Source organism: Acinetobacter sp. 1125_18A (genome assembly GCF_052824985.1).
This window is the reverse complement of sequence record NZ_VTDG01000008.1, coordinates 57,672-115,342: the sequence shown is the minus strand read 5'-3', so window position 1 is coordinate 115,342 and position 57,671 is coordinate 57,672. Positions and strand designations below refer to the sequence as shown.

Here is a 57,671-nt window from a genome sequence, read left to right as displayed (position 1 = left end):
ATCAATATCTGAAAAACTAAGTCCAATAGACATGGGCGAGTTTTTTACATCATGAACAATGAGTTAAGTTTACCTGTTCCAGTCATCATCGTAGAAGATGAGCCGCTTATACAAAAAAGACTGACTGACATATTAATTAATCTAGGATACTCAATTGCAGATTTACGTTTTGCCCAAAGTTTAGCTCAAGCCAAAGAACAACTCAGTATACACTCAGCCTCTTTTGCATTGGTTGATTTAGGCTTGCCTGATGGAAATGGAATTGAGTTTATTGAAATTTTAAAAAACTATGATCCAACCATCATGATTTTAGTGATCTCAGCATGGAGCACTGAAGATGCGATCCTCAATGCATTAAGTGCAGGTGCAACAGGCTATGTGCTCAAAGAAAGAGATGACTTAGAAGTTTCTCTTTCGATCAAAAGTGTCTTACGCGGTGGAGCGCCGATTGATCCATTTATTGCCCAAAAAATTTTAAAACAACTACATTTTAATGAAAAAAATAATTCAAATAAAACTGCACCCTGTCAGAGAGTCACTGATCAGGACAGTGTATTATCCAAAAGAGAATTGGGAATTTTAGAACTGGTTTCTCAAGGCTTAAGCAATAAGGAAATTGCAGATCAACTCAATTTATCCCGTTATACCGTTGAATCTCATATTAAACATATTTATCGGAAACTTGCGGTATGCAACAGAGCCAAAGCCATCGATACAGCACGCAACTTAGGATTACTCGACTAATTCTAAAATTAATCGGGTTGTTCGGTCTTATGCTAAATTTGACCCAGCATTTTGCTTTTGCTGGTGCTGCCTTAACAGCTCAGTCCAATACAACAGATGCAGCCTGCCATTTTCAAATCCAAAGCATACAAGTTGCTCAAGCGCTTGCAAATCTTGAACAGGTTCCCCAACAGGGATGGGAAACAGTCACGTTGCCAGATGACTGGGAAACACGCTGGAAAAACTATACAGGCGCTGCTTGGTATAAAATCAAATGGCAATATCAGTGCGATCAGGAAAATCAACCTGTCGCCTTACTGATTGAACGAATCAATATTGCAGGAGCTGTCTATAGCAATAATGAACTGTTATGGAAAGACAAATCCTTAGTAGAGCCATTGTCTAGAAGCTGGAATATGCCAAGGTATTGGGTGCTTCCTGCTACATCTATTCAAAACCAGCAAAATGAAATTTTAGTCCGTGTTGTAGGGGTTGCATCACAACATTCAGGTCTAGGAAAAATTAAATTTGGTCAGGCCGAAGATATCGCCAATCAGCAAGATCAGTTGGTTTTTGAACGGCGAACTTTATTTTTTATCAATATTATTATTACCTTTGTGGTGGGAACTACAGGTTTTACCATTTGGCTATTTCGACGCCAAGAAAAAGCCTTTGGTTGGTTTGGTTTAACTTCATTTTTATGGGCATTGTTTGCTTATAATATTATTTCGACCATCCCTATTCCTTTTACCGACAGTATCTTAACAGCACGTCTAAATCTCGTGTTTTTAGTTGGATATACCTATTGCCTCTGTTTATTTGCTTGGCGTTTTGCCAATCGCCATTATCCGTATTTAGAACGTTTACTTTTATTGACCTCTACAATCGCAATTGCGGCATTACTGTTGACACCGATCAATTATCTAGAACGTAGCTTATCCTCTGTCTTTTTCTATTCTGGCATGCTATTTATTTTTAATTGCTTGTTTTTTCAATGGATTGCTTTTAAACGTAGAAAGATGGACATTCTCCTGCTTGCGTTTATTTTCCTTATCTATTTACTTATTATTGTTCATGATTTTTATAGCATGATTCATCATCTGGATCAGACGCTCTATTGGACGCCATTGGCCGCACCAATTACCAGCTTAGCAATCTCGTTCATCTTGGCTTATCGTATTTCACAGAATGTCGGACGTATTGAAAAATTTAATCAGACGCTTGAAGAAACTATTGAGAAAGTCACTTTTGACTTAGAGCAATCTTTAGATAAAAAGTACCAACTCGAAATTGATAATATGCGGTTGCAAGAGCGTCTAAACCTGTCTCATGAATTACATGATGGACTGGGTGGTTCAATTGTTCGCTCAATGATTATACTGGATCACAGTGAACATATTGAAAAACAACAAGTGATCTCTATGTTTAAACTGTTAAGAAATGACTTACGCCAAGTGATTGACTCAGGAAGCAGTGCTGGGGCAAAAATACCAGAAAGCCCAGTGATGTGGGTTGCGCCATTGCGTCATCGTTTTATACAAATTTTCGAAGAAATGGAAATTGAATCGACTTGGATTTTTGCAGAAAAATGGAAACATAAACCCCTTGCATTGATTTGTTTAACCTTTTCTCGTGTCGCAGAAGAAGCCTTAACCAATATTGTAAAACATAGTCATGCAACTGATGTCGAAGTTTCGTTGGTTGAAGATGAACGACAACAACTCGTTTTAACCATTCAAGACAATGGCATTGGCTTTGAAGTAGATCAGGTTCAAGCTGGATTGCATGTGGGTTTGCAGAGTATGCAAGTGCGAGTAAAAAGAATTGGAGGTAGTTTTGAAATCCATTCTCAGCAGGGTTTTACCGTGATCCGAGCCATAGTACCGTTGAAAGATAAAACTGAATAATTGAGATGAATGAAATAGTATTTCGACCAATATCATTCGCTTCATTTATGAAGAGATTCAGTCTTAAATCAGTTGGTGAAAATTACTATATTATACAAATGGTTATATTATACAGATTTAATTTTATGAAAGCATAAAAAAAAGAGAAACTAGATCACTAGTTTCTCTTTAAAAAAGATATCAGCGTATTACGATTTCTTTCTAGAACGTGCTAATACTGAGGTCGCTGTAAGCAACATCAGTCCAAACAAAGACCACAGTCCTGTACTGCCCCCACTGCTCTTATGCCCGCCTGTAGTAGCACTTGATTCATTTAAATCTAGATCAACAATAACCGGATCGTGATCAGAAGAACGGAAAGCATCTGGCGCATAGAAAGAAGCAATTTGTTCTTCAGTCTTATATTCTTCATTGTAGTCTAATGCTGTTGGTTCATCAGCATTGATATGCCATGCAAAAGTACGTTTAACCATTGGGTATAAGTTAGCATCTGCAATTGCGTGATCTAAATTACCCGCACCACCATTCCCGGTTGCATCACTGGCCACACCAAACACATAGCTATATGCAGATTTACCTTGCCCTACTTTTTCATCATTTAGCAATATTTTGTAGTTGGCTTTTTCAAATGCCAAGATTGGATCTTCTTTGGCATAACTGTTCATATCCCCGACCAATAGATAATTTGGCTTTTCAGCTTTGGTTGGGTTGGTTGCAATCCACTGAATCAATTTTTGTACTGCAGTGACACGAGTCGGATTCCAACAGCCTTGACCATCACCTTGGTTAGCTTCTGGTGAGGTTTTATCCTCAGGACAACTACCTTTAGACTTTAAGTGATTTGGTACAACAGTAAAGGTTTTTCCTCCCGTTACCGCTTGGAAGCTTTGTGCCATTGTGACCCGGTTTTTCTGTGTTAAATCATCATATACCACAGGATTACCAACAGGTTTTACACGTTTGCTATTATAAATAATCGCAACTGCAATCACATCAGTACCCAACTTATCCATATTCGGTGGGATGACATATTTCCAATCTGCACCCAAAGCTTTGGTTAAGTAATTCACAGCACTTTTTTCGCCATAACCATTGTTGGCAATTTCCATTAAGCCATAAACATCTGCATCAATGGTTTTAATCGCACTGACTATTTTGGCATGTTGACGATTAAATTCTGTCTCGGTGTTTGCACCACGATCTGGTTTAACACCAATCAGCGGAGAATTGTCATAATTTAAGACGTTAAATGCGGCAACACGAACCTGTTTACTCTCTTTTGCCAAGACGGTTGAATTCCGCAGATTGCTGTCTTTGACAACCTCAGGCAAAGCTTTGTTTTGAATTGGTTGAATACGCCAAGCATTAAAACGGTATTCCAAAATCCCTTCAACATTTTTAAGCTGATAGCCTGTACGTAAAGTGTTTGCCGCATTAAATGTTTGTGGCAACCATGGTGTTCTGTTTTGATTGTTATAACCATCATCCAAGATAATCTTAGACAATAAATTTTGTTTTGCTAAAGCAACCGCTTCATTGGATTTCGCAGGATATAAATTGGTTGGGATATATAAGCGTCCCAAACTTAAAGACAATTGACCATATCGACCATAATCATAATTCTCGCTAACCGTTAGGGTTTGAGGAATTTTCACCAACATACCTTGATAGCTCTTAGGTGCATTGCCTGTAGCATCGGTTAAACTTGAAAATGGTAGTTGAATCGGTGTAGAACTTACCAGACTTGCGGCTTGATTATTACAGGTCTGAATATTGCTGCTCAGTTGATCAATTTGCAATTGATTTTCATAATTGGTTAAACGCCCTTTCAGAATCACTTCTTCACCCACTTTACCGCCAGTAATTGTGCTTGCAGCAGGGAGATAGACAAAGATCGCATTGCTTAAATTTGCTTTCACTTTACTGTCAGGGGTTTGAATATAGAAACCTGAAAATCCATTTTGATAGCGATAATCCGCTGTGATAACACCTCGAACCACATATTGCTGGTTTTGTGCCGCAGATTGTAAATCTGCAATTGCAGTATCAGCAGTACTACAACTGATTGCAGTGATTGGCGGTGTCGTTGTACCAGTACCTAAATAGCTACTGAATGCATTACGATCTGACCATTTGCTCCACTCACTGTCCAAATCAAAGGCACTATTGGGATCTACAGCGCTGACATCATTTTTATTTTTTATTCTGCTTAGGCTATTTTGATAGCTGGTGATTATTGTTCCCCAGCCACCATTTGCTGGTTTGTCCCCAATCCGTCCAAAACGGTCTACAGGTGTGCCTTTATACACAAGGACCAAGGCATCATCGCCATTAAATGACAAACCAGCAACCTGATTCACTTTAGTGCCAAGTTCTGCCTGTAATTCGGTACGACCTATAATAAATTTTGCCTTACTGGCTAAATTTCCCTCTAAGGTGTAAGTTGCTGTTTTACTCGTTGCCCCATTGGTATATTGTTCAATTTGATAATCTGCAAGGTTTACAGTGCTGCCATCTGGATTATAAATTTCTAATCCTTTTCTATTTACTGTGCCATCGATGTATTGGCTAAACATCAATTGTGCATAGCTTGGAAATGAACAGCCCAATAATGCAAGGCTTAAACAAAGTGTATGTGGTTTTAAATTTTGCATAATTTTTAACGTTTGTTGAAATTTAAAGCAGATTAATTTTTATTAATGACAATATCGTGAATTTGAATCATTCTATTTAATCCATTTATTGTTTAGACAAAATATATCACAGGCAAAGTGGACTAAAATTGTTATAAGGACCTTAGAAATACGAGATCTTATGCTGATCATAAAAAAAAGCACCCTTTCGGGTGCAAAGCATGGAACTTTAAAAGATATTAAGCCTGCAATTGCATTTGCTGTAATTTAGCCACTTCTTGTTGCTTCAATAAATTACGTTGAATTTTGCCACTAGATGTTTTAGGTAAGCTTTCAACAAACTCAATTTCACGTGGGTAAGAGTGCTTAGATAATCGAGAACGTACATATTCTTGTAATTTAGCATTCAATTGGTGACAACCCGTGAACTGAGGCTTGAGTACAACAAAAGCTTTTACGATCTCTGTTCTTTCTGGATCAGGTTTACCAATAACGGCAGACTCTAAAACTTCAACACATTCCAAAAGGGTACTTTCTACATCAAATGGCCCAACACGATAACCTGAAGTTGTAATGACATCGTCTGCACGACCAATAAAATCAACCCCACCTAATTCATTCAAACGAACCGTATCCCCAGTTAAGTAATAATGACCAATAAAGGATTTACGATTATTTCCACCATAACCTTTAAACCATGTGAGTGGCGATTGAGAGAAGTCAATTGCTAGCGTTCCAATCTCACCTCGTTCAACTTCTTGGTTGTCTTGATTTAACACTGCAAAACGATGACCAGGATTAGCAAAACCTGCTGAGCCGACTTTTATTGCATGTGCTAAAGCATGATGGTTACCAATCACCATACCTAATTCTGTTTGCCCATATTGGTCATAAATATTGACATTCAAGTCATGATTAAACCAATGAATTACTTCAGGTGTTAAAGGTTCACCAGCACTGCTGACTGCACGTAAATGAGCTTTGATCGAAGTACTAAATTTTTCTTTAAAGCCAAAGAACATACGAAATGCTGTAGGTGAACCTGTAAGATTACTGATTTGGTATTTTTGAATAATTTCCAAAGCATGGTCGACACTAAATGCGCGTTCATCCATGATAATACTGTGTCCCAATCCCAATGGGCCAGCAATACCATAATATAGACCATATGCCCAACCTGGATCCGCAAGGTTCCAAAATGAATCTTCTTCACGTAAATCAACAGCGTGACGCATATATTCCTTAAAGGCCAAAATCGCTTTTAATGGCACTGGAACCGATTTTGCCAAACCTGTTGTTCCAGAGGTAAACATCATTAAAAAATCATCAGCAAAACTCAACATGACGGGTGTACATTCAGCTGATTGACCTGCTAGTTCTTGCCAAAAATCTGCATCTTTTGTTGCTGCAAAATCTTGTGGATGAACAGTCAGAATATTTGGAAGTTCAATCCCGTTTAGTTTGGGACGTTGTTCACTGTTGGTGATGATCAGTTGGGTATTGGCTGTTGCTACGCGATGCTCAATCGCTTTTGATTCAAAGGCGGTAAATAAGGGCTGATAAATTGCTCCGATACGCCAAGTTGCCAATATGGTGATCAATAGTTCTGGAGTCCGTGGTAATAAGCCAGCAATACAATCGCCTGTTTTTATGCCTAGCGATTGTAAATAATTGGCTAATTTTCCTGATGCTTGTGCCAGTTGTTCAAAGGTCCATTGTGAAGACTCACCGTTTTTGCCTTCCCAGATCAAAGCCACTTTATTTAAACCGACAAAACGCTCGCAGCACTCGATATAGGCATTGATTGACTGTGGGTTGCCAACCAGTTGCTCATTGATGAGTTTTTCATAATCGAATTCTTGATAGGCTTGTTCCAATGTTTTCATGGCAATATCCTTGTATTTTCAGCACAAATCATCTCGATGTGCGGTTCCATATTTTGCTTTCTAGCTTTTCTAAAAATGTTGAATCATTCAACATGTGTTCCTATGCTTATAGATAACCATGATTAGAAATCACACACAATTTCCAAATACCTCAATTGTATTGCGGTTTTTGGGCATCTGCTTTTCCTGTCATGATGGAAGGCTTTAAAATAAAAAAGACCAGTGCGAAGCTGGTCTTGAGATAGAATTTTGATGCGCTAATCTACAATTGAACTTACTGAATCACCGCTCTTGCGATAACTAAACGTTGAATATCGGAAGCGCCTTCATAAATCTGACTGACGCGAACGTCTCGATAGATTCGCTCTACTGGAAAATCAGCAACATAGCCATAACCACCATGAATTTGTATCGCATCTGAACAGACTTTTTCAGCAATTTCAGATGCAAATAACTTCGCCATTGATGCTTCTTTTAGACAAGTTAAACCTGCATCCTTTAAACTTGCGGCATGGTAAATCAACTGCCGTGCTGCTTCGATTTGAGTGGCCATATCGGCTAAGCGAAATGCCACAGCCTGATGTTGTACCAACTCCACTCCAAAAGCTTTACGCTGATTGGCATATTCAACCGCAGCATCCAATGCTGCTCGTGCCATTCCCACACATTGAGCGGCAATACCAATACGACCTGACTCTAAATTCGACAAGGCGATTTTATAGCCTTCACCCTCATTTCCTAATATGTTCTCAGCAGGAATCCGACAATTCTCAAAAACAATTGTTGCAGTATCTGAGCAATGTTGTCCCATTTTGTCTTCAATCCGAGAAACGATATAACCTTCTGTATTGGTTGGAACGATAAAACAAGAAATACCTTTCTTTGCTGCGGATTTATCCGTAACTGCAAACACAATCGCCACTTGTGCGTGCTGTCCAGAAGTAATGAATTGTTTGGTTCCATTAATCACCCACGAATCGCCATCACGTTCTGCTTTACATAGCAAAGCACCTGCGTCTGAACCCGCCTGTGGTTCCGTTAAACAGAAACAGCCAAGCCATTGACCTGTTGCCAATGGCATTAAGTAGTCTTGTTTTTGTCGGTCTGTCCCATATTTTTGGATAATTCCACAAGGCAAAGAATTTTGTACGCTGACAATGGTTGAAATTGCACCATCTCCTGCAGCAATTTCTTCAATTGCCGTCACCAAGGAGATATAGTCCAAACCTGCTCCACCCCATTGATCAGACACAGTCATGCCTAATGCACCCAGTTCACCCAACTCTTTGAGTTCTTGCTGAGGAAATTTTGCAGTTTTATCACGTTCAGCAGCTGTGGGTTTAAGTTTATTCTGCGAATAATTTCGCATCATTTCCTGAACCATTTTTTGTTCATCATTGAGAATCATTTGAGCATCCCTCTCAGCACTTTTAAATTTTAAATCACTGCAATCATGATCAGCGACCAATCAAAATCTCGTTGTTTGTATAAATTTAGGCTAAAGTCTGCCTAACATGATGGTTTAGATCATGTCAGGCAGTATTCAATTTTTTAAAAATTTGCTATTGCTTGCGTTAAAACAGAGTTAGAAATAAGCAGATGGATTAGACCAGATTACTTTGGCTGCATACGGATTGCGCCGTCTAATCGAATTGTTTCACCATTTAAATAGCTATTTTCACAAATATGACCAACAAGCTGTGCAAACTCTTCAGGCTTCGCAAGGCGTTTAGGAAAAGGCACCATTTCACCCAGCGCATCTTGAACATTTTGTGGTAATGATTTCAACATTGGGGTTTCCATAATCCCTGGCGCAATGGTCATCACACGGATGGCATGTTGCGCAAGTTCTCGCGCCAAAGGTAATGTCATTGCAACAACAGCACCTTTAGATGCAGCATAAGCGGATTGACCAATTTGGCCATCAAACGCAGCCACTGAAGCAGTGTTAATAATCACACCACGATCTTCTTCACCTGCTGGTAACGCATAACGAGAAATGACATCTGCGGCTAAACGTAGCATGTTAAATGTTCCTGCGACATTAATATTCAATACTTTTTGAAATGCGTCTAAAGCATGGATGCCATTTTTACCTAGTACTTTGGCGGATGGGCCAATCCCTGCACAATTAATTAAGCCATTTAATTGAGCATAATCCTGCTCCACATTTTTAAAGAATTGTTCAACAGCAACTTCATCGGTCACATCAAGTTGAACAAATTTGGACTTTTCACCTAAGCGCTTCTGCATTTCTTCGCCAAGCTGGTGATTCATATCCACCATGATCACTTTCGCACCTTGACCAATCAAATGTGTGGCTGTCGCGGCACCTAATCCAGATGCACCACCAGTCACAACAAAAACTTTTCCTTCAATTTTCATTTTATTTTCCTAGTTCATTGTTTGAATTGAGTAGTTTAAATGATGAATTAAACCCACTTTGGACTTAAGATGCAGAGTAAACATAGTCAAGCTTGAGTACAATTTCCAAAAGTTGCATCCTGTATGATGTATTTGGACAATTTAAACATCTTTTTGGAAAACTTTAGTCACAAAACACGTATCACAAGATAATGGAATACACTGTGAACAATCAACAATTCAGTGAAAGCAAAGGCACAATTTCAATTGCACTGGTACATGAAGCGCTGAGCAGTGCCCAAGATAAGGGCTATGATATACAGCAGATTTTGCATGATGCAGAAATACCCTTGGAAATATTTCAGGCAGCCAAATCACGTATTGCTGTTTCTGCTTATGCAAAACTTTGGACTAAAATAGCAGACCATATGAATGATGAGTTCTTTGGCATGGACTCGCATCAGATGCGACGCGGTTGTTATAAATTATTGTCTAAAATGGTCATGCAAGCGGATACCCTACACACAGCGATTGAACAAATTTTGCAATATTTTAATTTTGTCTTGGATGACTTCACCAGCAAACTAATTATTGATGAAAATTATGCATACATTGTCATTACAGATAAATTACAAACTAAGCGTATGTTCTGCTATGCCACTTATATTATGTTGATTCACAGTTTGATCTGTTGGTTAGCAGATCAAAGAATTTTACTCAATCAATTACAATTAAAATGCACGCCTCCTGAAGATGACAGCGATTATCGCGTTCGATTCTGTGAAAATATTACTTACCAAGCAGATGAGAATTATCTGCAATTCGATGCAAACTACTTAAACATTCAAATCAAACGTGATCAAAAATCTTGGTATGGTTTTATTAAAAACACCCCTGAAAATCTACTATTAAGATTTAAGAATCCTTTGGCTTTAAGTTCAATGATTCGCAAGCAATTACTTTCTATTGCTCCTGCTGAATGGTTAGAACTCGGTGAACTATCAGCGCAGCTGAATATTTCAGAAGCCACCATACAACGCCGTTTAAAAAATGAAGGTAGCAGTTACCAACAACTCAAAAATGATATACGACGAGATATGGCAATTGAACTGCTTGGTAAAACCACACATACCTTACAAGACATCAGTGAGTTGTTGAATTTTCAGGATGCCAGCGCATTTCATCGCGCATTTAAAAAATGGACTGGGGTAAGTCCAGGTGCTTATAGAGAACCCAAATAACCTTGATAACATCGTTAAACAAAACTCAGTTTTTAGGAAAATTTCTTTAAAATCAAAATTATAATAAAAAATATATCAATATAAAGACAAGCTCGATATTTACAGCTTATCTGAATAAGGTTGCAAATTAATCAATAATGGTATATTTATTACCCAATTTAAAGCAGGTTTTCTGCTTATTTCCTGTGGTACCCTCCTCCCCTTTAATCACTTTTAGGTCACTAACATGATTAAGATGATTGATGTACTAGAGCAAAATCTAGTTCAAAACTTTATCCATTCCCTTTCTGCTCAAACTGAACATTTAGATGAGCTTATCGAAGGTATTTTAAAAGCTTCAGATCATGACTTTGAACATGCCATGAATGATTTTTTCAAAACCAATGATGCTGCAGAAGTCGCACAAGCACTTGATATTCACCAAGAGCGATTAGATGCAATTCAATCAGGCTTAGCAATGAAAAAAGAAAACATTGCTGATACTGCAAAAATTGTTGCGCTTTGTCTGGCACTTGAAACCAATGCATTAGACCAAGTTGAAATTGCAGACAGTCTGGAAGATTATCCAGTTTAATTTGCCCAATCCAAAAATGCCTCTGTATAGAGGCATTTTTTATGTCTAATGACTAAAATTTAATTAGAATATTTTTTTATAACTCATTTCAATAATCATCTATTCAACAAGCAAATATCTATACTTTAAAAACATAAATTTATTCATATAGTTAAACCAATATTTTTTACATTTCATATTTTAAGAAGTGAATATCTGTTTTTCTTTTTTGTACTTTCACCCTAAAAAATATACATATCTAGCTCTGTGTTTCTCTTTGAATTTTATGGGGTATGTATGAAAGTTTTTAGCAAAAAAATGACGCGCTTAGTTTCCACCTTAGCCTTAAGCTTAACCGCAATGTCTTCTTTTGCAGCCATCCCAACAACATTGAAATTAGACTATGCCTATTACGCCCCAACAAGTTTAGTGGTTAAAGAACAAAAGCTATTAGAAAAAGCCTTACCCAAAACAGAGGTCAAATGGGTGTTTAGCCAAGGCAGTAACCGTTCACTTGAATATTTAAACAGTGGCAGCATCGATTTCGCCTCTACCGCGGGTTTAGCAGCAGTATTGAGTCGTGCCAATGGCAGTCCAATTAAAACGGTTTATATCCAAAGCCAGCCAGAATGGACTGCATTAGTGGTTGCTAAAAACTCAGCAATCAAATCCTTAAAAGACCTCAAAGGGAAAAAAATTGCTGCAACTAAAGGGACAGACCCATTCTTATTTACGCTTCAAGCACTTGAAACCGTCGGCTTAAATAAACGCGATGTGCAATTGGTACATCTACAACATCCAGATGGAAAAACAGCTTTAGAACGTGGTCAGGTGGATGCTTGGGCTGGGCTTGACCCACTGATGGCATCTGCACAATTGCAATCAGGTGCAAAACTGCTCTATCGCAATATCACTTTTAATAGTTACAGTGTGTTAAGTGTGAAAGATCAATTTAGCACCCAAAGCCCAGAAGCGGTTGAGGCTGTAATTAAAGCTTATGAACAAGCACGTAAATGGGCAAAAGCCAATCCAGATAAACTCGCAGAATTATTAGCACGTGAAGCAAAATTACCACTTGAAGTGGCGAAGTTGCAATTGAGCCGAACCAATCTAGATCAAAACATTCCAACAGCGAAACATCTTAATGCGCTAAAGAAAGCAGGGACTATTTTGACTGAAGAAGAACTGGTTCGAAAAGGCACCAATGTAAATCAAGTTGTGGATCAACTATTTGACAGCAAATATGCGCAAAAGGTCATTGGCAAGGTTGCTGAGAAGTAATGACAAAGTCTACACATGCTCAATCGACGCAAAGCGAATCAAATGTACGTATAACGCAGGCGGGTTTAAACAAACCTGCCTTTAAGGCCAATGTTTTAAAATGGGTAAAAGGAATTACGATTCCGTTGTTGCTCATTTTATTATGTGAGTATTTAGTTCGTTTTGGATGGATTGAGTCTTATCTGCTCCCTGCCCCAAGTAGCTTAGTTGACTCATTCAAGGAGCTTGCCGCAGGTGATTTATTTACCCATATCTATACCAGTACTTGGCGTGTATTTTTAGGATTTTTTATTGGTAGCCTATTGGGACTCATTTTTGCAATTGCAGTGGGTTTAAACAAACACATTGAAGATTTTTTAGAACCAACATTTTCAGCGATCAAATCTATTCCAAGTCTTGCTTGGATTCCTTTATTGCTTTTGTGGTTAGGCATTGATGAAGCCTCCAAAATTACTTTAATCGCGATTGGTGCATTCTTTCCCACCTATACCAATAGCGTATCTGCCATACATGGTGTTGATTCAAAGTTGTTAGAAGTGGCAAAAGTATACCGTCTGACCTATCTACAAAGTATCTTTCAAATTGTTCTGCCTGCTGCATCGCCTGGAATTCTCGTTGGACTCAGAAACAGTTTAAGCCTAGCTTGGATGTTTATGATTGCAGCAGAACTGATTGCAGCGACACAAGGTATCGGTTATCTACTCAGTGATGGTCGAGAAACCTCACGGCCCGATATTGTGATTATTGCGATTATCTTGCTGGCGGTCCTTGGTAAACTCACTGACAATCTGATGAAATTGATTGAAAACTGGTTTTTACGTTGGAGAATATAAACCATTCAAAATACGGCTTTTGATCAGCCGTATTTTTTTAAATTGCTTATTTGCAACTTGCATTTCTGCTTTTCTCTATGAAACACTGTCGCAGTAATAGTTAGGTAGACAGTATGATCATTCGTGATAAAAGTAACAGTTTCGCACTTCTCTTTGCTTGGCATGGCACCATTCTTCCCAAAGTTTTACCCGCATTAACTTTTGTTGTGCTGATCTCTACAGTTCTGGTTTACCTATCATCACATCACTATTTTACAATTCCTGCTGTACCTGCAATTGGTTTTACCGTCTTTGGGATTATCCTTTCTATTTTCTTAAGCTTTAGAAATACTGCATGTTATGATCGTTGGTGGGAGGGTCGTAAACTCTGGGGTGCTTTGATTGCAACCTCACGCCATCTTTCTCGTGACACGCATGTTTTACAAGTAAACCAGCGTAAAGTTTTAATGTATCGTGTAATGCTATTTACCTGTTTGTTAAGAAATCGTTTACGCAATCAAAATCAATCCATTGAATTTTATAAAAATAAAGTAGATTTAGATGAATTAAGCTTTAGCCAACTGGCAAACCACCTTAATGCTGCACAATTTGTTTTAGAAGAAATCCAAAAATCTTTAGTGCAATCACTTAAATCAAGTGAAATTTCTGACATTATCTATCAAGGTTTAAATCATCATATTGTTGCTATGGGTAATATTCAGGCAGGCTGCGATCGCATTCTAACAACCCCATTGCCCTATTCTTATTCAGTCTTATTACATCGCACAGTATATTGCTTTTGTTTGATTTTGCCGTTTAGTTTAGAAGCAAGTTTAGGGATTTGGACACCCGTCATCGTCAGTTTAATTGCTTATTTATTTTTGGGACTAGATGCTTTGAGTGCTCAGCTTGAAGAACCATTTGGCCTACAAGAAAATGATTTACCTTTAGATTCAATTACCCGTTTAATTGAAAGAGAAATGCACAGTTCTCTGGGTGAAAAACTCTTAGAGCCGATTCAATTGGTGAAAAGTAATTTGACTTAGCTGGTTTTTCTAAAGGCTATATTTCCCCTTAGCTTTGAAATACAGCGAGTTCTTTTAATACTATTTATTCGCCAATAAAAAAGACTTTGTTGGATAAGCAACCACCGCCATCCAACAAAGTCTTTTTAGACATAGCAATGCAAAACTAATTTGGCCACTGACCTAACGTGACACGATCATTACCGCCATAGTCTTTAACAGTTCTGACCTGTTTAAAACCAGCACCTTTAAAAATGTTTTGTACCGCTTCAGCTTGATCATAACCATGCTCAAGTACAATCCAACCTTGAGTTGCCAACCATTTTTTACCTTGCTGAACAATATGTTCAATATCCGCCAAACCATGCTGCTCAGCAACCAAAGCTCTTTCAGGCTCAGAAGCAAGATGCGGCATATGCTCATCAGCAGCATCAATATAAGGTGGATTAGAAACTATCACATCAAAAAATTGACGATTCAAAGCTTTAAACCAACTTCCTAGAAAAAACTTGACCTGCCCCAAGTCATGCTTTTCAGCATTATGTAAAGCAACTTCTAAAGTCGGTTCATAAATATCTGTGGCAATAATAGACCAATTTGGACGCTCACTTGCCAGCGATAATGCGATCGCACCTGTACCCGTACCTAAATCAACCATACGAGTATCTTCAGGCAAATCAAGATTTAAAACCGTTTCAACCAATACCTCAGTATCTGGACGAGGGACTAAAGTATCTCTGGTAACGGTTAAATCCAAAGTCCAAAATGGTTGTGAGCCAGTTACATAAGCCAAGGGTTCACCCGCAGCAATCCGCGCTAGACCCTCAACATATTGCTGTTCTTGCTCAGCAGTTAATTCTTGCGTAGATTTAAGTGACAAATCAAAAGCATCAATTTTTAAAATATGCTCAAGTAACCAAGCATTTTCTTGACGCTCATAACTTTCAGCTTCTCCACGTAAGGCCAAAGCCTGTGCAATATTCATTAACCACCATTTTGTTGTGCAAGCATCGCCAACTGATCTGCTTGATATTCGCGATGTAAGCTGTCAAGTAGCTCAGTCAAATCACCTTCCATTACTGCATCTAACTTATATAAAGTTAAATTAATACGGTGATCTGTCATACGACCTTGTGGATAGTTATATGTGCGGATACGTTCCGAACGATCTCCTGAACCTACCAAATCACGGCGCATTTCAGATGTTGCTGCATCGGCTGCAGCACGTTTCGCATTCTCTAAACGTGAAGCCAGTAACGCCATCGCTTTTGCTTTGTTTTTATGCTGTGAACGTTCATCCTGACATTCCACAACAGTACCTGTTGGAAGATGGGTAATACGTACAGCAGAATCAGTTTTGTTAATGTGCTGACCACCCGCACCAGAAGCACGATAAGTATCGATACGTAGATCCGCAGCATTAATCTCTACTGTGGTGTCTACATCAACTTCTGGAAGAATTGCCACAGTACATGCCGAAGTATGTACACGACCTTGTGACTCAGTGGCTGGAACACGTTGTACACGATGCGCCCCACTTTCAAACTTCAAGCGACCGTAAACACCTTCACCATTCACTAGACAGATAATCTCTTTATATCCGCCATGCTCGCCTTCATTTTCAGATAAGATTTCAATACGCCAGTTTTGAGTTTCAGCATATTTACTATACATACGGAATAAGTCACCTGAGAAAATCGCTGCTTCATCACCACCAGTACCAGCGCGGATTTCCAAATATGCCGAGTTGGCATCATTTGGGTCTTTAGGAATCATGAGAATATTTAACTCAGCTTCAAGTTGTTCAATTAAAGCTTTGTTCTCTTTGATTTCCTCAACAGCCATATCCTTAAAATCTGGATCAGTTAACATTGCTTCTGCTGTTTCAATATCTTCTTCAGCTTGCTTGTACTTTTTCCAAACATCGGTAATTTCTGATAAATCATTATGCTCACGGGACAAATTACGAAAACGCTTATTGTCTGAAATGACTTCGACATCTGCCAATAATGCTTCTAACTCTTCATGTCGATCACAAAGTTGGTCTAATCGTAAACGTAACGATTCTTTCATTTTAAATACATTCTCAAGCTAAGCCTTACCAAAAAACATCGAGCTTTATAACAGCCCATTTAAAATTGGTAAGAAAATTCTAAAATTGTGCCTAGTTTACCGATTCTGCCATTTAAATGACACATTTATATAAGCGCCATCAAGATAAGCTATAGAATTTATAGCAAGATGATCCGCATGATTTTTGATTAGATGCTTTTATTCTCCATTATTCATGCTAATTGTTGACTAATATGGGTGTTTTAAAATCACTTTTAATAGAAAACATACATTCAGATACCAAACGCTATCAATTTTCAGATCCCTCTCCACATTTTTTGGAAAAATTTTTGTTACATTTGCCACATCGAATAGAGATAGAACTGTCCAGATAAGGACATGGAGCAACACATGAAATTTAATACGATCATATTTAGTACTGTATTGGCAGTAACTTCAATATTTACAGTAAGTGCTCATGCTGATAACTCAACACGTATCGCAGCAACCTCTGCTTTAGGTAGTGTCGTTGGTACTGCTGTAGGTAAACAAATTGGTGGTAACACTGGCGCAATGATTGGTTCAGCAGTGGGCGGTGCAGGTGGTGCTGCTGCATCAACCAATAGAAAAGACCGTACTGCGGCTGCAATTGGTGGTGGTTTAGGTGGTGTTGGTGGCTATACCGTAGGTAAAAATATGGGTGGTACCACAGGTGGTTATATTGGTGCTGCTGCTGGTGCAGCGGGTGGTTCAGTTCTTGGTAAAAAAGTTTCTCAAGACCGCCATGCAGATCAACGTAAGTACAATAAAAAGTACTACAAAAAACACCGTCGTCATCACTAATTGATCCTTGAACGATATCAAGCACCTTCGGGTGCTTTTTTGTATCGTTTCATCTTAGATAAACTGTCTATCCTGTAGAACTACAAGTAATGATTTATAGGTTAATATTGATTGTACTAAATAAGGTTTTACTTAAAATTAAGTTTAACATTCACGTAATATGAATAAATTAAAGAGCAAGAAATACAATCCACACACAAAACACAGAAATTGCTTACATTCAAATCCATAATTATTGCTAAATGTTTCGTTATTCTAGCCTCAAGTTAAAGAATTCGAAGAAGCTTCGATCAGGAGTTTAAAATGAAATTACAAGCAATCCTTGGTGCAACTGTAATTGCAGCAACAATGATGACGACTGCACATGCAGGCAACTCAACCAATACAGCATTAACATCTGCACTTGGTGGTGTGGTGGGTGCTGCGATTGGCCAACAAATGGGTGGTTCAACAGGCGCTATGATTGGTTCTGCAATCGGTGGTGGTGTTGGCGCAGGCGCTTCATCAAATAAACGTGACCGTAATGGTGCGATCATCGGTGGTGCTTTAGGTAGTGCTGGTGGTTATACCGTAGGTCGTAATGTTACGGGTACTTCAACTGGTGGCTATATTGGCGCAGGTCTTGGTGCTGCAGGTGGTTCTGCATTAGGTCAAAAAGTCAGTGACGACCGTCGTTATGATGACCGCTATGACAGCCGTTATGGACGTTACAATGATCGTTATGATCGTAGCGGTTATCGTAATGTTGATTATCGCTATAATGACCGTGGCTATCGCAAAGACAATGGCAATCATTATGGTCACTACAAAAACAAAAATCGTTGGAATAACTGGAAAAATTAATTTCATTGCAAAATTAATATCCAATCATTTAAATCAAGCACCTTCGGGTGCTTAATTTGTTTTTGGACAATAAAATCAACATCAAAACCACCAAATATCGACAATTTTCGATATACATTTGCACACTTATATCGTATTATTTCGATATATATTATTTTCGAGTTTAAAAATGTCGTCTTTAACAGATACCGCATTAAAGAATACGAAGTTCTCTATCCTAGAACTCGCACCTGTTCGAGAAGATCAAACAGTTGAGTTTTCTCTTAAGCATGCATTGCAACTTGCTCAGCATGCAGAACAGTTAGGCTTTGATCGCCTTTGGTTAGCTGAACATCATAATATGGACGGTATCGCCAGCTCCGCAACTGCTGTATTGCTGGGTTACATCTTAGCAAACACAAAAAATATTAAAGTGGGCTCGGGGGGGATTATGTTACCCAACCATGCACCCTTAGTTGTTGCTGAACAGTTTGGTACCTTGGCGACACTCTATCCAAATCGTATTGAACTCGGCTTAGGTCGTGCGCCCGGAACTGATCCAACCACCATGCGTGCATTAAGACGTGGTCGTCAAGAAACTGAAGAGCAATTTCCACAAGATGTTTTAGAAATTTTAAGCTATTTCGCGGACGCAGTGCCTCAGCAAAGAATTAAAGCAACACCAGGGCAAGGTACGCATGTGCCTGTATGGCTTTTAGGGTCGAGTCTTTTTAGCGCACAACTGGCGGCTAAATTAGGACTTCCTTATTCATTTGCCTCACATTTTGCACCGAGAATGTTAGGCCAAGCCATTCAGCTCTATCGTGACAATTTTGAACCATCCGCCTATTTAGATAAACCGTTTGTATCTATGGGGGTGCCTACTGTGGTTGCCCAAACCGATGAGGAAGCGGAGTATCTAGCTACAAGTGTGTATCAACGTATTCTTGCATTACTGACAGGACAAAGTTTAAAACTGAAACCGCCTGTAGCAACAATGGAAGGCCGATGGTCTGCATCAGAGAAAATGTCCGTACAAAACTTCTTGGGTATGGCGCAAATTGGCTCACCAGAGACAGTAAATAACGGTTTAAAGCAACTTTTAGAAAAATATCAGGTAGATGAATTTATTTTCACTTGCGATATTTATGATACACAGAAGCGCCTAGACAACTTTAGTTTATTGATGGATTTAAAAAAATAATACAAATCAATCATGTTTTCCTCTTTACCAAAATGAAATGACAAATTTCATTTTGGTTTTTTTTTGATTTAACTGTTCTATAGCTGAAATATCCAATTGATTTAAAATACTATTTATTATTCTTCGTAATTAAACTCTATTTGAATTAGCTCTAATAAATTGAAAAGATTTGCCATCTCATTTCAAATCAGCATAATAGAACATATAAAAATCAGTAAAATAGTAATAAGGAACAACAATGAACCAATATATCAATAAACCCACCCCTGCTTTTATTGCAGTCAGTTGGGTGGCTTTACTTGCTGGTGCAGCAGCCTACTGTGTCGGTTTATTCAATGCAGAAATTCTATTGAATGAAAAAGGCTATTATTTAATCCTGATCCTTTATGGTTTATTTTCTGCTGTTTCACTGCAAAAAGTTGTTCGGGATAAACTTGAAGGTCAGCAAGTTACAGCAATTTATTATGGACTGTGCTGGGCTTCAGTGGTGATCTGTATTGTTCTGCTCGCATTGGGTTTATGGAACGCGACGATGGCATTCAGTGAGAAAGGCTTTTATATCATGGCTTTTTTACTTAGTCTCTTCGGTGCTGTTGCTGTACAAAAGAATATTCGAGACTTGGAATATCTCAGAACGCATTCACAGCCTGAACTACCTCAGCCCCACCCTGTTCAGCAAGTTGAAGTTAAAGAACTAGAAACACCAGAAGATAAATTTTAATTGTTAAACAATCTATTGCTCCAAATGATAAGACTTGTCCTTTTATGACAAGTCTTTCTTTTTATCTCAATCACTTAGCTAAATTTTCACATTCAAAATCAAACCATTACTGCGTTGATATTTTTCATCATTCCACAATGAATATCTTTGCCAATTGATTCACAGAAATATTAAATAAAATGCAATGAAATCCTTATTTTTGATAGATTTGCTATGGCTTCAATTGACTTAGAAAAAATGTTAGATAAAGTCAAAAACACACAATGGACTTTATCCGATATTGATTGGGATGCACCAGGTCGAGAGCTGGTTACAGCCGAACAATGGCCAAAACTTAAAGACTTTATGGCAGATCTGATGTGGATTGAGCATGTAGGTGCCCGTGCATTTTCGGCAATGTCAAAAAAAGCGCCAACAGCAACTTTACGGGAGATGTACGCCATCTTCCATGCCGAAGAGCAACGCCATGCCAATGCAGAAATGGCGCTCATGAAACGTTGGGGAATGTTAGATGGTGATATCCCTAAACCAAATAAAAATTTACGTTTAATTATTGAATGGCTAGATACCTATGCCGATGAAATGCCTTTTTATATTTTAGGCGCAGTGATTCCCATGCTTGAAGTGGCTTTGGATGGCGCTTTATGTACCTTTTTATTGGATACTGTAGATGATCCTGTTTGCCACCAAGCCTTTGAACTGATTAATGGTGATGAAGCACGGCATTTAGGTGTGGGTTTCAGTGTAATGGAAGCACAAGGGATCAATAAAAGCGTCATTGAGCTTGCCCAAATGGCTGCACGAGTAGTCGACCCACGTTTGATGCTGGGTATTTTGGCTTACTTACCCTTGATCAATAAAATGCGTGACAATGTCATTAAGCTCGGACTTCCTGAAGAAAAATTATATGCAGCAATGAATAAATTTTCGAAAATTGGCGGAAGAACAGCGGAAGGACGCCGTAACCCATGGTTCCAAATCATTCAATTTCATGGCAAAAATGTAGTAGATCGCAATAAAAAATGGTTCCATATCCCGATTGATGCCATGGTTAGCGTGACTGACAAGATTCCTGAAAAGTCTTTACCTAAAGTCCCAAGTTGGATATATCAATTAACGTCAGAACCCACTGCGACCAATTAGTATAAAAAGGAAATAATATGCTCGATAGGAAAAAGAGTCAAAATGAAGGTTTTTTTCAAAATCAGCCTGAATTTTTAAAACATTATAAAGGTAAAATTATTGCATCTGCTGAGATTAAACTCACCGATTTTACTGGTTTAAACGTGGCAATTATTGGTGCAAACCAACTTACAGTCACCCATCTTGGCCACGTTTTAAACAGTGCTGAATTTGTAAAAGTGTTTCAAATTACACCCGCTTTTATTTTACCGCAAACTGAAAAAGGGGTTCAAAAGTTAATCTCGCACCCTTTGATTATCAAAAACCGTCGTTTGTTTAATCATCGTGTTAAATCGATGTTAGCGATTCGTTATCTAGAGTCGCAAGTTCAGGAACAATGGTTAAAACGTCAGTTGATGCCGAACTCTGCGTTAAAGAGTAAAGTGTTTTTAAAATCCGACACCTACTATACAGCGCTACAACGTAAAAACTGTAAATTGATCACTTGGCCAGTCGTTAAAATTACTGAAAATGCCGTACAAAGTATGGAAGGAATTGAGCATTTAGTGGATGTGATTATTACCACTTACGAATAATAGCTTGAGAAGATTCGAGTTTAAGAGGCTTCTAGGCCTCTTAAACTTGTTAAATTCACTATTCTTTGAATTATTTGACCACACCGCTGTAACGATAACCCTGTGGAGTCTTTTGATAACGTAAATAGTTATTGGTCAGTTTGCCTGAAGCATTCACCACTAATATATCGATATTTTTTAAGTCTTTTGAGATACGGATAAAATCTTCAGCAGAACGTTCCCATCCCTGACAATCATTTTCAATGCCAATTGAATCAAGTTTTTGAGTCTTGGTTTCAAAAATGGGTTGCGCGACAAATTTGCCGTTATTCAACACAAAGGAGTGAATGCGATAGCCTCTTGAACAGGTACTATTAACAAATAGGCTGGTGACTAAATAAACGTCCTGATTTTTAATTTTGACTTGCGCAATTTTATCGATAAATCCCACTTGAGCTAACTCTTGGGACGCCAAACCATTGCTTGGCTTCACTTGAATGAAACTATATGGTTCTCTCATCGTTCCCCCAGCAGAAACGTCCATCGTATAAAATTTGATTTTTCGATCAGGACTGTAATGGATATCCAGCATATTTTTTTCAGTGAGTTTTGCAAACGAATATGCAAAACTGGATGAATCATTTTTTATTTTATTTTCAATTTCACTGGAAATTTTTTCATTGTACTGATCACATTCAGTACGCCCTGAACAGGTTTTTTGATAATATTTTTCAACCAAACCATTTTCAAAATTGCTCAATGATTCAGCATTGGTTTGTTGTGCAAATATACCTTGTACACTTACAAGCATGAAAAATGAACTTACTTTTAATATCTTATTCATATAACAAATCACACTATAAAAAATAATAAACATAAAAGAAAAAGAGCCAAATCTTGATTCAGCTCAATACTAGTCTTACACCACATCACACATCAAAAATTATAAGGATGGATTATCCAATACGACGTTTAAGCCCTGTCATTTGTAAAACACGTGTTGAAATTTCTTCAATCGACATCTCTGAAACATTTAAATATTTAATCCCTTCAGAAATATAGATCCCTTCAACAGCACGTAGCTCCATCTGACACTGCGAAAAGCTCGCATAACGACTATTGGCTTTACGTTCAGAACGAATGGCAACGAGACGTTCAGCATCAATCATCAAACCAAATAATTTATTTTTATGTTCTTTCAGTACCGCAGGTAAACGATTATCGTCTAAATCTTCTTCGGTTAATGGGTAGTTTGCAACTCGAATACCAAACTGCAAAGATAAATAAATTGAAGTTGGGGTTTTACCAGAACGCGATACGCCGATCAGGATTAAATCTGCTTTGTCATAATGACGGGTACGTGCCCCATCATCGTTATCCAAAGCAAAATGAACAGCATCAATACGTGCTTTATACGACTCAGAATCCGTCACAGCATGGGTTTGTCCGACTAAAGTTGTAGGCGGTGTACCTAAAACGTCCGACAACTTACTAATAAGCCCTTCAAAAACATCAAGATTTACAGCATTTGCAGTATTGATAATGTCACGAACATAAGGGTCAACCAAAGTATCGAATACCAAAGGTTGTTGACCATCTTTATCCGCCCTTTTATTGATTTCTTCGACCACATTCATTGCAGCTTCTTCAGAGGTAATATAGGGAATAATATGGATATCAAACTTTACATGAGGAAATTGCGCTAATAATGAATGCCCAAGGGTTTCAGCCGTAATCGCTGTACCATCAGAAATAAAAAATACGCTCCGCTTTATTTGGTTACTTTCTGACATTAAAAATCTCCTCAAACATTTGTCTTAGCGATGTATAATCTTTATAGTAAGCCCATCTTACATGACTATCACTTAGTTGAATCAAAATGCTAAGTTTTTTGTTATAATTTCATGCCAAGATAGTGATTAATACTGCATAAGTGGAGTAACAACTTTGGAAGCACGCGTAATCGGTCTGGAAAAACTAGGTAAACACGACGTTGAGATCGTGGGTGGTAAAAACTCTTCACTTGGGGAAATGATCAGTCATTTAGCAAATGCTGGCGTATCGGTTCCAGGTGGATTTGCAACGACTGCTGATGCATATCGCGAATTCCTAGAGCAAAGTGGCCTAAATGCTAAAATCAATGCAGAACTTGCAGCATTAAATGTTGATGATGTAATCGCACTTGCAGAAACTGGTGCAAAAATCCGTCAATGGATTGTAGAAACTCCACTTACTACAGGTCTAGAGACTGAAGTTCGCGAAGCATTTGCTGCCCTTTCTAACGGTAATCCTGACATCGCTGTTGCGGTACGTTCTTCTGCAACTGCTGAAGACTTACCAGATGCTTCATTTGCGGGTCAACAAGAAACTTTCTTAAACATTCGTGGGATCGACAACGTTCTTATCGCAATTAAAGAAGTTTTTGCTTCACTTTATAATGACCGTGCCATTGCTTACCGTGTACACCAAAATTTTGCACATGATATTGTTGCGCTTTCTGCTGGTATTCAGCGTATGGTTCGCTCTGAAACGGGTGCTGCAGGTGTAATGTTTACACTTGATACAGAATCTGGTTTCCGTGAAGCAGTATTTATTACTGCTTCTTACGGTTTGGGGGAAATGGTTGTACAAGGTGCAGTAAACCCAGATGAATTCTATGTTTCTAAGCCACTTCTAAGAAATGGCAAACATGCCGTTATTCGCCGTAATCTTGGTTCTAAACACCAAAAAATGATTTATGGTGAAGAAGGTGCTGCGGGTAAATCTGTTGTGGTTGTTGATGTTGAAAAAACAGATCGTCAGCAATTTGCTTTAAATGATTTAGAGCTTCAAGAACTTGCTAAACAAGCCTTGATCATTGAAGAACATTATCAAGCGCCGATGGATATCGAATGGGCAAAAGACGGTGATGATGGTCAAATATATATCGTTCAAGCACGCCCTGAAACTGTAAAAAGCCGTGAGAATGTCGGCACAATGGAACGTTACCTGCTTAAACAAAAAGGTACAGTTCTTTGTGAAGGTCGTTCAATTGGTCAACGTATTGGTTCTGGTAAAGTTCGTATCGTTACTTCGATTAAAGAAATGGACAAAGTACAAGAAGGTGATGTTCTTGTATCAGACATGACTGACCCAGATTGGGAACCAGTGATGAAACGTGCGGCTGCAATTGTAACTAACCGTGGTGGTCGTACTTGTCATGCGGCAATTATTGCCCGTGAACTTGGTGTTCCTGCCATCGTAGGTTGTGGTAATGCAACAGAAGTGCTTGTTGATGGTCAAGAAGTCACTGTTTCTTGTGCTGAAGGTGATACAGGCTTTATTTATGAAGGTGCGTTAGATTTCGAAATTCAACGTAACTCGATCGAATCTATGCCAAAACTTCCGTTCAAAATTATGATGAACGTAGGTAACCCTGACCGTGCATTTGACTTTGCTCAAATTCCAAACGAAGGGATCGGTCTTGCACGTTTAGAATTCATCATCAACCGTATGATTGGTGTGCATCCAAAAGCTTTGTTAAACATCGACAGCCTACCACGCGAAACACGTGCGGCAGTTCTGGCACGTACTGCAGGTTATGCATCACCGATTGAATTCTATGTTGAAAAATTGGTTGAAGGTATTTCTACCCTTGCAGCTGCATTTGCTGACAAACCAGTGATTGTTCGTATGTCTGACTTTAAGTCAAATGAATATGCGAACTTGATTGGTGGTAAGCTTTACGAGCCTGAAGAAGAAAACCCAATGCTTGGTTTCCGTGGTGCGAGCCGTTATGTATCTGATAACTTCCGTGACTGCTTCGAACTCGAATGCCGTGCATTGAAAAAAGCACGTGATGAAATGGGTTTAACCAACATTCAAATCATGATTCCTTTTGTACGTACAGTATCTGAAGCGAAACGTGTTATTGAGTTATTGGCTCAGAACGGTCTTAGACGTGGTGAAAACGGTCTTAAAGTGATCATGATGTGTGAGTTACCAACAAACGCATTACTTGCTGAACAATTCCTTGAACACTTCGATGGTTTCTCTATCGGTTCAAATGACTTAACTCAGCTAACTCTTGGTTTAGACCGTGACTCTGGTATCGTTTCTCACTTGTTTGACGAACGTGATCCAGCAGTAAAAGCATTACTTTCTATGGCAATTCATGCTTGCCGTAAAGCGGGTAAATATGTAGGTATCTGTGGTCAAGGTCCTTCTGATCACCCTGATCTTGCAAAATGGTTAATGGAACAAGGTATCGAATCTGTTTCATTAAACCCAGACTCAGTTTTAGATACTTGGTTCTTCCTTGCAGAAGAAAAGATTAAACAATCTTAATCAAAGCTGTTTAAAAAGACCCTCTAGCAGGGTCTTTTTTATGTATATTTTTTAAAACTTTGATTTTAATATTCTATTAAATATCAGATTTAAGATTACTAGTTTTTAACGTAGATACAAACATTTTATATAGTTTCTGTATTAAGTTTTCACATCTGTGTTTGAATGTTAAACCAAGTTTCACAGTCACCGGTCTGCTGCTAAATAGGTTAATTTTTCTTGATATTTTAAGATTTCGTGTAAATTTAATGTTAATACATTCAAAAATCTAGTATACATAGTGGTTTAAAAAAGTAGGTGAACAAAGTTGCGGTTATGTTCATTTTCATCTACCAATTTTGTACTTTTAGATTTATTTTGAGAATTGAGTTTTATGCAAATTTACTTGGCGAGAAATAACCAACAAGCTGGTCCGTATTCAATTGAACAACTGAATCAAATGCTTGCAAGCCAGCAAGTGCTTTTAACAGATTTAGCTTGGCATCAAGGATTAACGGAATGGAAAGCGCTTGGTGAACTTACACAAGGTAAACTTGTTTATGAGCCTATTGGTTATGTCACACCAATGTCATCAAACAACGAACAAATTGATCGTCAAGAAAATCCTGCTATCACCAATATAAAAATTGAAAAAAGTACAAAAAAAATCATTAAAGCAGCACCTGTAGGTAAACGAATTTCAGCTAAACTTATCGACTTCGCCCTTTTGTTTTTACCCCAATTCATCGCTATTGCTTATTTTATGCCTGAAGATGCAATCAAAGTTGCTTCAGATGGTTTCTCAGTAGATAACCAAGTTAAAATTGCGGAAATGATCAGTCAAAGTATGCCGGCCTACCTGAATATTGCTCTGATGATCTTTGTACTTATTCTCTTGATCACTCAATGCTTTATGATTACCAAATTTGGACAATCTATTGGTAAAAAAATATTCAAACTGCAAATTGTTGATGTCAATACCAATCAATTGCCAGGGTCGCTAAGAGGATTTTTCGTTCGTTCATTCTTATTTCTTATCCTGTCTCAAGTTATGAGTGTATTACCTCTGATTGCCATCATTTTCATTGTTGATTTGTTCATGTTTTTCTCTAAAGAGAATTATGCATTACATGATCGTATTTCTAAAACCAAAGTTATTGATCTTTCAGAATAATTCAAATGGCGGTTATACCGCCATTTTTTATCGCTCGCCAAGCACAAAATAATAATTTATGTTTTTGTTTTCCTTATAATTCCGACTAAAAATATCAGGTATTTTTACATCAATATATTCAACCTCTATGTATAGCTAAGTTTGACGATATGAGGCATAATGCCCTACAACGTAGCGGTGTCAGATCATTGAGAATGTTTTCTATTTAGAAATAATAGTCATTTTCAATCATGCGGCACTTTAATCGCTATCCCATATTTATATAGGGAATGGGACTCTTCACCGAGGTTGTAAAATGAGACAAACGACTTTAGCTGTATTGTCTTTATCTGCGATCGCCGCACTCTTAACTGGGTGTGGTGGTGATATAGTACTTCTAAACTCTAAAGGTCCAGTCGCTGAAGGTCAAAGTAGCCTGATGATGACTGCGATCTACTTAATGCTATTGGTCGTAATTCCTTCGATCTTGATGGCATTGTGGTTTGGTTGGAAATATCGCGCGTCAAATAAAGATGCAGACTATAAACCTACATGGGCACACTCTACTGCGATTGAAATTGTAGTATGGGGTATCCCGTGTATTATTATTGCTATTCTTGCGTATTTAACATGGTGGGGTTCACACAAATATGACCCTTACAGACCGTTAACGAATACTCAAGGTCAGATGGAAGAACATTTAAAAATTCAAGCAGTCGCTGAACAGTTTAAATGGGTATTTATCTATCCTGAACAACAAATAGCTACAATTAACGAAGTTCGTTTCCCAGTCAATAAACCAATTGAATTTCAAATCACTTCTAACTTTACAATGAACTCGTTCTTCATTCCTAAGTTAGCAGGTCAGGTTTATGCAATGGCAGGTATGCAAACTAAGTTACATATGCTTGCAGAACATCCAAGTCCAGTAGATGGCTACCGTGGATTCTCAGCAAACTATAGCGGCTATGGCTTTACGCAAATGCGTTTCAGAGCTCATGCTGTTTCAGATGCTGACTTCAACACTTGGGTAGACGCTATTAAAGCAGGTAAAGGTACTTCAATTAATCCTGAAGCGATCCAAAAAACCACGCTTGATGCGACTGAATTTGCTACGCTCAAAGATGGTGATCGTTCTAAACACCAAATTGAAGCAATGCTGAAGAATGCGCATACTCCAGAAGAACTTAAAGCTGCACACGAAGCTGAACGTAAAGGTCCATTCCCTACTAAGCCTCATCCTGTGACTTATTATTCTTCAGTTACGCCTGACTTGTTCAAAAGCATTATCAACACTTACATGAGCAACTACCATGGTGCAGACCATGCAGGCGCTGAACATGCAGGTGCTGAACATGCAACTGCTTCTGTAGGGGAATAAGACATGTCTTTGTTATTAGGTAAACTCAATTGGGATGCAATCCCTAAAGAGCCGATTGTACTTGTAACAATGGTCATTATGGCTCTTGGTGCAATTGCAGTTTTCGGCGGTATCACCTATTTCAAAAAATGGGGTTATCTCTGGAATGTATGGTTTAAATCTGTAGACCATAAAAAAATTGGTATTATGTATATCCTTGTGTCTGTTGTGATGCTACTTCGTGGCTTCGCAGATGCAATCATGATGCGTCTTCAACTGTTCCTTGCAAAAGGTGGCGGTGAAGGTTACTTACATCCAGACCATTACGATCAGATCTTCACCGCACATGGTGTAATCATGATCTTCTTCGTAGCAATGGGTCTTGTTGTTGGTATGATGAACATCACTGTACCTCTTCAAATTGGTGCGCGTGACGTTGCATTCCCATTATTAAACTCTGTGAGCTTCTGGTTATTTGCTGGTGCTGCTGGTTTGATGATGGTTTCATTAGTATTAGGTGAGTTTGCTGCAACAGGTTGGATGGCTTATCCACCTCTTTCTGGCATTCAATATTCTCCTGGTGTTGGTGTTGACTACTATATCTGGGCACTCCAGGTTTCTGGTCTAGGTACGCTTTTAACGGGTGTTAACTTCTTTGTTACCATCATCAAAATGCGTGCGCCTGGTATGAAACTTATGGACATGCCGATCTTTACTTGGACTGCACTTTGTACAGCAGTATTGATCATTGCATCTTTCCCAGTATTGACTGCAACAATTGCAATGTTAACGCTAGACCGTTACTTCGGTTTCCACTTCTTCACCAATGAGCTTGGCGGTAGCCCAATGCTTTATGTGAACTTGATTTGGACATGGGGTCACCCAGAAGTATATATCTTAGTATTACCTGCTTTTGGTCTTTACTCTGAAATCGTTTCAACGTTCTCTCGTAAAACGTTGTTCGGTTACAAGTCTATGGTGTATGCAACGATTGCGATTACAGTACTTGCTTTCGTGGTATGGTTACACCACTTCTTTACCATGGGTGCTGGTGCCAACGTTAACGCGTTCTTCGGTATCATGACCATGATTATTGCGATTCCTACTGGTGTGAAAATCTTCTCATGGTTATTCACTATGTATAAGGGTCGTATTACCTTTACATCACCAATGTACTGGACACTTGGCTTCCTTGTGACTTTCGGTATCGGTGGTTTAACGGGTGTATTGATGGCTGTTCCACCAGCTGACTTCTTGGTACACAACTCTTTATTCTTGATCGCTCACTTCCATAACGTAATTATTGGTGGTGTTGTATTCGGTATGTTCGCAGGTATCACTTTCTACTGGCCAAAAATGTTTGGTTGGAAGTTAAATGAAACTTGGGGTAAAGCATCGTTCTGGTTCTGGTTCTTTGGTTTCTATTTTGCATTCATGCCACTTTATATCCTTGGTTTCATGGGTATGACACGTCGTTTGAATACATATGACAACCCTGAATGGGACCCATACTTAGCAATTGCTTTGTTTGGTGCTGTGCTTGTAGCAATCGGTATTGCTTGTTTCTTAATGCAAGTTATTGTTGGTTTCTTACAACGTCACGACAACATGGACAACACAGGCGATCCATGGGATGGTCGTGTACTTGAATGGTCTACTTCATCCCCTGCTCCGTTCTATAACTTTGCTGAAATTCCAAAAATCAATGGTATTGATACTTTCTGGAATGACAAAGAGAATGGTGTAGCGTATGCACGTCCTGAGAAATATGAAGATATTCATATGCCAACTGACCGTGCTGCTGGTTTTGTTATTGCCTTGTTCATTACAGCAATGGGCTTCGCTTTAATCTGGCATATCTGGTGGTTAGTCGTTGCAACTTTCCTTGGTGCTGTTATCAGCTTCATCGTAAGTTCATTCACTAAAAAAGTGGACTACTACGTACCAGCTGCTGAAGTAGAACGTATCGAAAACGAGCGTTATGCTTTACTTGAAAAACACTTGAAGAAGGACTAAGGATATGGCTGAAGTACTTCATCACGACAACCACGGACACGATGAACATCATCATCACGATGATACAGACATCACCGTCTTTGGTTTCTGGACATACTTGATGAGTGACTTGATTTTATTCGGTACACTCTTCATCGCGTTCGCTGTATTAAGCAGTCATATTCCGCCTGGTACTCCAAGTCCAAAAGAGTTATTTGGTGAGTCTTTAGGTTTCGTACTTGTTGAAACCTTTGCTCTCTTGATTTCTTCTGTGACTTTCGGTTTTGCGGTACTTGCTTCTTACAAGAAAAATGTCAACCAAGTGCTTATGTGGTTAATTATCACTTGGCTCTTTGGTGCAACATTCATCGGTATGGAACTTTATGAATTTAATCATTTAGTTCACGCTGGTCATGGTCCTACCCACAGTGCGTTTTTATCTGCGTTCTTTACCCTTGTAGGTACGCATGGTATCCACGTAACATCTGGTTTGGTCTGGATGATCGTGTTAATGGTTCAAATCAAGAAAAATGGTTTGACTGTTCCAAATACACGTCGTCTTGCTTGCCTAAGTTTGTTCTGGCACTTCCTTGACATCGTTTGGATCTGTGTATTCAGCGTAGTTTATTTACTGGGAGCTTTATAATGAGTCATGATCATAATGCTGCTGGTGCTTCGCACGGAAACATCAAACAATACTCTATCGGCTTCATTCTTTCTGTCGTATTGACCATCATCCCTTTCGGGATGGTGATGAAAGGAATGACTGGTGGTGCGGTTGTTGCAACGATTGCGATCACTGCGATTGCTCAGGTTCTTGTACAATTAGTTTTCTTCTTGCACATGAATTCATCTTCTGAACAACGCTGGAATGTGATTGCATTCATCTATACGATTCTGACGATTGCAGTTCTATTAATTGGTTCTGTATGGATCATGAACTACTTACATTCAAACATGATGCTCTAGGGTGTCATGTTGAAAAAATATCTATTCCTGACTAAGCCAGGAATTCTCTTTGGTAACTTCGTTACCACTTTGGGCGGCTTTTTCTTAGCCGCTCAAGGTTCTGTAGATTTCCTTTTACTTCTCATCACATTACTCGGTACTACGCTTGTCGTTGCCTCTGGCTGTGTGGTGAATAATGTCATTGACCAAGACATTGACCAAAAAATGCAACGCACAATGAATCGTGCGCTCGTCAAAAAAACTATCAGCCCAACAGTTGCTTTAATTTTTTCTGCTGTGCTCGGTTTAATTGGCTTTGCTTTGTTGTGGTTTTTTGTCAACGCCTACGCATTTGGCTTTGCTGTACTTGGCTTTGTTGTGTATGTGATTTTTTATAGTCTTTGGAGTAAACGTACTACCATTCACCAAACTGTGATTGGAAGTATTTCTGGCGCAAGCCCTCCTGTAATTGGATATACTGCTGTTTCCAACGGATTTGATGTTGCCGCTTTGCTGATTTTTTTAGCTTATGCACTCTGGCAAATGCCACATTCTTGGGGAATTGCAATCTATCGATTTGATGATTATAAAAATGCAAATATTCCAATTTTACCTGTAGCCCGTTCAATTTTTCGCACGAAAGTTGAAAGTTTAATTTACGTTATTCTGTTTGCTGCAGTTTTAAATGGATTGTATTGTTTTGGCTATACCAACATTTTCTTCCTTATTACCTTTAATGCTTTATGTGCCTATTGGGTATATTTATCGATTATTGGATTTAAAGCTGAAAATGATCAGGTCTGGGCAAAAAAATATTTTTTGTACTCCGTCATTCTAATTACAGCGCTCAGTGTGAGCTTTAGTTTTAGTTATGTCTCCCCTGCACCTCATTTGCCACTGTTTTAAAAAAAGATAGAGTTCTCTCTATCTTTTTTTTATCTGCATAAATAAAATTAAAATATTAAAATTTTTATTATAACGATAGGCACTTTATGCTTTTTAAAAATAAAACACTGCAATATGTCTTTCTTGTCGGTTTACCTTTGGTAGTTCACCCTACTTCTAGCTTTGCTGGCGCTGCAGAAGAAATCGCATCACCAACTTTTGACCTAAACAACAATCAATATCGTATATTAAACCTCCCCATACTCTATCCAGCCAATGACAATAGAACCAACATGATGCTACTGCTAAGTGACAAAGGTTTAGCAAGTATCAAAGCATTTGAAGTTGATAAAATGAGTTTATGGGATACGTCTAGTGGCTTAGTTCCTTTTTACCCTACCGAATTAACTCAAGCATCTGAAAATAAGATTCCAAACAAACGTGCTTTTTATGATGCAAATGATCACGTCTATGATGAGCGCTGTATAACGCTCAAATCTGGTGCTGAAGTTTTTCTTCAACAGGTTTCAAATCACAAGAAAATATCTCAAGACGAAAAAAGCAGCTTGTTAGAACAACGAAATCAGATCAAAAATTGTCAACAAAGCATTCCACTGATTCAAGTCAATGCACAATGGACACAGTCCGCTCAACAGTATGCTTCTTATTTAAATGGGATCATTTTATTTTATAAAGCTAACTATTCCTCAGCAACTAAAATATTTAAAGCACTAAGCCAAATTGATGACCCTTGGTTAAAAGAAACAGCTCAATACATGCTCATCCGTACGACTTTAAATGAGCTGTATAGCCAGTCATTAGGAACTTATGGTGATTTAGATACTCAGAAAGTTAATCAAGTACTTCTTAAAACTTTTTTTAATCGAATTACTGATTATTTTAAGCTTTATCCTAAAGGTCAATACGTAGCCAGTGCCAGAGGCTTTTTACGCCGAGGCTACTGGATTGCCAATCAACAAGATGCGCTAGTCAAAGAGATGATTTGGCAGATGGACCACCCCACATCAGATTATTACAATCTCGATATGTCCACATTGCCGGCCGAAATAGATCGCAAGGTATTTGGTTTAGAAAACTTCAACGCAAAAACACTCAACGATCCTTTCTTTTTAGCCATCTATGATCTGATGTATATGCGTCAAAGTGATTCTACACAGTACCGGCCAATTAGCTGGTCCGAGTTAAATGCACAAAAACCTGTATTTAAGGAGCAACCTGAGTTGTTCCATTATTTACAAGCCGTTCATTTATATTTTATTCAGAAAAAACCGCAAGATGCGTTAAATTATTTACCAAAACAAAAACCCAATTCCATTCAAAATTATTTAGAACTCAGCCAATATACGCTTAAAGGGGTCATTCTTGAAAAAAGTAGTGATAAAAATCTGGTTGAACAATATTGGGATCATTTACTCGCAATTTCTGCTAATCCTTATCAAAAAGCTTTGGCAGAAGTCGCCCTAGCGATTCACTATAAAAACACCAATAACCAAAATGCTTTTTTAGGAAAACATTCAAAAATCAAACAAGCAAGCTTACAGAAAGCATTCATTACTCAAATTGCCGATGTCAAAGCTTTGGAAAGTATCATTACTGCCAAAGACAGTTCAGCTGATAAAAAAAATCTGGCTTTGTATACATTATTAGATAAAAGCTTAATGACTCAAAACTATGCGGTATTCAATAAAGCCTATACCACTTGGTTACCTCAAGATGCCTCAGAATACAAAGCATACAACAGTAAAATTAAAGCTTATAAGTCAGAACCCCACTTCGAAGTTTTTGTTTGGAATGGTCATGAAATTACACCAACACTCAAATGCCCTAAATTAAGTACCTTAACAGCTGGCTTAGAAAAAAATCCGAAAAATTTAACTTATCGTTTATGCCTAGGCGAATATATGCGTAATCAAGGCACTGCTTTAGAAAATTTTTATGGTGACTATTACTATGGTCCAAGTTTTAGCCAGCCGAAAAATGCCTTTACAGGTGAAACTTTTAGTCGTGGTGAGGTCTATAAGGAAATTATTAAATCGAATTCTAAAAGTGAATTACAAGCTTATGCTCTTTATCGCGCTGTTATGTGTTATTCGCCGAGTAGTATAAATGTCTGTGGTGGAAAAGAGGCCACAAAATCCACACGCAAACAATGGTACGCACAAATTAAACGTGACTATCCAAATACCACATGGGCAAAATCTTTAAAATATTATTGGTAGCTGATTCATGCTTAAACAGATTTTCTCGGCTCTACTGACAATTCAATGTTGTTTAGGATTAATGGCATGTCAACCGAGTCAATCCGCGACAGCCTCAGATCAGGTCAATGCAAATAACTATGATGCTTTTTGGATTTGGGGAAATATCAAGTCTGCGCCTTATTTAAGTAAAGCAAAGGAAATCTATATTTTACAAGGTGAAGTTAGGCTGGAGAAAAATTCCAACCAATCTATCTTGATCCAACAAGGCATTTCTGTGGTTAAAATTCCACATCAGAAAGTATGGTTGGTTTTTCAAAATCATCATTTAAATTGGCAAGGCACTGAAATAGAAAAAATTTTACAACGCGCCCGACAGTGGGAAAGCGCAGGCAATCACATTCAAGGTATTCAAATTGACTTTGATGCACCAACTAAAAATTTAAAAGCGTATGGCTTGTTTCTACAACAGCTTAGAAAACAGTTACCACAACATTATCAACTCAGCATCACCAGTTTGATGGATTGGGCCAATCTGCGTGATCCAGTTACACTTAGGCTATTTAGAGAAAATATTGATGAAATGGTGATTCAAACCTATCAAGGCTCTACGACTATTCCAAATTATCAGACTTATTTAACCAAGGCTTCAACATTGAAACTGCCTTATAAAATTGGCTTGGTACAACATGGTAAATGGGATCAGCAACTTAAATTTGATACTGATCCAAACTTTAAGGGCTTTGTGGTGTTTTTATTACGACAAAATAAATCATGAATTAATCCAATCAATAAATTCACGTTTTTATTTTAGTCAATTTTACTTCTAATTGATTAACCCAATTAACTTCCAAAAAAAACTGAATCATGCTCAAACCGAGCAAATAATGCATCCATTTTTCCTGTATATTTCATATCCAGTTGATGCCATAATTTTTTCGGAAGTGGAATAAATTCTAATGTGTCTGAACCATCAGAAGCTTTGCAGAAACGGATTTCATACTCAGGTTGTAAAATTTCATTGAGTGACCGTAGTGTGGTATCACGATCAGCACCTTCTCCTTGATAAGGAATCAACAATGATTTTTCACCATAATGAATTGTGATGCTAAAACCTTGTTGATTTTCAGCATCTTCAAGTTCAGCAGACAATTGTCCAGTTTCTAAAATATTTTCACAATAGTCAATAATTGCATCATCCTCTTCTCTCCAATCCACCACCATGACAATGTCATAACGACCATCAAAAACATCAAAGTAGAAGTCTTGTGTAGGGTTTTCAATATAAGATTCAATTGTTTCAAGTTTTTCAGCGCTGTAGTTTGTCATTTTAGCGATCCATATTTTTATTCATTTTCAATCTAAATAGGTACAAGATGAAATTCAATCTCGGGGCTGTAAAATTTTAGTGGTTATTCCAATAAATATTTGAATATTAAATTGTGTTTACGCACAAACTTTCCTATAATAAGCGCTCGCAATTTTTGCGGCACAATCTATTGACTTTTAAACTGTTGTTTAAAGTTTATGCTGATTGTGACTCCTTGCTTCAATCTTTTTAAGGTTGGGGCTGTATAAACCGTAAGGAGCTGACAATGCGTCACTACGAAATCGTAATTCTGGTACACCCAGACCAAAGCGATCAAGTTGTGGGAATGGTAGAACGCTACATTTCTCACATCAAAGATGCTGAAGGTCAAATTCATCGTCTTGAAGATTGGGGCCGTCGCCAATTGGCTTACCCAATTAACAAAATCCATAAAGCGCATTACATTTTAATGAACATTGAATGTAACCAAACTACGCTTAATGAATTAGAAGAATTGTTCCGTTATAACGATGCAATCCTTCGTAACGTGATTATCCGTCGTGAAAACGCAATCACTGAAGAATCTTTACTCGCTAAGAGTGCTGAAGAAAAACGTGCGCGTAAAGCTCAACGTGAAGAAGCACAACAAGCTCAAGATTCTGTTGAAGCATAAGGAGAACATCAATGGCACGTTTTTACCGTCGTCGCAAGTTCTGCCGCTTTACAGCTGAGAACGTTACGTACATCGACTACAAAGATATCGACACTTTAAAACAGTACATCACTGAAAACGGCAAGATTGTTCCTAGCCGTATTACAGGTACTAAAGCTCGTTACCAACGTCAATTAGCGCTTGCTATTAAACAAGCTCGCTACTTAGCGTTGATTCCTTACACTGACAATCATAAGTGAGGTTGAGCCGTGGATATTATTTTATTACAACGCATTAAAAACCTTGGTAAATTAGGCGATAAAGTTTCAGTTAAAGCTGGTTACGGCCGTAACTACCTTATCCCTCAAGGTAAAGCAGTTGCAGCGACTGAAGCGAATACTGCTGCATTTGAAGCTCGTCGTGCAGAACTTGAGAAAGGTGAAGCTGAAGTTTTAGCTGCTGCTCAAGCACGTGCTGACCAATTGAACGAAGTAAACATCGTTATCACTGCGAAAGCTGGTGATGAAGGTAAATTATTCGGTTCAATCGGTACTCGTGATATCGCTGACGCGTTAACAAATGCTGGTCTTGTTGTTGACCGTGCTGAAGTTCGTTTACCGAACGGTGCACTTCGTCACACTGGCGAATTTAACATCGCAATCCAATTGCATCATGATGTTACTGCTGAAGTTCTCGTTACTATCGTATCTGAGTAATTTTTTTGCAAAAAAAAAGAGCATACTTTTGTATGCTCTTTTTTTATCTTTAAATTTTACCTAGGATCAGCTGAAATTGTTTCTAGTTGATTCATTCCCCTACTTATCGGTATTACTGTTAGATACTTTTAGTATTTTGCATTAAGATAAGTGAGTACTTCAGTACACACGTACATTACGTAAATAATGTTTTTGCACGATTTAAAAATCAAGGTTTTATATGTCTCAGGCAACTGCCACAGCTCAACAGAATCCCTTCAGCACTGATGCAAAAAACAAAGACAATGCACAGTTAAAAGAGTTTCGTACGCCTCCTCATAACTTGGCAATTGAACAAGCTGTACTGGCTGCATTGATGACGGTTGCTGAGTCTTTTGAACAAGTCAGTGATACTTTGAATGAAACTGATTTTTATGCAACACGTCACAAATATATCTTCCGTGCAATCGAAAAACTGGCACAAGAAAACTCTCCATATGATGCAGTTTTAGTCAACGATTGGCTGATTAAGCAAAACTTGCTTGATGCAATTGGCGGTGAAGAATATTTAATGCAATTGATGTCAGATTCACCTTCAAGTTTCTATAACCTAGAAACCTATGCGGGCAAAATCAAAGAATTTTCAACGTTAAGAAGCATGATTAAAGTGGGCAATGAAATCCTGCAAAATGCTTATGACACCAAAGGTCGTGAAGTCAGTGAAATTCTTGATCTAGCTGAAACCAATATTTTCTCTATTGCAGAACAACATAATAACAATGCGAAAGCACAAGGGCCAAAAGCCATTACCTCAGTTGTTGCAGACGTTTTTGATAAGTTAAATGAACTTTCTCAAATGGAAGGCAATATCACCGGTTTAACCACAGGTTTTATGGAGTTAGACAATAAAACCTCTGGTATGCAAGCTGGAGATATGATCATTGTTGCTGCACGTCCGTCGATGGGTAAAACAACCTTTGCCATGAACCTTGTTGAAAGTGTGTTATTTAACTGTGATCTTCCAGCACTGGTTTTCTCTATGGAGATGCCAGCAGACTCTATCGCCATGCGTCTAATTTCAGCATACGGTAAAGTCCATCAAGGGCATTTACGTTCGGGTAAACTTGATGGCGATGAATGGTCTAAAGTCACAGGAACCATTTTACAACTACAAGAAAAACATCTTTATATTGATGATTCATCTGCATTGCCACCAACGGAACTTCGAGCACGTGCACGACGTATTGCCAAACAACATGGTGGCAAGCTGGGTTGTATCATGATCGATTATCTACAATTGATGAAAGTGCCAGGCATGGGTGATAACCGTGTTGGTGAGATTGGTGAAATTTCACGAAGCTTAAAAGCCCTTGCCAAGGAAATGATGTGCCCTGTTATTGCACTATCACAGCTTAACCGTTCTCTGGAAAACCGCCCAAATAAACGTCCAGTAATGTCCGACTTGCGTGAATCAGGTGCAATCGAGCAGGATGCCGATTTAATTATGTTTATTTACCGTGATGAGGTTTATAACAAAGAGTCGAAAGAAGCAGGCACAGCTGAAATTATCATTGGTAAACAACGTAATGGCCCGATCGGGACTGTACGTTTAGCCTTTGAAGGCCAATACACACGCTTTAGTAATCTATCGCCTGAGTATTATGCGCAATATCAAGATGAAGAATAATGCTGATCAATAGAGTTAGCATCATTTAACACTGCTGTTGAGATGAGATTTTAATCCTCAAATCTTGGAACTTAAAGTCTCTCTCAACGTTTCAATATTCTTAGTCCATTCATCATAATCATCTGAATCTTGCCAAAGCTCATCCAATTCAGAGTTTTCACTGGTCAATAATAATAATGCAGTCAATGCTTTGGGAATAAGCGCATAATTGACATTGTTTTTATTCTGCTCAAGCCATTTTTCTACAGGTTCAGGATAATATTCATTTTCTTCAATCCCTTCACCAAATGATTTAGCTAAAACATCAGCCGCTGCATGCGCAATACAACCAATATCGGCATCAATAAACTCTTCGGTTGCCATATCAATCATTTCATCAAAAGCTTGTTCAATGACAACATGCCCATCTTGCTCTTCAAACTCATAGGCCCAATCACTTGCAGTATCATTTCCAAATGGTTCATGTGACCATGTTCCCATACACCCTCCGAAATAAATCCTTAAATTTAAATATAAAATGTACGATTTTATTTAAAAAATAAAGTGCAATATCTTTACAAATTATGTGCAAAGCGCTTAGCAAAAATTTTATCGATACAAATTCAATAAACCATTCAAAACACAAATGTTTATGTTTATTTAGAGCTGATAGGACTACAATATTTAGCGTTTTAAAACTGCACTTTTTTAAAGTTAGGCTTTTATCTCTATTTTTATGCGATTTAGCATTATTCAATCTTTGCCATTCCTCAGGAGTAACTAGGGTGCGTCAAGCAACAGTTTATATTGACAGTGCAGCACTGCAATATAATTTAAACCGAGTCAAACAACTTGCACCAAACGCTAAAATTGTCAGTATGGTTAAAGCCAATGCCTATGGACATGGCGTCAAGGACTGTTTAGCCGCCTTAAATGCGACTGATGCCTTTGGTGTCGCCTGCCTTGCTGAAGCCTTAGAGATTCGTGCATTAGGCTATCAACAACCGATTACCCTTATCGAAGGTATTTTCAGCGCTGATGAAATGATTAGTGTTCTTGAAAATAACCTTGAAATCATTGTACATCATCAGCCACAATTGGCTTGGTTACGTGCACATAAAAAACAATATATAGACAAAGGTTTAAAAATCTGGGTAAAACTCAATAGCGGTATGAACCGATTGGGTTTTAAGGTGGCCGAAATTATTGAAGTGATTCAATCACTCAAAGCAGAAGGCTTTACCTGCGTACTGGCAATGCATTTTGCCAATGCAGATGCGGATCATCACCCGTTAAATGAACAACAGAAAGATCAATTCTTACAGGTAAAAGCTGCTTGTGAACCGATCTTAGCTTCATGCTGCAATTCTGCTGCTATTTTTAAATGGCCTGAACTGAATTTTGATTTTGTACGTCCAGGTATCATGCTTTACGGCGCGTCTCCCTTTGCAGATCGAAGCGTTGCTGAACTAGACATCAAACCTGTCATGAGTTTTACCGCTGAAATCATTGCACTCAATCATATTCAAGCAGATGAATCTGTAGGTTATGGCTCTACATTTGTCTCCAAAAATGAAATGGATATCGCCATTGTTTCAATAGGCTATGGGGATGGTTATCCGCGTGCTTTTCCTCAACAAAACTATGTCAGTATCAATGGTCAAATGGCATCGATCATTGGTCGTGTCGCAATGGATATGATCGCAATTGATGTCACTGGCATAGATGCACCACTAGGTACAGTCGTTGAACTGTGGGGCAAGGATCGTTTGGTTGATGATGTGGCTGCTGCCAATGGTACGATCGGTTATGAGTTACTCTGTCGTATGAGTGCTCGCCCTATCCGTAAAAAACTTTAAACACTCGTTCTCAATTCAAGATGAAAATCCAAGCCATCGCTTGGATTTTTTAATGGTTTTCAGGTTTTAGACAAATTCTTCTGGCTGTTCAATCTCATAGAGTAGTTTAAGTAATGTCGGGATATCCTGTTCATCTAAACTTAATGGGCGAAAATGGTTATAGCCCTTACTCTCGAAGTATTGTTGAATTTTGCCATTTCGTCTCACGTATTTCATAGACCACTGTGAAAAATGCCCTTGCTCAACATGGCCTGCTCTAAACAGCTTGATCTGATGATGTCTTGGATCTTTATGCAGTTTTTCCAATACATGTAAGATAACCACTTCCTCACCTTCTAGGCATTGAAAAAAATGCTCATCTGCAAAATACAGAACGCCTTGAACTTGATGAAGTATATTAAAATCTCTCGCTTCACCTAAAATATCTCTAAAATCATTGAGTATTTGGTGATGGGGTGAAGTTGTTTTACTTGCGTAGCATAATTGAAAAGTCATGTAATTCTTCTATTTTTAACTTTCATTATTTATAAACAATTATTTGCGATCATACAAGCCTTAACGTTTTATTATTTAATTGTTTATCTATTCTTTTATATGGATTGCTTTAAACTAAATACATAGCAACCGTGCTCTTTAATTTTTTAATTTAAAACAGTGATTTAATATATATTTATCATTAAAAACACAAAGTAAATCATGATCCACCTAGTCAATTGTCTCGATATAAATTTTAGAATAAAAGAAACATAAAATTGAATTTATGCGACCTCTTTATAATTTTTAATATAAAAAAAGCGAGATTAAACTCGCTTTAAAGCACATACAGTATTATTCAAAATAATCATTGGTCGGTTTAGGTAAATCTTGCAAACCTTTCTTTAAAGTTTCAGACCATTGTTTGCTGATGTGTTGAAAATAAGGATCACTGTCGTTAATTCGCTTGCCTTTTGGTACCTCTAGGCTGTCTTTAAGATAAATCATCGCATCTAATGGCATACCAACAGATACATTTGAACGTAAAGTCGAATCAAATGAAATTAAACTACAACGTAACGCTTCATCTAAAGGCATATCATAACTTAAGGCACGATCTAAAATTGGTTTACCATATTTACTTTCACCAATTTGGAAATAAGGCGTATCACTGGTTGCAGAAATAAAATTACCTTGCGGATAAATATTATAAAGCTGCATTTCCTCTCCACTGATCTGGCCACCTACCAACAAACTACAATAATAGTTACTTTGCTCTTGAGTATCTTCAGTGACATCTGCGATGACTTTGCGCAGGGTTTGCCCAACCAATCCAGCGACCTCGAACATTGTATTCACACTATACAAATTGGGTTCTTGCTTAAGTGCCAAATGATTTTCTAAATGTCCAATCACCGCTTGGGTCGTTGCAAGGTTGCCAGAAGTTTGAATACAAATAAAGCGTTCGCCTTTTACCCCAAACGTATAAAGTTTTCGATATACAGAAATGTGATCGACTCCAGCATTGGTCCGAGTATCACTAATAAATACTAAACCTTGTTTGAGTCTTAAAGCACAGCAATACGTCATGAAACTACCTATACAACTAAATTTGAGATTAATCACATTCTGCAATTATTCACACTATTTACCATTGCCATCACTAACATGCAAGTACTTGAACAATAGAGTACATGGTTTCAGTGCCACCTTGCTCTCTTACTCCACGAACGGGTGCAACATCCCAATAGTCGCGTCCAATCGCCACATAGACATGTGATTCTGGACGAAATAATTGATTACTGACATCAATAACATGCCATTTACCGTCTAAAAATACCTCTGTCCAAGCATGACTTGCCAAATGCGATTGATTATTTACATATAAGTAACCAGAAACATAGCGAGCCGGTACACCCAATGCTTTGGCCATCGCAATCAAGACATGACTATGATCTTGACATACCCCTTGTCGTGCTGAAAAAGACTCCACTGCAGTATGGGTTACTGTGGTACTTGCACTGATATAAGGCATATGTTGCAACAAAGCTTCTGCTAATTTTTGGAAATTTGCCCAACGCTTATGCGTTATATACTGTTCAGCAAAAGCAATCATTTCTGTATTGCACAAGGTTGCAGTGGTTGGCTGTAAAAAAACCACAGGTGATACCTGATCTTCGATACCAAATTGATTGTCTACATTAATATCGACAATCCCCTGCGCCATAATGGACATTTGTTGATAAGGCTCAATTTGCGAACTGGTCAACCAGACATTATCAAAAGCATCTTTTTTAATATGTTTTTCACCGGGAACACTGACATGCCAACCCGTCACCTGTTGATGCAAATTAGACTGTGGTGTCATCTTGATATACTGAATACTATTTTTTGCCCATTCAGAATATTGGTAATGCGTTTGGTGATTAATCATCAGTTTCATAAGCGATCCAATTCAAATAATGAGTCAATATGGTCACTAAAATGATAATAATTCATACGGTCTGGTTGGTTTTTTAGTTCTTCCCAAACTTCAGGCAAACTACACATACCATGTTGATCTAAACGATCAATCAAATGATTCAATTGTGTCAAAGTCACTGATTTATCTTGATTCAGACGCAATTGACGATCAAATTGTTCCATTTTTTGCCCTAAGCTAAAAAATAGAAACAACAATTCATCATCCTCTGCCTCCAATACATCATTACACTCTTCACGAACATCACAAATAAAACCAGCATTTTGCTCTGCCTGTTGTAATAACTGATTTAATTCAGCAAAGGACTGTACTGAAATCACCCCACGTAAATCATGAATATTATTTTTGGCACATAAAAAATGCTGATGAAATGATGCAGGTTGCTCATTGTCTAAAATCAATTCATTTAAAGAACTTGCATCGAATGCGGGTAAACAAAAAGCATGTGCATAGTCTAAAGCCAATTCATTGGTTTTAAATGGAAATTGGCTACATAAATATTGAATACGGGTTAAATAGCGTCCTAACCAAAATATATTCTGTGCATTGGTACTGAGTAAAATCATGTTTGCTCTCCTTTGGCTGGGATTATTTGAAGGTGGGGCTAAATTGAATATTCATCAATTACCCATGTATCCTTAATTCCACCACCTTGTGATGAGTTGACCACCAGTGAACCTTGTTGCATCGCAACACGAGTCAAGCCACCTGGAACAATTTCTATGCGTTCTGGTGAGCTGAGAATAAATGGTCGTAAATCAATATGACGTTCAGCAATTCCTTGGGAAGTTAGTGTTGGTGCAACAGATAAATTTAAGGTGGGTTGCGCGATATACGCAGAGGGTGAAGCCATTAACTTCATTTTAAATAGATCAATTTCTTGTTCAGTTGCTTTAGGACCGATGAGCATCCCATAACCACCTGAACCTTGAGCCTCTTTTACCACCAACTGATCCAGATTTGCCAAAACATAATCCAAAGCTTCAGCTTCACGGCATTGATACGTCGGTACATTGGACAAAATTGGTTTTTCATTTAAATAATAAGCAATCATTTGATCCACATATGGATAAATCGACTTATCATCTGCAACGCCTGTACCAGGGGCATTGGCAATCACCACATTTCCACTTAAATAAGCAGACATTAGCCCTGCAACACCTAAAGTGCTATCAGGTCTAAAGCTTAATGGGTCTAAAAAACCATCATCCAAACGCCTATAAATTACATCAACCTGTTGACGTCCACGGATGGTTTTCACATAAACCTTGTCGTTTTCAACAAAAAGATCACGTGATGTCACCAATGGCACACCCATTTCCCTTGCTAAAAATGAATGTTCATAATAGGCGCTGTTATAACGTCCTGGTGTTAAAACCACGATTGTTGGGCAATCTACTTTTGAATTTTCAGCCAAAACGTCACGCAACAATTGCGGATACAACTCAATATTGGCAACGTGTTGATTGCATAATTCAGGCATAAGTTTTTGACTCATCTTACGACTTTCAAGCATATAGGACACACCTGAAGGCGTACGTAGATTATCTTCTAAGACAAAAAATTCACCTTTGCAGTCCCGAACAATATCAATTCCACTGATTTGACTGTAAATATTTCCATTCAAGCGATGATTCATCATCACTGGTTGATAAGCTTCATGCGATAGCACTTGTACTGCTGGAATTAAGCCTTCTTTTAAAATATTTTGTTGATTATAGATATCAGCTAAAAATAAATTTAACGCTTGAATACGCTGTGTACAGCCTGCTGCAATCTTGTTCCACTGTTGCTTGGCAATCACACGCGGAATTAAATCAAACGGTATGGTTCGATCAATTCCTGATGTTTCACCATAAACCGCAAAAGTAATTCCTTGATATAAAAAATGTGCTTTGGCTGTTTCATTCAGTTTTTCAAGTTGGTAAATGCTGTGTTGAGATAACCAATCTTCAATTTTTTCAGCAGTTTCGGGCGAAAGAACCTGATCATCCGTCATTTCATTAAAAAAAACCGAATTCATCTGTTTAAGTAAATGATGTGAGGCTTGTTGTGCATCGATATTTAGATTAATGGCCTGTTGAATATTTCCTATCTGTTGTTGATTCGTCGTTTCAGTTTTTTCTTCTGCCTCAGCAATTGGCAAAGCGAAGCGATCTGCATAATTCTCATTGCTTGAATTTGTATCTATGGTTTCTTTTAGCATACAAACCTCTTTTTATCTTCTCTAATGGCTTCTTTAATAATGCAATATCAATGCCAAAATATTATTAAATCGCCATATCCTGTATTCTTCACCTGTACAATTAAATCTTTCTGGCTCAGTTTTATTAATTCATTGTTTACTATTGCACTCAATGTGAGTTTTGATCGAACTTGTTTCAAAATTTTTTAGCTAATATTTTCAACACCTAAGCAACTACTCACAGGATATAACTTGCAGAATCAGTTTTAATTTTCTATTGTGTAGCTGATTTATTTCCCTTAAACATTCACGATTCCATTGATACCAAACCATGTCTGCACAAGAAAAAGAAACTTCCAATAGCCTCTATCGCCAATGGCAAATCCTGTCCCGACTCTCTACTGGGAAGTGGATGGGCACACGTGAATTACAAGAAGTTTTAGAACGTGAAGGGATCGAAATCAGCTTACGCACGATTCAGCGTGATCTAAATCAGATTGCTCAACGCTTTCCTATCGAGAGTAACAAAACTGTACCACAAGGCTGGCGTTGGCGTTCAGATGCCCCGATTCAAAGTCTGCCGCATATGACCAGCTCGCAAGCAGTCACGTTTATGATGGTTGAAGAACATTTAAAACACCTGCTTCCACCGAGTTTAATTGATGAAATGAACCCTTGGTTCGATTTGGCACGGCGTAGCCTTTCTACGCAGAACAATGTTCGACAATGGATTAACCGTGTTCGAATTGTGCCTGCAAGCCAACCAGTAATCCCTCCTCTGGTGGAAAGACATGCACAGCAAGCCATTTATGAAGGACTACTACAAGATAAACAAATTGAATGTGTCTATCGTGCACGTGGTTATCAGGGTGAAGAGAAAACTTATACTCTAAATCCTTTAGGTTTGGTTCAAAAAGGTGCAATTATCTATTTGATTTGTACGCGTCATGACAAGACAGAAGTTCAAACCTTTGCATTACACCGTTTTAAATCTGCAACTGTTTTAGATTTACGTGCTTTACACCCAGTCAAATTCGATATTGATGAATATATCGATTCTGGTGCGCTGGGCTTTAGAGTCGACTTTTCTCGACCGACCGAAAATGTTGAATTAAAATTAGTTATGCACGAAGATGATGCACAATACTTTACGGAGAGCCAACTCAGTAAAGAGCAAAAAGTTGAACAATTGAATGAAGAACTGTATCAAGTCAGTGCTGTGGTTCCATTTACCTCACAACTGGTATGGTGGTTAAGAAGTTTTGGTAAAAAGATAGTCCGAATTGAGCCTGTTGAAGTGTTTAATGCAGTACATGAAATTGAATAATCTATCGACTTCATCCAAGCCAAGATAATCAAAATAAAAAGAGCCTTTCGGCTCTTTGATTTATTGTTTTGACTGTTGTTTTTAAATTTTATTGTTTTTGCGCTGATATAAAACCCATGTCACATTTTTACATGTCCACAAGACATGGGATTTATTGGAGTATGTTAAACATCACATGTTACAGCACGCAAGTTCAGCACTATTGTAGCGGATTGATTTCATTGTCATGGTGTTCACCTCTCTTTTGAATGTAAATTGACTATAGCGATGATTTTGCAAACTGAAAAATAATTAAAACTGCTTTGTTTTTCATCAATTCTGTTTAGGAGTTATTTTTATAAAGTTAGAGTGGATCTGTGTATTTAAAATATGCCTTTAAAAATAAATCGTAAATTGAGCCTTAACAAAGATAAGCTAGAAAAGACAAGCTAGAGACAATAAAAAACCCGCATATAGCGGGTTTCTTACAATTCAACATCTTAAGCTGATTTTCTCGCTTGGTTATTTTTACGAATTGTAATCATCACCAATTGAACAGCAGCAGGTGTTACACCCGGAATACGGCTGGCTTGTGCCAATGTTTCAGGTAATACATTTTTCAGTTTCATGGTGATTTCACGAGAAAGCCCTGAAACAATATCATAATCAAAATCAGCTGGAATTTTGGTGTCTTCCAAACGCTTCATTTGCGCAACATCTTCTTGCTGACGATTGATATAACCTTCGTATTTCACAGCAATTTCAATCTGCTCACCAACAAATGCAGATACTTCAGAACCAGTTAATTCAGCAATTTGTGCAAAGTTAATGTTTGGGCGTTTAAGTAAATCGATTGCAGAACACTCTTTAGAAAGATCAGCACCCGTCAATTCAACGAATTTTTTACCCATTGGATTGTTCGGTGCAGCCCAAAGGTGTTGTAAACGACCTGTTTCTTTTTCGACTGCTTCCATTTTTTCACAATAAGAAGCCCAACGCTCATCATCAACCAAGCCCATTTCACGGCCAATTGCTGTTAAACGTTGATCAGCATTATCTTCACGAAGCATCAAACGATATTCCGCACGAGAGGTAAACATACGGTACGGTTCTTTGGTACCTAAGGTAATCAAATCGTCGACCAAAACGCCCATATACGCTTCATCACGTTTAGGCGTCCATTGCTCTTGATCCCACGCACGACGTGCAGCATTTAAGCCCGCCAATAAACCTTGTGCACCAGCTTCTTCATAACCTGTTGTACCGTTAATTTGACCTGCAAAATACAAGTTATTAATCGATTTGGTTTCAAGTGAGAATTTCAAAGACTGCGGATTGAAATAATCATATTCAATTGCATAGCCTGGACGAAGAATGTGTGCATTCTCCATACCACGGATTGAGCGTACCAACTCAAACTGCACATCAAATGGTAAAGATGTTGAAATACCATTTGGATAAAGCTCGTGTGTATCCAAGCCTTCTGGCTCAAGGAATACCTGATGCGAATCTTTATCTGCAAATTTATGAATTTTATCCTCAATCGATGGGCAATAACGTGGACCTACACCTTCAATCACCCCGGTATACATCGGCGAACGGTCTAAACCACCACGAATAATCTCATGAGTACGCGCATTGGTATGCGTGATATAGCAATTTACTTGCTCAGGATGCATCGAAGCATCACCCATAAATGACATGGTTGGTGATGGGAAATCACCCGGTTGCGGAATCATCACAGAAAAATCGACAGAACGCGCATCAATACGTGGTGGTGTACCAGTTTTTAAACGACCTACTGGTAGATTTAATTCACGTAAACGAGCTGCTAACGAAATTGATGGTGGATCGCCTGCTCGTCCACCTGACGAATTATTTAGCCCAACGTGAATCATGCCACCTAAGAATGTACCTGTTGTTAACACCACAGTTTTCGCATCAAAGCGAATACCCATTTGGGTCACTACACCTTTAACCGTATCGCCTTCAACAATTAAGTCATCTGCAGATTGTTGAAAAATATCTAAATTGGCTTGATTTTCAAGTGTATGACGAATTGCGGCTTTATAACGGATACGGTCCGCTTGTGCACGAGTTGCACGTACAGCTGCGCCTTTACGCGAGTTCAAAATACGAAATTGAATACCGCCCTTATCCGCAGCCAATGCCATTGCACCACCTAAGGCATCAATTTCGCGAACAAGGTGAGATTTACCAATACCACCAATGGCTGGGTTACAGCTCATCTGCCCTAAAGTCTCAATGTTATGAGTCAAAAGCAGAGTCTGTCGACCCATACGCGCCGCAGCCAGTGCCGCTTCCGTACCTGCGTGACCGCCACCGATAACAATGACATCGTAAACTTTAGGATAATGCATAGTGATAAATGAGAGATAAAAGAATGACAGGAAATTATAGCAAAATTTTACTTCTAGTTTTAGGCAGTTTTACAAATATTATTTCCTTCAATCATGCGTATGAACGATTAAACATCTCTTATACATAGGCAACATAAATTGACACTTCGTTTCATGACTGCCCTACAAATAGAATTTAACTTATCAAAAACTCACGATACGATAGACAATACACGGACAAATTATTTTTTTCGAGACTTTATATATAAGGAATATCATGATGAAAAATACCATGTCTAAAGTAATTACAGCATCTTTACTCAGTTGTGTTGCATTTAATTTTGCCCATGCTGCTGATGAAAACACCAGCAAAGCCGAAGTGAAAAAGCAAATTCAGGTATGTGCCAAGAAAAAACAAGGTGACTGGGTCACCTACGCCAATAAAGGTGTAACTTTTAACGGCACATGTGAACCAAATGAAAATGGTAAATTACAATTTAGCTTCCCAGCACCTGCAGGTGGCAACCCAACTGCCGCTGCTGCAGCGCCTGAACCAGCCATTGAAAACCGCCCAGCTGTAGAACAATCTGCTCCAGCGAGTGCAGATGCACCAGCAACAAATGATGCTTCACAAGCAGAACAGCCTGCAATGGAGCAACCGAGTCAAGCCGCTCCAAGCGAAGATCCGATCCAAGCGCAATAATCTGCTTTAGGCATAAATACGTGCTTTTATAAATTCCTGCTTTTATAAATAGCATGTCTGAGCAAAAAGGTGTTCCATTGAAAAATGGAGCACCTTTTTTATTTCAAGTCTGTGTGTAGACTTGATTAATATCTGTATCCATATAGTTTTACGTCTACGATGAATCAATTGTTATTCGGCCTAATGCTATATATTTAAAACATATATTTCCAAGAAGATTTCTGAGTCATAGATTTCATTTTTCAATTCGATATCTTTCGATTACACTCAAATCGAGTACGGAATATTCACATATTAAATTGATGTAAAACAACAAAAAGGATGAAACTATGGATTCAGGGATAATTACCATAATGCTTCCCCTCGCCCTCGCCATTATTATGATTGGACTAGGTTTAGAACTTACTCCAAAAGATTTTGCGCGAGTTTCTAAACACCCTAAAGCCGTATTGATTGCGTTATTCTGTCAGTTGGTACTTTTGGTCGGTATCGCTTTTATCATTTGTAAAGTGCTTGCACTCCCACCTTTGCTTGCCGTTGGTTTAATGTTACTTGCTGCCTCACCTGGAGGAAGTACCGCCAATCTATTTAGTTATTTATTTAAAGGGGATATTGCACTTAATATTACCTTAACTGCAATTAACTCGGTCATTGCTGCCTTTACCTTGCCTTTAATCGTAAACTTTTCGATTCAATACTTTATGAATGATGGGCAACAAATCACCATGCAGTTCAGTAAGATACTGCAAGTCTTCGCAATTATTTTAATTCCTGTGTGTATCGGCATGCTCATTCGACATTATGCGCCACACTTTACTGAAAAATTAAGTAAGCCTTTGCGAATTTTTTCAGTGGTGTTTTTGATTCTCATTATTATTGGGGCAATCACCAAAGAACGTGCACATATCATGGAATACCTGACTCAAGTCGGCCTAGCCACGGTGATTTTCTGTATTTGCAGTCTGGTTATTGGCTACTTTGTTCCAAGATTACTTGGTATTAATAGTGCTCAAGCACGTGCATGTGCATTTGAGATCGGCATTCATAATAGTACCTTAGCCATGACAATTGCTTTAACTGTCATCGCAAATTCTACAGTCGCGATGCCTGCAGCGGTTTACTCAATCTTTATGTATATTTTCGCTGCTATTTTTGGTGCCTTAATTTCAAGACATGCTACAACTGAAACTGAATCTGCTGCTTAAAGCGATAATACACCTCGACTAAAATGGATGCTTAAGCATCCATTTTTTATTTTCCCACTGAATATAAGCGTAACTTCCCAGTTTCGGCTACAATACTGCCTTTAAGAAAACGATTTAGGTCTTTGCCGTGAAGTGGTTACAAATTCATATTACTGTAGAACAAGCTCAAGTTGAATTTACTGAAACATTGTTAAGTTCTTTAGGCGCAGTCAGCGTGACATTAGATGATGCTGAAAACCAAGACTTGCTTGAACCACTCCCAGGTGAAACTCCGCTGTGGAATAAAGTGATTGTTACAGGAATTTATGCGCAAGAAGAAGGCGAAGACATTGATGTAACAGCACTAGAAACATTTATTCGTACCCAACTCCCAACTGAACCGATGCGCAGTGAATTTCTTGAAGACCAAGTATGGGAACGTTCTTGGATGGATTACTATGAACCAATTCAAATTGGTGAAAAGTATTGGATCGTACCTGAATGGATAGAGCCACCAGAAGCGGATGCAGTCAATATCAAACTTGATCCAGGCTTAGCATTTGGTACGGGTAACCATGCATCTACTTTCCTTTGTCTACAATGGTTAGGCAAAACCGATGTTAAAGATAAAGTGGTGATTGATTATGGTTGTGGTTCAGGCATCCTCGGTGTTGCAGCACTGCTTTTAGGTGCAAAGAAAGTCTATGCAACAGATATTGACCCACAAGCCGTCTTAGCAACCAAACAAAATGCTGAGCTGAATGGCGTTCTTGAAAATCTTTATGTTGGATTACCTGAAGAGTTCAATGCAGAATTTAAAAACCAACAGGCTGATATTTTAGTTGCAAATATTCTTGCAGGTCCACTTATGTCACTTGCTAAAGAATTCTCAACTTTGATTAAATCTGAGGGAGAGTTCGCACTTGCTGGCGTAATTGAAGAGCAAGTTACTGATGTTTCTAGTATTTATTCTGAATTTTTTGATATAGTAGAAGTCGAGAAACGTGAAGAAACCTGGTGCAGAATTTCTGGGTCGCGTAAGGCTATTTAATCTATGAAAATATAAATATTTATGACCGAAAAACAAACCCGATGCCCAAATTGTGCTTCAGTTTATAAAGTATCAGTTACGCAACTCACTGTTGCGCAGGGTATGGTTTGTTGTCCGAAATGTTCACATAATTTTAATGCATTAATCCATCTACAAAACAGTCAACCTGCTCAACCCAAGATCGATCCTGATACTGTCGTGCAAAATCAGGCACAAAACCTCATTACGACGAAACGACAAATCGAAACCAATGTCTTAGATATTTTTAATCGTAAAATTGAAAACTCCAATATTGATTTAAGAACATACTTAAACAATTTGAATTATTTCAACAATGAACCGGTCAATAACATTCCAAGCTTAAACCTATCACAAGGTTTAAATAACCACGGGCAACATTTAATAAAACCCAAAAGTACGTTTTATTATCTGGCGTGGAGCTTGATCAACCTTGCCCTACTCAGCATTTTATTATTTCAAATCCTTTGGTTTAATCCAAACTTAACTGATCGTTATCCGTTTTTAAATACTGTCTTTACCCAAACCTGTGCCGTCTTACAGTGTGATACTGTTGATCAACGCTATAAACAAATTGTGATTAGTCATCTTAAAGTTAAAGCACTTGGTAGAGACGAGACGCAATTTTCAGGTCAACTCAATAACCAATATTCTAAAAGCTTAGAATTACCCCTAATAAGAGTCACCTTAAAAGCTCAAAATAAGATCATTGCTACACATGTGATTACACCTGAGCAATATCTGATTGAAAGTTTGGTTGGAATTAAGCGTATTCCTAAAAATAGCCCATACCCTTTTAAATTTGTTGTTACAGAGCCAAGAAAAAGTTTTGATCAGCACCAATTAGACATTATTCACCCTTAAAATTAAAAAAAATTATAAAAAAATGAAAAAAAATGTAGTTTTCTTGCTCATTTTTTCTTAGACAATGGTATCATACGCGCCACGAAAGCTTTGTCCTGCAAACTCCTCGCATTTTTTCAAAAAAAATACTGTTTTGTTATGTGCTTTATATCCAATATCGCGCAAGTAGAACATTTTTTTGTTTAAAAGAGTGTTGTAACAAATATTAATCTATTGTTACGCTTATTTTTCACTCAACTCGACGATTTGTGGCAAGCTAATTGTTCTTGTTTTAGAGCCAACCGTTTTAGGATCTAAAACGGAGCTCAGATTTTTTTAGACCACATTTATATATTACTTTACCCAAGTAATATTTTGATTTTCGGATTAACTCGCATGAATAGCAAATCTCCTATTTTTACTGCACAATCTGACGTCGCTCTTCGTATTCACGTAGATCGCGCAGTTCGTCACTATTTTGCACAATTGCAAGGTGAGCAACCATCACAAGTGTACGACATGGTGCTAGCAGAAATGGAGAAACCTCTTTTATCTGTTGTCTTAGAATACACACGCGGGAATCAGACTCGCGCTGCTGAGATTCTCGGACTGAACCGTGGCACTTTACGCAAAAAGTTAAAAGCTCACGGTTTAATGAGTGAATAAATGATAAAATGCTCACGGCTTGCGTGGGCATTTTTTTTACCTATATTTTGCCTACCTGTTCAATCTCTAGACTTAAAAACTGTTGACGAAGATCATGACTATTAAACGCGCTTTAATCTCTGTTTCTGATAAAACCGGGATCGTTGAATTTGCCCAGAACCTTGTTGCTCTTGGGGTGGAAATTTTATCTACTGGCGGTACATATAAGTTGCTTAAAGACAACAATGTGGCTGTAGTTGAAGTTTCAGAGCACACAGGCTTCCCAGAAATGATGGATGGTCGTGTAAAAACACTGCATCCTAAAATTCATGGAGGCATTTTGGCTCGTCGTGGTCTAGACGAAGCTGTCATGGCTGAACACAACATCGATGCAATCGATCTCGTTGTCGTAAACCTTTATCCTTTTGCAGCCACTGTTGCTAAACCAGACTGCTCGCTTGCAGATGCAATTGAAAATATTGACATTGGTGGCCCAACAATGGTTCGTGCAGCTGCGAAAAACCATGCATCTGTGGGTATCATCGTAAATGCGACTGATTATGAAACTGTAATTGCAGAACTTAAAGCGGATGGTGCTTTATCTTATGCGACTCGTTTCGATTTAGCGGTTAAAGCATTTGAACATACTGCCCAGTATGACGGCATGATTGCTTCTTACCTCGGTGCACGTGTTGGTAAAGAAGAAGGTCAAGCTGACAAATTTGCCCGTACTTTCAATACCCAGTTAAATAAAGTACAAGATCTTCGTTATGGTGAAAATCCACATCAATCCGCTGCTTTCTATGTAGAATCGACTGCAACTGAAGCATCGGTTTCAACTGCTAAGCAGTTACAAGGTAAAGAACTTTCTTATAACAATATCGCGGATACAGATGCAGCACTTGAATGTGTCAAATCATTTGCAAAACCAGCGTGTGTCATCGTTAAACATGCAAATCCATGTGGTGTTGCAGTATCGTTAGATGGTCTTAAGGCTGCATACGATCTTGCTTATGCAACTGATCCAGAATCAGCATTTGGTGGCATCATTGCATTTAACCGTGAGTTAGATGTTGCTACAGCTCAAGCAATTGTTGACCGTCAATTTGTTGAAGTGATTATTGCACCAAGTATTGCCGATGGTGTACTTGAAGTGACTGGCGCAAAGAAAAACGTTCGTGTACTGGTATGTGGCGAACTTCCTAAAATTGATGAACGTGCTTCACAATACGATTATAAACGTGTCAATGGCGGTTTATTAGTTCAAGACCAAGACCTCGGTATGATCACCAAAGATGATCTTAAAGTGGTAACTAAGCGTGCCCCTACTGAAGCAGAAATCGATGATTTAATCTTTGCTTGGAAAGTAGCCAAATACGTTAAATCCAATGCTATTGTTTATGCTAAAGGCCGTCAAACCATTGGTGTCGGTGCTGGTCAAATGAGCCGTGTAAACTCTGCACGTATCGCAGCGATCAAAGCTGAACATGCAGGTTTAGTGGTTGAAGGTGCTGTTATGGCATCTGATGCATTCTTCCCATTCCGTGATGGTATTGATAACGCTGCAAAAACTGGTATCAAATGTATTATTCAACCGGGTGGTTCAATGCGTGATGAAGAAACAATTGCAGCAGCGGATGAAGCTGGTATTGCAATGGTCTTCACGGGTATGCGTCATTTCCGTCACTAATTCACAATAAATCATTATTTAAAAATCCCCCTAAGTCCCTCTTTTCATAAGAGGGACTTGTCACGAACTACAGGACTCTTTAAATTCGTGATACCCCTTCCTGTATAAAGGGAGGTTGGGAGGGATTAAAAAAGGATCCATAAGATGAACATATTAGTTTTGGGTAGTGGTGGTCGTGAACATGCATTAGCATGGAAAATTGCGCAAGACGATCAAGTCACTAAAGTTTTTGTTGCACCAGGAAACGCGGGTACAGCAACTGAACATAAATGTGAAAATGTTGCTTTAGATATTCTCAACAACCCTGCCATTATCGACTTTGCAAAAAATAATGCCGTTGACCTCATTATTGTTGGTCCTGAAGCACCGCTTGTAAATGGTGTGGTCGATGCAGGACGAGCAGCTGGCCTTAAAATTTGGGGACCAACCCAATTTGCAGCACAACTTGAAGGCTCTAAAGCTTTCGCCAAACACTTTTTAAAACGTCATAACATTCCTACAGCATTCTATGATGTATTCACTGAAGTGGATGCAGCCAAAGCATTTGTAGAAAAAAATGGCGCACCAATCGTAATTAAGGCAGACGGCCTTGCTGCGGGTAAAGGCGTCATTGTTGCGATGACCAATCAAGAAGCATTTGATGCAATTGATGACATGCTTGCAGGCAATAAATTTGGTGATGCAGGTTCGCGTGTTGTTATTGAAGAATTCCTTGATGGTGAGGAAGCATCGTTCATTTGTATGATTGATGGTGACAACATCCTACCTATGGCAACTTCACAAGACCATAAACGTATTTTTGAAGCTGACCAAGGTCCAAATACGGGTGGTATGGGTGCATATTCCCCTGCCCCAGTTGTGACTGCAGATGTTTTTGACAGAGTCATGAAAGAAGTCATGCGTCCAACCGTAGATGGTATGAAAGCTGATGGTCATACTTATACAGGTTTCTTGTATGCTGGCTTGATGATTGATGAGCAAGGGCAACCTCGTGTCATTGAATTTAACTGCCGTTTTGGTGACCCTGAAACTCAACCGATCATGATGCGCTTAAAATCTTCTTTGGTTGATTTAGTAGAAGCTGGTATTGCTGGTAACTTACCTACTGAAGCTGAATGGGATGAGCGTAAAACTGTTGGTATTGTGCTTGCGTCTAAAGGCTATCCTGAAACTTCGAGCAAAGATGATGTCATTTATGGTTTAGATACCCAAATGACAGATGCTAAAGTTTTCCATGCAGGTACAGCAAATAATGCCAATGGTGATGTAGTGACTGCTGGCGGTCGTGTACTTTGCGTTACAGCGTTAGGCAACACAATTGGTGAAGCGCAAGCAAAAGCCTTGGAACTTTGCCAAAAAGTGACTTTTGATGGTGTCCAATACCGCAAAGATATTGGTTACCGTGCGATTGCTCGTGAAAATGCTTAAACTCGATTGAGTTGTAAAACCCGCCTAGGCGGGTTTTTTATTTGGTAAATCTCCAACGACAAACAGATCAAAAATTTACGTTTAAATAAAGATTATAAAACTCATATCTTCGTACATACATATTAGGTTTTTTCAGGTACAGCTTTTAGATGAATCACGTTGAGATAAGTTTAATTTTACTGAGTCTGCAAAAATACAAGAATAATTCCTGAAATTATATTCTTGTACGGATGAAGTATTATCTAATTCAATTGAAATATCTGATTGTATAACCCCTTCTCCAACCTCTTTTTTAAATTCATTCAAATCTGAGCAAAAAAGGTACTCTTTAGCGTTTTTATCAACCTGCAAATTTCCACTCACAACATCACCCAAAGAATTCCGAACCTCCAGAAATAACCAATTTATATGATTTGCTTTCTCCACTACTCTATTCTTTACAGCACATATTTTTTTGTTCACTATCTTATATTCAAAGTTATCTTCATATTTTTTCTTACAACCATTTAGCAAGAGTAATACAATAGATAAAAATAATGCTGTTTTTTTCATTTTATCTCACTTACAAGTTGAGCCATCATCAAAAGTAACTAAATATTCAAGATTGGCATAAGGCTCACTATTTATATCTTGCAATTGTAACTGTTCATCATAAGTATTTTTCTGATATTCAATAAAATTATTTTTCATTAAAGGTGCTGTCACTGCATTACTCATTTCAACACTAGCCCCATTACTCATAACTGCAAGATCTGAAATTTTTAAATATTTTGAACCGCAGGTTGAACTATCACCATCAGCTACAGCACTCTTACCACTAACAACCACAAAACCTTGATTAGAAGCAATAGCCTTAGATTGAACTTTACATTTTGGACAAAAGTGAGTCATACCATCTAGATGCACTGCTTTACCTTCCACAAGAAAAGAAACATCACCTAAAATTATGACTCCGCCATGATCAGTCTTACAACCAACTGTAATTAATGCTTT

General features: G+C 38.3%; 52 protein-coding genes and 1 pseudogene (1 of these 53 only partly in view). 35 read left to right on the top strand and 18 right to left on the bottom strand.

The genetic code is table 11. From position 1 onward, the window contains the following. Positions 1-51: 51 nt before the first annotated feature. Positions 52-744, top strand: a complete 693-nt coding sequence (locus tag FY049_RS14945; RefSeq protein WP_056512681.1) for a LuxR C-terminal-related transcriptional regulator — start codon at positions 52-54, stop codon at positions 742-744. Continuing rightward, positions 690-2,630 (top strand): ATP-binding protein, encoded by a 1,941-nt coding sequence (locus FY049_RS14940; protein WP_446083946.1) that lies wholly within the window; start codon positions 690-692, stop codon positions 2,628-2,630. Before FY049_RS14945 ends, FY049_RS14940 begins: the two co-directional genes overlap by 55 nt. A gap of 188 nt (positions 2,631-2,818) precedes the next feature. Here FY049_RS14940 and FY049_RS14935 read toward each other — a convergent pair whose 3' ends face one another. The 4 genes from FY049_RS14935 to FY049_RS14920 all read right to left on the bottom strand — a co-directional run bounded on the left by FY049_RS14935 (position 2,819) and on the right by FY049_RS14920 (position 9,534). Next, entirely contained in the window at positions 2,819-5,284 is a 2,466-nt protein-coding gene (locus FY049_RS14935; RefSeq protein WP_446083945.1) for an ExeM/NucH family extracellular endonuclease, read from the bottom strand. A 218-nt stretch (positions 5,285-5,502) separates the two neighbouring features. Then, positions 5,503-7,149: an AMP-binding protein gene (locus tag FY049_RS14930; protein ID WP_446083944.1), complete on the bottom strand. Its 1,647-nt coding sequence runs from the start codon at positions 7,147-7,149 to the stop codon at positions 5,503-5,505. Between the two features lie 274 nt (positions 7,150-7,423). Next, positions 7,424-8,557, bottom strand: a complete 1,134-nt coding sequence (locus tag FY049_RS14925) for an acyl-CoA dehydrogenase family protein (protein WP_446083943.1) — start codon at positions 8,555-8,557, stop codon at positions 7,424-7,426. A gap of 206 nt (positions 8,558-8,763) precedes the next feature. After that, on the bottom strand, positions 8,764-9,534 hold the full coding sequence (locus FY049_RS14920; RefSeq protein WP_151957484.1) for a 3-hydroxyacyl-CoA dehydrogenase: 771 nt from the start codon (positions 9,532-9,534) through the stop codon (positions 8,764-8,766). Between the two features lie 191 nt (positions 9,535-9,725). Here FY049_RS14920 and FY049_RS14915 point away from each other — a divergent pair, with 191 nt between their 5' ends. The 5 genes from FY049_RS14915 to FY049_RS14895 all read left to right on the top strand — a co-directional run bounded on the left by FY049_RS14915 (position 9,726) and on the right by FY049_RS14895 (position 14,446). Beyond that, the gene (locus FY049_RS14915; RefSeq protein ID WP_262781897.1) at positions 9,726-10,754 is read left to right on the top strand and encodes an AraC family transcriptional regulator; all 1,029 of its coding nucleotides are present in this window, start codon (positions 9,726-9,728) and stop codon (positions 10,752-10,754) included. A gap of 226 nt (positions 10,755-10,980) precedes the next feature. Further along, a complete protein-coding gene (locus FY049_RS14910) occupies positions 10,981-11,328 on the top strand; it encodes a hypothetical protein (protein ID WP_004719389.1) in 348 nt (115 codons plus the stop codon). Positions 11,329-11,604: 276 nt separating this feature from the next. Further along, the gene (locus FY049_RS14905) at positions 11,605-12,588 is read left to right on the top strand and encodes an aliphatic sulfonate ABC transporter substrate-binding protein (protein ID WP_446083942.1); all 984 of its coding nucleotides are present in this window, start codon (positions 11,605-11,607) and stop codon (positions 12,586-12,588) included. After that, positions 12,588-13,421, top strand: a complete 834-nt coding sequence (locus FY049_RS14900; RefSeq protein ID WP_446083941.1) for an ABC transporter permease — start codon at positions 12,588-12,590, stop codon at positions 13,419-13,421. Before FY049_RS14905 ends, FY049_RS14900 begins: the two co-directional genes overlap by 1 nt. A 113-nt stretch (positions 13,422-13,534) precedes the next feature. Next, on the top strand, positions 13,535-14,446 hold the full coding sequence (locus tag FY049_RS14895; RefSeq protein WP_262781894.1) for a bestrophin family protein: 912 nt from the start codon (positions 13,535-13,537) through the stop codon (positions 14,444-14,446). Positions 14,447-14,591: 145 nt separating this feature from the next. Here FY049_RS14895 and prmC read toward each other — a convergent pair whose 3' ends face one another. Beyond that, positions 14,592-15,410 carry a peptide chain release factor N(5)-glutamine methyltransferase gene (gene prmC / locus FY049_RS14890; RefSeq protein WP_244013036.1) on the bottom strand — a complete coding sequence of 273 codons (819 nt, stop codon included), beginning with the start codon at positions 15,408-15,410 and terminating at the stop codon, positions 14,592-14,594. Beyond that, positions 15,410-16,498, bottom strand: a complete 1,089-nt coding sequence (gene prfA / locus FY049_RS14885) for a peptide chain release factor 1 (RefSeq protein ID WP_004719378.1) — start codon at positions 16,496-16,498, stop codon at positions 15,410-15,412. Before prfA ends, prmC begins: the two co-directional genes overlap by 1 nt. A 390-nt stretch (positions 16,499-16,888) precedes the next feature. On the opposite strand from prfA, the gene FY049_RS14880 reads away from it, so the two are divergent. The 6 genes from FY049_RS14880 to FY049_RS14855 all read left to right on the top strand — a co-directional run bounded on the left by FY049_RS14880 (position 16,889) and on the right by FY049_RS14855 (position 21,785). Continuing rightward, positions 16,889-17,320: a hypothetical protein gene (locus tag FY049_RS14880; RefSeq protein WP_004822418.1), complete on the top strand. Its 432-nt coding sequence runs from the start codon at positions 16,889-16,891 to the stop codon at positions 17,318-17,320. A gap of 303 nt (positions 17,321-17,623) precedes the next feature. After that, a complete protein-coding gene (locus FY049_RS14875) occupies positions 17,624-18,163 on the top strand; it encodes a glycine zipper domain-containing protein (RefSeq protein ID WP_056512651.1) in 540 nt (179 codons plus the stop codon). A 169-nt stretch (positions 18,164-18,332) separates the two neighbouring features. Then, positions 18,333-19,346 (top strand): LLM class flavin-dependent oxidoreductase, encoded by a 1,014-nt coding sequence (locus FY049_RS14870; RefSeq protein WP_234624197.1) that lies wholly within the window; start codon positions 18,333-18,335, stop codon positions 19,344-19,346. Positions 19,347-19,584: 238 nt separating this feature from the next. After that, positions 19,585-20,067 (top strand): inner membrane protein YiaA, encoded by a 483-nt coding sequence (gene yiaA / locus FY049_RS14865; protein WP_004719371.1) that lies wholly within the window; start codon positions 19,585-19,587, stop codon positions 20,065-20,067. 213 nt (positions 20,068-20,280) lie between these two features. Next, positions 20,281-21,210 (top strand): ferritin-like domain-containing protein, encoded by a 930-nt coding sequence (locus FY049_RS14860; protein WP_446083940.1) that lies wholly within the window; start codon positions 20,281-20,283, stop codon positions 21,208-21,210. A gap of 17 nt (positions 21,211-21,227) precedes the next feature. Beyond that, complete coding sequence (locus tag FY049_RS14855) at positions 21,228-21,785, top strand: flavoprotein (protein WP_446083939.1); 558 nt, start codon at positions 21,228-21,230, stop codon at positions 21,783-21,785. Between the two features lie 70 nt (positions 21,786-21,855). Here the strand turns inward: FY049_RS14855 and FY049_RS14850 are convergent, their stop codons facing one another. Then, positions 21,856-22,608: a hypothetical protein gene (locus FY049_RS14850; protein ID WP_446083938.1), complete on the bottom strand. Its 753-nt coding sequence runs from the start codon at positions 22,606-22,608 to the stop codon at positions 21,856-21,858. 112 nt (positions 22,609-22,720) lie between these two features. After that, a complete protein-coding gene (gene ppsR, locus FY049_RS14845; RefSeq protein ID WP_004719361.1) occupies positions 22,721-23,557 on the bottom strand; it encodes a posphoenolpyruvate synthetase regulatory kinase/phosphorylase PpsR in 837 nt (278 codons plus the stop codon). 154 nt (positions 23,558-23,711) lie between these two features. On the opposite strand from ppsR, the gene ppsA reads away from it, so the two are divergent. From ppsA to FY049_RS14800, 9 genes are all read left to right on the top strand, one after another. After that, on the top strand, positions 23,712-26,090 hold the full coding sequence (gene ppsA / locus FY049_RS14840) for a phosphoenolpyruvate synthase (RefSeq protein ID WP_004719359.1): 2,379 nt from the start codon (positions 23,712-23,714) through the stop codon (positions 26,088-26,090). A 373-nt stretch (positions 26,091-26,463) separates the two neighbouring features. Further along, complete coding sequence (locus FY049_RS14835) at positions 26,464-27,243, top strand: RDD family protein (RefSeq protein WP_056512633.1); 780 nt, start codon at positions 26,464-26,466, stop codon at positions 27,241-27,243. Positions 27,244-27,538: 295 nt separating this feature from the next. Continuing rightward, on the top strand, positions 27,539-28,603 hold the full coding sequence (gene cyoA / locus FY049_RS14830) for a ubiquinol oxidase subunit II (RefSeq protein WP_446083937.1): 1,065 nt from the start codon (positions 27,539-27,541) through the stop codon (positions 28,601-28,603). 3 nt (positions 28,604-28,606) lie between these two features. Next, positions 28,607-30,598 (top strand): cytochrome o ubiquinol oxidase subunit I, encoded by a 1,992-nt coding sequence (gene cyoB / locus FY049_RS14825; RefSeq protein ID WP_004719352.1) that lies wholly within the window; start codon positions 28,607-28,609, stop codon positions 30,596-30,598. A gap of 4 nt (positions 30,599-30,602) precedes the next feature. After that, entirely contained in the window at positions 30,603-31,223 is a 621-nt protein-coding gene (cyoC, locus tag FY049_RS14820) for a cytochrome o ubiquinol oxidase subunit III (RefSeq protein ID WP_004719350.1), read from the top strand. Beyond that, complete coding sequence (gene cyoD / locus FY049_RS14815) at positions 31,220-31,546, top strand: cytochrome o ubiquinol oxidase subunit IV (protein WP_171066910.1); 327 nt, start codon at positions 31,220-31,222, stop codon at positions 31,544-31,546. The genes cyoC and cyoD overlap by 4 nt, the downstream gene beginning before the upstream one ends. Positions 31,547-31,552: 6 nt before the next feature. Then, positions 31,553-32,431, top strand: a complete 879-nt coding sequence (cyoE, locus tag FY049_RS14810; RefSeq protein ID WP_004719345.1) for a heme o synthase — start codon at positions 31,553-31,555, stop codon at positions 32,429-32,431. An 86-nt stretch (positions 32,432-32,517) separates the two neighbouring features. Next, positions 32,518-34,650, top strand: a complete 2,133-nt coding sequence (locus tag FY049_RS14805; RefSeq protein ID WP_446083936.1) for a hypothetical protein — start codon at positions 32,518-32,520, stop codon at positions 34,648-34,650. A gap of 7 nt (positions 34,651-34,657) precedes the next feature. Further along, the gene (locus FY049_RS14800; protein WP_446083935.1) at positions 34,658-35,407 is read left to right on the top strand and encodes a DUF3142 domain-containing protein; all 750 of its coding nucleotides are present in this window, start codon (positions 34,658-34,660) and stop codon (positions 35,405-35,407) included. 65 nt (positions 35,408-35,472) lie between these two features. On the opposite strand, the gene FY049_RS14795 is transcribed toward FY049_RS14800, so the two are convergent. After that, positions 35,473-35,958: a hypothetical protein gene (locus FY049_RS14795; RefSeq protein ID WP_446083934.1), complete on the bottom strand. Its 486-nt coding sequence runs from the start codon at positions 35,956-35,958 to the stop codon at positions 35,473-35,475. A gap of 266 nt (positions 35,959-36,224) precedes the next feature. Here FY049_RS14795 and rpsF point away from each other — a divergent pair, with 266 nt between their 5' ends. The 4 genes from rpsF (at position 36,225) to dnaB (ending at position 38,972) form a co-directional block, all read left to right on the top strand. After that, positions 36,225-36,611 (top strand): 30S ribosomal protein S6, encoded by a 387-nt coding sequence (rpsF, locus tag FY049_RS14790; protein WP_004719337.1) that lies wholly within the window; start codon positions 36,225-36,227, stop codon positions 36,609-36,611. Positions 36,612-36,622: 11 nt separating this feature from the next. Beyond that, on the top strand, positions 36,623-36,850 hold the full coding sequence (gene rpsR, locus FY049_RS14785; RefSeq protein WP_004719336.1) for a 30S ribosomal protein S18: 228 nt from the start codon (positions 36,623-36,625) through the stop codon (positions 36,848-36,850). A 9-nt stretch (positions 36,851-36,859) separates the two neighbouring features. Then, positions 36,860-37,306: a 50S ribosomal protein L9 gene (gene rplI, locus FY049_RS14780; RefSeq protein ID WP_004719333.1), complete on the top strand. Its 447-nt coding sequence runs from the start codon at positions 36,860-36,862 to the stop codon at positions 37,304-37,306. Positions 37,307-37,526: 220 nt separating this feature from the next. Continuing rightward, on the top strand, positions 37,527-38,972 hold the full coding sequence (gene dnaB / locus FY049_RS14775; RefSeq protein ID WP_004719332.1) for a replicative DNA helicase: 1,446 nt from the start codon (positions 37,527-37,529) through the stop codon (positions 38,970-38,972). A gap of 57 nt (positions 38,973-39,029) precedes the next feature. Here dnaB and FY049_RS14770 read toward each other — a convergent pair whose 3' ends face one another. Next, entirely contained in the window at positions 39,030-39,452 is a 423-nt protein-coding gene (locus FY049_RS14770) for a DUF4259 domain-containing protein (RefSeq protein WP_004719330.1), read from the bottom strand. A gap of 284 nt (positions 39,453-39,736) precedes the next feature. Between FY049_RS14770 and alr the strand changes: the two genes are divergently transcribed. Next, entirely contained in the window at positions 39,737-40,810 is a 1,074-nt protein-coding gene (gene alr, locus FY049_RS14765; RefSeq protein WP_446083933.1) for an alanine racemase, read from the top strand. Positions 40,811-40,876: 66 nt separating this feature from the next. Here alr and FY049_RS14760 read toward each other — a convergent pair whose 3' ends face one another. The 5 genes from FY049_RS14760 to FY049_RS14740 form a co-directional block, all read right to left on the bottom strand. Then, positions 40,877-41,305, bottom strand: a complete 429-nt coding sequence (locus FY049_RS14760; RefSeq protein ID WP_446083932.1) for a BLUF domain-containing protein — start codon at positions 41,303-41,305, stop codon at positions 40,877-40,879. Between the two features lie 333 nt (positions 41,306-41,638). Beyond that, on the bottom strand, positions 41,639-42,373 hold the full coding sequence (locus FY049_RS14755; RefSeq protein WP_004822453.1) for a proteasome-type protease: 735 nt from the start codon (positions 42,371-42,373) through the stop codon (positions 41,639-41,641). 73 nt (positions 42,374-42,446) lie between these two features. Next, a complete protein-coding gene (locus FY049_RS14750; RefSeq protein ID WP_224963792.1) occupies positions 42,447-43,226 on the bottom strand; it encodes a transglutaminase family protein in 780 nt (259 codons plus the stop codon). Further along, entirely contained in the window at positions 43,223-43,831 is a 609-nt protein-coding gene (locus FY049_RS14745; protein WP_446083931.1) for an alpha-E domain-containing protein, read from the bottom strand. Before FY049_RS14745 ends, FY049_RS14750 begins: the two co-directional genes overlap by 4 nt. A 38-nt stretch (positions 43,832-43,869) precedes the next feature. Beyond that, positions 43,870-45,471, bottom strand: a complete 1,602-nt coding sequence (locus FY049_RS14740) for a circularly permuted type 2 ATP-grasp protein (RefSeq protein ID WP_446083930.1) — start codon at positions 45,469-45,471, stop codon at positions 43,870-43,872. 310 nt (positions 45,472-45,781) lie between these two features. Between FY049_RS14740 and FY049_RS14735 the strand changes: the two genes are divergently transcribed. Beyond that, complete coding sequence (locus tag FY049_RS14735) at positions 45,782-46,777, top strand: helix-turn-helix transcriptional regulator (RefSeq protein WP_004719313.1); 996 nt, start codon at positions 45,782-45,784, stop codon at positions 46,775-46,777. 479 nt (positions 46,778-47,256) lie between these two features. Here the strand turns inward: FY049_RS14735 and mnmG are convergent, their stop codons facing one another. Beyond that, positions 47,257-49,137, bottom strand: coding sequence for a tRNA uridine-5-carboxymethylaminomethyl(34) synthesis enzyme MnmG (gene mnmG, locus FY049_RS14730; protein ID WP_353162873.1), 1,881 nt, complete (start codon positions 49,135-49,137; stop codon positions 47,257-47,259). A gap of 259 nt (positions 49,138-49,396) precedes the next feature. Here mnmG and FY049_RS14725 point away from each other — a divergent pair, with 259 nt between their 5' ends. The 7 genes from FY049_RS14725 to purD all read left to right on the top strand — a co-directional run bounded on the left by FY049_RS14725 (position 49,397) and on the right by purD (position 56,678). After that, positions 49,397-49,819, top strand: a complete 423-nt coding sequence (locus FY049_RS14725; RefSeq protein ID WP_353162979.1) for a hypothetical protein — start codon at positions 49,397-49,399, stop codon at positions 49,817-49,819. A gap of 329 nt (positions 49,820-50,148) precedes the next feature. Further along, the gene (locus FY049_RS14720; RefSeq protein ID WP_224963796.1) at positions 50,149-51,024 is read left to right on the top strand and encodes a bile acid:sodium symporter family protein; all 876 of its coding nucleotides are present in this window, start codon (positions 50,149-50,151) and stop codon (positions 51,022-51,024) included. Positions 51,025-51,151: 127 nt separating this feature from the next. Next, positions 51,152-52,054 (top strand): 50S ribosomal protein L11 methyltransferase, encoded by a 903-nt coding sequence (gene prmA / locus FY049_RS14715; RefSeq protein ID WP_446083929.1) that lies wholly within the window; start codon positions 51,152-51,154, stop codon positions 52,052-52,054. Positions 52,055-52,075: 21 nt separating this feature from the next. Further along, on the top strand, positions 52,076-52,936 hold the full coding sequence (locus FY049_RS14710) for a zinc-ribbon and DUF3426 domain-containing protein (RefSeq protein WP_224963798.1): 861 nt from the start codon (positions 52,076-52,078) through the stop codon (positions 52,934-52,936). 375 nt (positions 52,937-53,311) lie between these two features. Then, positions 53,312-53,581 (top strand): DNA-binding transcriptional regulator Fis, encoded by a 270-nt coding sequence (fis, locus tag FY049_RS14705; protein WP_001086304.1) that lies wholly within the window; start codon positions 53,312-53,314, stop codon positions 53,579-53,581. Positions 53,582-53,675: 94 nt separating this feature from the next. Further along, complete coding sequence (gene purH / locus FY049_RS14700; RefSeq protein ID WP_446083928.1) at positions 53,676-55,250, top strand: bifunctional phosphoribosylaminoimidazolecarboxamide formyltransferase/IMP cyclohydrolase; 1,575 nt, start codon at positions 53,676-53,678, stop codon at positions 55,248-55,250. Between the two features lie 144 nt (positions 55,251-55,394). Then, entirely contained in the window at positions 55,395-56,678 is a 1,284-nt protein-coding gene (gene purD / locus FY049_RS14695; protein ID WP_004719304.1) for a phosphoribosylamine--glycine ligase, read from the top strand. 132 nt (positions 56,679-56,810) lie between these two features. On the opposite strand, the gene FY049_RS14690 is transcribed toward purD, so the two are convergent. Further along, positions 56,811-57,230, bottom strand: coding sequence for a hypothetical protein (locus tag FY049_RS14690; protein ID WP_333664407.1), 420 nt, complete (start codon positions 57,228-57,230; stop codon positions 56,811-56,813). 12 nt (positions 57,231-57,242) lie between these two features. Beyond that, a pseudogene (locus FY049_RS14685) lies at positions 57,243-57,671 on the bottom strand (PAAR domain-containing protein) (its annotated part continues 3 nt past the right edge of the window); the annotation flags it as partial.

Excerpts from the sequence above, each read along its gene's own strand:
- FY049_RS14945 (WP_056512681.1), top strand. The coding sequence starts at position 52 with ATGAACAATGAGTTAAGTTTACCTGTTCCAGTCATCATCGTAGAAGAT.
- FY049_RS14910 (WP_004719389.1), top strand. The coding sequence starts at position 10,981 with ATGATTAAGATGATTGATGTACTAGAGCAAAATCTAGTTCAAAACTTT.
- FY049_RS14795 (WP_446083934.1), bottom strand. The coding sequence starts at position 35,958 with ATGACAAACTACAGCGCTGAAAAACTTGAAACAATTGAATCTTATATT.
- FY049_RS14770 (WP_004719330.1), bottom strand. The coding sequence starts at position 39,452 with ATGGGAACATGGTCACATGAACCATTTGGAAATGATACTGCAAGTGAT.
- cyoA (WP_446083937.1), top strand. The coding sequence starts at position 27,539 with ATGAGACAAACGACTTTAGCTGTATTGTCTTTATCTGCGATCGCCGCA.
- prmC (WP_244013036.1), bottom strand. The coding sequence starts at position 15,410 with ATGAATATTGCACAGGCTTTGGCCTTACGTGGAGAAGCTGAAAGTTAT.
- FY049_RS14745 (WP_446083931.1), bottom strand. The coding sequence starts at position 43,831 with ATGATTTTACTCAGTACCAATGCACAGAATATATTTTGGTTAGGACGC.
- FY049_RS14870 (WP_234624197.1), top strand. The coding sequence starts at position 18,333 with ATGTCGTCTTTAACAGATACCGCATTAAAGAATACGAAGTTCTCTATC.
- FY049_RS14720 (WP_224963796.1), top strand. The coding sequence starts at position 50,149 with ATGGATTCAGGGATAATTACCATAATGCTTCCCCTCGCCCTCGCCATT.
- purH (WP_446083928.1), top strand. The coding sequence starts at position 53,676 with ATGACTATTAAACGCGCTTTAATCTCTGTTTCTGATAAAACCGGGATC.
- FY049_RS14710 (WP_224963798.1), top strand. The coding sequence starts at position 52,076 with ATGACCGAAAAACAAACCCGATGCCCAAATTGTGCTTCAGTTTATAAA.
- yiaA (WP_004719371.1), top strand. The coding sequence starts at position 19,585 with ATGAACCAATATATCAATAAACCCACCCCTGCTTTTATTGCAGTCAGT.
- FY049_RS14925 (WP_446083943.1), bottom strand. The coding sequence starts at position 8,557 with ATGATTCTCAATGATGAACAAAAAATGGTTCAGGAAATGATGCGAAAT.
- FY049_RS14800 (WP_446083935.1), top strand. The coding sequence starts at position 34,658 with ATGCTTAAACAGATTTTCTCGGCTCTACTGACAATTCAATGTTGTTTA.
- rpsR (WP_004719336.1), top strand. The coding sequence starts at position 36,623 with ATGGCACGTTTTTACCGTCGTCGCAAGTTCTGCCGCTTTACAGCTGAG.
- FY049_RS14900 (WP_446083941.1), top strand. The coding sequence starts at position 12,588 with ATGACAAAGTCTACACATGCTCAATCGACGCAAAGCGAATCAAATGTA.
- ppsR (WP_004719361.1), bottom strand. The coding sequence starts at position 23,557 with ATGTCAGAAAGTAACCAAATAAAGCGGAGCGTATTTTTTATTTCTGAT.
- FY049_RS14905 (WP_446083942.1), top strand. The coding sequence starts at position 11,605 with ATGAAAGTTTTTAGCAAAAAAATGACGCGCTTAGTTTCCACCTTAGCC.
- FY049_RS14930 (WP_446083944.1), bottom strand. The coding sequence starts at position 7,149 with ATGAAAACATTGGAACAAGCCTATCAAGAATTCGATTATGAAAAACTC.
- FY049_RS14805 (WP_446083936.1), top strand. The coding sequence starts at position 32,518 with ATGCTTTTTAAAAATAAAACACTGCAATATGTCTTTCTTGTCGGTTTA.
- FY049_RS14935 (WP_446083945.1), bottom strand. The coding sequence starts at position 5,284 with ATGCAAAATTTAAAACCACATACACTTTGTTTAAGCCTTGCATTATTG.
- FY049_RS14860 (WP_446083940.1), top strand. The coding sequence starts at position 20,281 with ATGGCTTCAATTGACTTAGAAAAAATGTTAGATAAAGTCAAAAACACA.
- rpsF (WP_004719337.1), top strand. The coding sequence starts at position 36,225 with ATGCGTCACTACGAAATCGTAATTCTGGTACACCCAGACCAAAGCGAT.
- FY049_RS14690 (WP_333664407.1), bottom strand. The coding sequence starts at position 57,230 with ATGAAAAAAACAGCATTATTTTTATCTATTGTATTACTCTTGCTAAAT.
- FY049_RS14755 (WP_004822453.1), bottom strand. The coding sequence starts at position 42,373 with ATGACGTATTGCTGTGCTTTAAGACTCAAACAAGGTTTAGTATTTATT.
- mnmG (WP_353162873.1), bottom strand. The coding sequence starts at position 49,137 with ATGCATTATCCTAAAGTTTACGATGTCATTGTTATCGGTGGCGGTCAC.
- FY049_RS14940 (WP_446083946.1), top strand. The coding sequence starts at position 690 with ATGCAACAGAGCCAAAGCCATCGATACAGCACGCAACTTAGGATTACT.
- FY049_RS14895 (WP_262781894.1), top strand. The coding sequence starts at position 13,535 with ATGATCATTCGTGATAAAAGTAACAGTTTCGCACTTCTCTTTGCTTGG.
- fis (WP_001086304.1), top strand. The coding sequence starts at position 53,312 with ATGAATAGCAAATCTCCTATTTTTACTGCACAATCTGACGTCGCTCTT.
- dnaB (WP_004719332.1), top strand. The coding sequence starts at position 37,527 with ATGTCTCAGGCAACTGCCACAGCTCAACAGAATCCCTTCAGCACTGAT.
- cyoC (WP_004719350.1), top strand. The coding sequence starts at position 30,603 with ATGGCTGAAGTACTTCATCACGACAACCACGGACACGATGAACATCAT.
- FY049_RS14855 (WP_446083939.1), top strand. The coding sequence starts at position 21,228 with ATGCTCGATAGGAAAAAGAGTCAAAATGAAGGTTTTTTTCAAAATCAG.
- FY049_RS14850 (WP_446083938.1), bottom strand. The coding sequence starts at position 22,608 with ATGAATAAGATATTAAAAGTAAGTTCATTTTTCATGCTTGTAAGTGTA.
- cyoB (WP_004719352.1), top strand. The coding sequence starts at position 28,607 with ATGTCTTTGTTATTAGGTAAACTCAATTGGGATGCAATCCCTAAAGAG.
- purD (WP_004719304.1), top strand. The coding sequence starts at position 55,395 with ATGAACATATTAGTTTTGGGTAGTGGTGGTCGTGAACATGCATTAGCA.
- FY049_RS14920 (WP_151957484.1), bottom strand. The coding sequence starts at position 9,534 with ATGAAAATTGAAGGAAAAGTTTTTGTTGTGACTGGTGGTGCATCTGGA.
- cyoE (WP_004719345.1), top strand. The coding sequence starts at position 31,553 with ATGTTGAAAAAATATCTATTCCTGACTAAGCCAGGAATTCTCTTTGGT.
- FY049_RS14740 (WP_446083930.1), bottom strand. The coding sequence starts at position 45,471 with ATGCTAAAAGAAACCATAGATACAAATTCAAGCAATGAGAATTATGCA.
- FY049_RS14760 (WP_446083932.1), bottom strand. The coding sequence starts at position 41,305 with ATGACTTTTCAATTATGCTACGCAAGTAAAACAACTTCACCCCATCAC.
- FY049_RS14875 (WP_056512651.1), top strand. The coding sequence starts at position 17,624 with ATGAAATTACAAGCAATCCTTGGTGCAACTGTAATTGCAGCAACAATG.
- FY049_RS14880 (WP_004822418.1), top strand. The coding sequence starts at position 16,889 with ATGAAATTTAATACGATCATATTTAGTACTGTATTGGCAGTAACTTCA.
- FY049_RS14735 (WP_004719313.1), top strand. The coding sequence starts at position 45,782 with ATGTCTGCACAAGAAAAAGAAACTTCCAATAGCCTCTATCGCCAATGG.
- prfA (WP_004719378.1), bottom strand. The coding sequence starts at position 16,498 with ATGAAAGAATCGTTACGTTTACGATTAGACCAACTTTGTGATCGACAT.
- FY049_RS14750 (WP_224963792.1), bottom strand. The coding sequence starts at position 43,226 with ATGAAACTGATGATTAATCACCAAACGCATTACCAATATTCTGAATGG.
- FY049_RS14835 (WP_056512633.1), top strand. The coding sequence starts at position 26,464 with ATGCAAATTTACTTGGCGAGAAATAACCAACAAGCTGGTCCGTATTCA.
- FY049_RS14725 (WP_353162979.1), top strand. The coding sequence starts at position 49,397 with ATGAAAAATACCATGTCTAAAGTAATTACAGCATCTTTACTCAGTTGT.
- FY049_RS14915 (WP_262781897.1), top strand. The coding sequence starts at position 9,726 with ATGGAATACACTGTGAACAATCAACAATTCAGTGAAAGCAAAGGCACA.